Raw genomic sequence first — 57,671 nt, forward strand, 5'->3', positions numbered from 1 at the left:
CCCCCCCCCCCCCCCCCCCCCCCCCCCCCCCCCCCCCCCCCCCCCCCGGCCGCCCCCCCCCCCCCGGCGCCACCCATGCTTTGGCACACCGCTTGCAGCTTCCCGGGCAACGTTCCTGTGGGAGTGCATCGTGCGCAACCTGATTACCGATTACCTGGGTGTCCACGCCCAGGCCATGCCGTTGCGCGAACAGCGCATGAAGCTGATCGCCAGCAACCTCGGCAACGCCGACACCCCCGGCTACAAGGCCCAGGACCTGGACTTCGATGCCGCCCTGCGCCACGCCCAGGGACTGGATGCCAACGGTCTGATGACCACCACCAACGAGCAGCACTACGAAATCAGTAGTGGCCTGAACCCGTTCCAGGTGGCCCGTGAAGGGGTGCAGCCCAGCCTGGACGGCAACACCGTCGACCCCGATGCAGAGCGCGCCGCCTATGGCCGTGCCGCCCTGGAGTACCGCGCCTCGCTCAGCTTCGTCGAAAGCAAGGTGCGTTCCATGCTCACCGCGATCACGGGGCAATAAGCCATGAGCAATCTGCCGATCTTCGATATCGCCGGTTCCGCGCTGCAGGCGCAGTCGGTGCGCATGAGCACCATCGCCTCCAACCTGTCCAACGCTGACAGCATCGCCGGCTCGGCCGACGCGGTGTACAAGCCGCTGGAGCCGATCTTCCAGGCCGTTACCAGCAAGACCGATCCGAATGTCACTTCGGTGAAGGTGAAGGAAATCAGCCAGAGCGAAGCAGCGCCGATCAAGCGCTACGAGCCAGGCCACCCGCTGGCCGACGCCGAAGGCTACATCTACCAGCCCGACGTGGACCCGGTGGCGCAGATGGTCAACCTGATCTCGACCTCGCGCAATTACCAGGCCGGCGTGGAAATGCTGACCACCGCCAAGGAACTGGCCCTGGCCACCCTGACCATGGGCCGCTGAGGCGGACCCCTGAGGATTACCCGATGACCACCGTCTCTACCCAGACCAGCCAGGACGTTTACAGCGCCCTGGGCCTGACTGCCCCCAACAGCAATGCCAGCACGCGCAAGAGCACGCTGGACCAGGCCGACTTCCTGCGCCTGATGACCGAACAGCTGCAGCACCAGGACCCGCTGAAGCCGATGGACAACACGCAGATGGTCGCGCAGATGGCGCAGATGTCCACCGTGCAGGGCATTACCGATCTGAACACCACGGTGCAGGGCTTCCAGGAATCGATGGCCAGCGACCAGGTGCTGCGCGGCGCGGCACTGGTCGGCCACGAAGTGCTGGTGCCTTCCACCAAGATGGTGCTGGGCGATGAAGGCGGTGCCAGCGGCGTGGTTGCCGCACCGGGCGCCGGCATCGTGAACGTGACGGTGACCGATGCCAACGGCAACACGGTCACCCAGCTGAGTGTTGAAGCTACCGCCGCCGGCGAAACCGCCTTCGAGTGGGACGGCAAGGATGCCAACGGCAACCGCGTGGCTGCCGGCGATTACACCATTGCCGCCACCCACACCGACACCGCTGGCGCGGAAACCAAGTTGTCCACCTATGTGCAGGCGCCGGTGGAAAGCGTGACCGTCGGCTCGGACGGCCTGTACCTGAACCTGAAGGGCCTGGGCACGGCCCCGATCGACTACGTGCTCCGCGTCAGCTGAGCCGCACATCCCGCATCTACCAGGAGCATCCCATGGGCTTCAACATTTCGCTGTCGGGCATCAATGCCGCCAACTCCGACCTGAGCGTCACCGCCAACAACGTCGCCAACGTCAACACCACCGGCTTCAAGGAATCGCGCGCCGAATTCGCCGACCTGTTCTCGGCCACCAGCTATGGCCTGTCGAAGAACTCGATCGGTTCGGGCGTGCGCGTCTCCAACGTCGCCCAGCAGTTCCTGCAGGGCAACAACGAGCAGACCGGGCGCAGCCTGGACATGGCCGTTTCCGGTGAGGGCTTCTTCACCATGAACATGAACGGTGCGCGCGTCTACACCCGCGCCGGCAACTTCCAGACCGATTCGGCCGGCTACGTGATCAACCCGCAGGGTGCACGCCTGCAGGTGTTCGCGCCGAACGCCGATGGCACCAACTTCGATGCCGGCCGCCTGGTCGACCTGCAGCTGCTGACCACCGACAGCCCGCCCAAGCAGACCAGCGAAGTGAAGGTGGGCTTCACCCTGCCGGCCAATGCCAGCGTGCCGACCGTGGGCACCTTCGACCCGACCGATTCGAACAGCTACAACTTCTCCAGCGGCGGCATCACCGTGTACGACTCGCTGGGCGTCAGCCACACCCAGGTCTCGTACTTCGAAAAGCTGCCGGGCGTGAACCAGTGGCGCGTGCACAACTACGTTGACGGCCAGGCCGCGGGCACGCCCACCGATCTGGAATTCGACAACGCCGGCACCCTGATCGACCCGGCCGACGGCAAGATCAGCCTGGGCGCGTTCACCCCGACCACGGGTGCGGGCGTGCTGAACATGACCCTGGATGTGACCGGATCGACCCAGTACGGCGAGAAGTTCGCCCTGCGCAACACCCAGCAGGACGGCTACGCGGCCGGCAAGCTCAATGAAATCACCGTTTCGGAAAGCGGCGTGGTGTTTGCCCGCTATTCCAACGGCGATGACAAGGCGCTGGGCCAGGTGGCACTGACCACCTTCAACAATCCGCAGGGCCTGGAAGCCAAGGGCAACAACCTGTGGGTGGAAACCTTCGACTCGGGCACCCCGCGCACCGGCTCTCCGGACACCTCGAACCTGGGCAAGATCCAGGCCGGCGCGCTGGAATCGTCCACCGTGGACCTGACCGAGCAGCTGGTGAACATGATCGTGGCCCAGCGCAACTTCCAGGCCAACGCGCAGATGATCACCACGCAGGACCAGATCACCCAGACCGTCATCAACATCCGTTGATGAGCTGCTGACCCTGTCACGGAACTCCCCGCATGGATAAAGCCCTTTACGTGGCGATGACCGGTGCCCGCGCCTCCCTGCAGGCGCAGGGTACGCTCAGCCACAACCTCGCCAACTCGGACACCCCCGGCTTCAAGGAAGCGCTGGCCAACACCGAAGCCTTCCCGATCCGTGGGCAGGGCTATGCCTCGCGGGTGGATGCGCTGCACGTCGACGCCGGTTTCAACCGCGGCGCCGGCGCGCAGCACATCACCGGCAAGCCGCTGGACCTGTCGTTGCAGACCGGCACCTGGCTGGCCGTGCAGGCCACCGATGGCAGCGAAGCCTATACCCGGGGGGCCGCGCTGTCGGTCACCCCCAACGGCCAGCTGGTGACCTCCAGCGGCCGTGCGGTGCTGGATGACAACAACAACCCGATCGCCATTCCGCCCTACCAGGCGATGGAAGTGGGCAACGACGGCACGATCTCGATCATTCCGCAGGGCGAAGGCCCGCAGACCATGGCGATGATCGGCCGCATCAAGATCGTGCAGGCGCCGGACGAACGCCTGGAACGCGGCCTGGATGGCCTCTTCCGCAACACCGACCCGCAGCAGCCCTTCGCCCAGGCGCAGGGCGCCACCGTGCACAGCGGCCAGCTGGAAGGCAGCAACGTGGACGCCGCCGGCGCGCTGGTGCAGATGATCCAGCTGCAGCGGCAGTACGAAATGCAGGTGCAGGTAATCAAGCACGGCGACGAGAACGCGCGCAGCGCCAACAGCCTGCTGCGCCTGGGCGGCTGACGGAATTCCGGCGCCGGCATGGGCCGGCGTTGGCACACCGCTTGCACAGCCTTCACCAACGGCCGCACCGCGCGGCCCGCTTCAGCCAGACAGGATTCCGAAGATGAACCAGGCATTGTGGATCGCAAAAACCGGACTGGATGCGCAGCAGACGCGCATGTCGGTGGTTTCCAACAACCTCGCCAATACCAACACCACCGGTTTCAAGCAGGACCGCGCCAGCTTCGAAGACCTGCTGTACCAACAGGTGCGCCAGCCCGGCGGCGCCAGTTCGGCACAGACGCAGCTGCCGACCGGCCTGCAGCTGGGTACCGGCGTGCGCGTGGTGGCCACCTCGAAGAACTTCGAACAGGGCAGCCAGCAGCAGACCGGCCGCGCGCTGGACGTGATGGTCAACGGCCGTGGCTTCTTCGAAGTGCAGCTGCCCGACGGCAGTTCCGCGTACACCCGTGATGGCTCGTTCAAGATCAACCAGGACAGCGAGCTGGTAACCAACACCGGCTATCCGGTGCAGCCGGGCATCCAGATCCCCGAAGGCGCGCAGTCGGTCACCATCGGCAGCGACGGCACCATCAGCGTAAAGATGGCCGACGACGCCGCTTCGGTGGAAGTGGGCGCACTGACCCTGACCGATTTCGTGAACCCGGCCGGCCTGCAGGCCCGCGGTGAAAACCTGTTCCTGGAAACCACGGCATCGGGTCCCGCACAGAACGGCAACCCCGGCCTGAACGGTCTGGGCACCGTGGTGCAGGGTGCGCTGGAAGGCAGCAATGTGAACGTGGTGGAAGAGCTGGTGTCGATGATCGAAACCCAGCGCGCCTACGAAATGAACGCCAAGGCCATTTCCACCACCGACGCCATGCTCGGCTACCTGAACCAGAACGTCTGACCGCAACCACCGGGATACCGCCATGTCGCCCTTCTCTACCCTCGCCCGCACCGCGCTGTGCTGCGCCGTGACCGCCCTGCTGGGCGGCTGCGTGATTGCCGGCGACGTGCGCCCCTACCCGGCCATGGCGCCGGTGCAGCCGATCGTGCCGATGCAGGCCGCGCCCACCGCCGGCGCCATCTATGCCGCCGGCCCGACGCTGAACCTGTATGCCGACCGCCGCGCCCGCGATGTCGGTGATCTGCTGACCATCACCCTGCTGGAAAACACCACCGCGCAGACCAGTGCCAACACCGCCACCAGCAAGGAATCGGGCCTGACCATCGGCTCACCTTCGCTGTTCGGCGCACCAGTCACCCTGGGCGGCAAGGACATCCTGAGCGCCAGCGCCAATGGCGAACGCGAGTTCACCGGCAAGGGCAACAGCGCGCAGAGCAACCGCCTGCAGGGCAGCGTGACGGTCACGGTGGTGCAGCGCCTGCCCAACGGCAACCTGGTAGTACAGGGGCAGAAGAACCTGCGCCTGAACCAGGGCGACGAACTGGTGCAGGTGCAGGGCATCGTGCGCGCCGGTGACATCAACCAGGACAACACCGTGCCGTCCAGCCGCGTGGCCGAGGCCCGCATCGTCTACGGCGGCCGTGGTGCCGTGGCGCAGTCCAACGCCATGGGCTGGCTGAGCCGCTTCTTCAATTCGGCGCTGGCGCCGTTCTGAGTACTGTCATGAACTCTCTCTTCTCTTCCGCGTGGCAGCGACGCATGGCGTCGCTCTACGGAGCATTCTTCCTGCTGCTGGCCGTGGCGCCCCCCGCCAGTGCCGAGCGCATCAAGGACCTGGCCCAGGTGGGCGGCGTGCGCGGCAACGCGCTGGTTGGCTACGGCCTGGTGGTGGGTCTGGATGGCAGCGGCGACCGCACCAGCCAGGCGCCGTTCACCGTGCAGAGCCTGAAGAACCTGCTGGGCGAGCTGGGCGTGAACGTGCCCGCCAACGTAAACCCGCAGTTGAAGAACGTGGCCGCCGTGGCGATCCACGCCGAACTGCCGCCGTTCGCCAAGCCCGGCCAGCCGATCGACATCACCGTGTCTTCCATCGGCAACGCCGTGTCGCTGCGCGGCGGTTCGCTGCTGATGGCGCCGCTGCGCGGTGCCGACGGCCAGATCTACGCCATCGCCCAGGGCAACCTGATCGTGGGCGGCTTCGGTGCGCAGGGCAAGGATGGTTCGCGTGTTTCGGTGAACGTGCCGAGCGTGGGCCGCATTCCCGGCGGTGCCACCGTTGAACGTGCGCTGCCCGATGTATTCGGTGCCAACGGCGAGATCACCCTGAACCTGCACAACAACGATTTCACCACCGTCTCGCGCATGGTTGGTGCGCTGAACAACGCCTTCGGCGAAGGCGCCGCGCGTGCGGTGGACGGCGTGACCGTGGCCGTGCGTGCGCCCACCGACCCCGGTGCCCGCATCGGTCTGCTGGCCCGCATTGAAAACCTGGAACTGACCCCGGGCAGCGCGCCGGCCAAGGTGGTGGTCAATTCGCGCACCGGCACCGTGGTGATCGGCCAGCAGGTGCGCGTGGGGCCGGCAGCCATCTCGCACGGCTCGCTGACCGTGACCATCCAGGAAAACGCCAACGTCAGCCAGCCCAACGCGTTGGCCGGTGGCCAGACCGTGGTAACCCCACAATCGACCATTACCGCCACCAACGATGGCAGTCGCATGTTCAAGTTCAGCGGCGGCACCAGCCTGGACGAGATCGTGCACGCGGTGAACGCGGTGGGTGCCGCGCCGGGTGACCTGATCGCGATCCTGGAAGCCCTGAAGCAGGCCGGTGCGCTGAGCGCCGAGCTTGAGGTGATCTGACATGCGTATCACCCCCGCCCTTGAGCTGCACCCGACGCAGCAGAACGATCCGGCCAAGATCGACAAGGTCGCACGCCAACTGGAAGGCCAGTTCGCGCAGATGCTGGTGAAGAGCATGCGCGATGCCAGCTTCGGCGATTCGCTGTTCCCGGGTGAAAACAAGGTCTTCCGGGACATGTACGACCAGAAGATTGCCGAGACCCTGACCCGCGGCAAGGGCCTGGGCCTGCACGAAACCATCGCCCGCCAGTTGTCCGGCAACCAGGGCGACGCCCCGGCGCTGGACACCCGCGTGGACCCGGCCAAGGCCAGCCGCGCCTACCAGTTGAACGCACCGGCGCAGGCGCCGTCGCTGCCGCTGGAAGATGCCAGCAACGCACTGCGCATCCTGCAGCAGATGTCCGCCGGCGTGCAGGACGGCGCGCAATCGTCGGTGGCACCGATGGAACAGGCGCTGGACCTGATTGCCGGCCGCGAGAGCAGCAGCGCGCACCGTGCGCTGGGCACCGAGGATCCGTATGCGGGCAGCATTGGCGGTGCCGATTGGGCCGCCGCCAGCGACCAGTGGGCGCCCACGGCCAGCAACCGTGGCAGTACCGGCACCGCCGCCGACGCGCTGGCCAGCCGCACCGCCGTGGCCCAGCTGGGCGCGCACACACCGGAAGGCTTCGTGGCCAGCATCTGGCCGCACGCACAGAACGCAGCCAAGGAACTGGGCGTGGATGCCCGCGCCCTGGTGGCCCAGGCCGCGCTGGAAACCGGCTGGGGCAAGCGCCAGATCAAGCATGCCGACGGCAGCACCTCGCACAACCTGTTCGGCATCAAGGCCACCGGCTGGAAAGGCCAGAGCGCGGTGGCCGGCACCCACGAATACGTGGATGGCGTGCGTCGTAACGAAACCGCCAGCTTCCGCGCCTACAGCTCGCCGGCCGAAAGCTTCGCCGACTACGTGCGTCTGCTGAAGACCAGCCCGCGCTACCAGCAGGCCCTGCAGGCCGGCACCGATGTGCAGGGCTTCGCCCGTGGCCTGCAGCGCGCCGGCTACGCAACTGACCCGAGCTACGCCGCCAAGATCGCCGCTATTGCCGGTGGCCCGACCATCGAACGCGCGGTTGCCGCGGTGACCGATGCCGGCGCCCGCCTTGGCCAGACCTTCGCCAGCACCGCAACCGCGGCGCTGGGTATCACTCGCCGTTAAGGAACCCCATGTCCAGCGTCCTTTCCACCGGTACCAACGCCCTGCTCGCCTTCCAGCGTGCTCTGGCGACGACCAGCCACAACGTCGCCAACATCAACACGCCCGGCTACAGCCGGCAGAAGGTCGACTTCGCCACCGCCGATCCGCAGAACTTCGGCTACGGCGATGTCGGCAACGGTACGCGTATCGTTGACATCCGCCGCACCGCCGACCAGCTGGCCATTTCCCGCCTGCTGGACAGCAGCGGCGAACTGGCGCGGTTGAAGCAGCTTTCCACCATGGCCGACCGCGTCGATGCGCTGTTCTCGGACACCGCCACCAATGTGTCCGGCGTGTGGTCCAACTTCTTCGATTCGGTCAGCGGCCTGTCGTCCAACGCATCGGGCAGCGCCGACCGGCAGAACGTGCTGGACAGCGCCAACACGCTGGCCAACCGCTTCCAACAGCTCAACAACAGCCTGAACACGCTCAACAGCGAAGTGAACAACGGCCTGACCGCGGCCGCCACGGAAATCAACCGGCTGGCTGCGGAAATCGCCCAGATCAACGGGGTGATCGGCAGCAATGCGGCCACCGCTGCGCCCGACCTGCTGGACCGTCGTGACCAGCTGATCGCCAACCTGGTGGGCTACACCGGCGGCACCGCCGTGGCCCAGGATGGCGGCACCCTGAACGTCTACACCGCCGGCGGCCAGGCCCTGGTGGTCGGCACCACCGCCTCGAAGGTGACCACGGTCACCGACCCCTACCAGCCCGAGCGCCTGCAGTTGGCGCTGCAGACCCAGGGCGGCAAGATCACCCTGGACCCGAAGCAGCTGGGCGGCCAGGTCGGCGGCATGCTGGAATTCCGCGACACCGTGTTGACCCCGGCCCAGGCCGAACTGGGCAAGCTGGCGGTGGGCCTGGCGACCACGTTCAACGAGACCCATCGCAACGGCGTGGATCTGTACGGCAACATGGGCGGCGATCTGTTCAACATCGGCAGCCCGCGGGTGACCGGCAATACCAGCAACACCGGCACTGCCTCGATCACCGCCAGCTACGGCGACCTGTCATCGCTGGATGCACAGAACATCGTGCTGAAGTACGACGGCACCCAGTGGCTGGCGATGCGTTCGGATACCGGCGCCAGCGTGGCCATGACCGGTACCGGCACCGCCACCGATCCGCTGAAGATCAATGGCGTGGAGCTGGTGGTGAGCGGCACCCCGGCCATCAACGACCGCTTCCTGCTGCAGCCCACCGCGGGCGTGGCCGGCAGCATTGGCGTGGCGATCACCGATACCTCGCGCCTGGCCGCGGCCGCGCCGATCAAGGGCGGCGCCGCGCTGGCCAACACCGGCACCGGCAAGCTGAGCGACGTGAAGGTGGCCGACGCCAGCAACGCGAACCTGCGCAACCCTGCCGCAATCGTGTTCACCTCGGCCACCGAATACACCATCGATGGCAATGGACCGTTCACCTACACCGCCGGCCAGGCGATCACCGCCAATGGCTGGAGTTTCGTGCTCGATGGCGCGCCGAAGACCGGCGATACCTTCAACATCACCCCCACCCCGGTCGGCTCGTCCGACAACAGCAATGCCCTGGCCCTGGCCAAGGTCGAGGACGCCAAGGCATTCAACGCCGGCACCATCACGTTGAACGGCGCACTGGGCGGGCTGACCACGCAGGTGGGCGCCGCCGCCCGTGCAGCGGAATATTCGCTGGATGCGCAGCAGGTGATCACCGACCAGGCGCAGTCCGCGCGCGATTCGATTTCCGGGGTGAACCTGGATGAAGAAGCCGCCGACATGCTGCGCCTGCAACAGGCCTACCAGGCCGCCTCGCAGCTGATTTCCACTGCCGACACCATGTTCCAGACCATCCTGGGAGCTGTATCGCGATGAACAACCGCATTTCCACCGGGATGATGTTCAGCCAGTCCGTCTCGCTGATGTTGTCCAAGCAGGCCAAGATGAGCCACCTGGAACAGCAGCTGGCCACCGGCCAGCGCCTGGTGTCGGCCAAGGACGACCCGGTCGCCGCCGGCACCGCGGTCAGCCTGGACCGCGCAGTGGCCGAACTGGACCGCTTCAAATCCAACGCCGACGTGGTGCAGAACCGTCTGGGCCTGCAGGAAAACGCCCTGTCCGGCGCCAACGAATTGATGGCACGCATCACCGAACTGACCCTGCAGGCCAACAACCCTGCCCTGTCGGCGGCCGACCTGAAGTCGATCGGCTCGGAACTGCAGACGGTGTACGACAGCCTGCTGTCGCTGGCCAACACCACCGACGGCACCGGCCGCTACCTGTTCGGCGGCACCGACGATGCCGACGCGCCGTTCAAGCTGAGCAACGGCACGGTCAGCTACAACGGCGATCAGACCCAGCGCCAGGTGGAAGTGGCACCGGACACCTTCGTGAAGGACGCCCTGCCCGGCAGCGAGATTTTCCTGCGCATCCGCACCGGCGATGGCACCCTGGATGGTGCGGCTGCAGCCGGCAATACCGGCAATGGCGTGCTCACTACGTTCGGTTTGAATTCTTCTTCCGGCAATTGGAATGGCGGCAGCTATTCCTTGAACTTTACCGCTGCCGATCAGTACGAAGTGCTCGATTCCACCGGCACCGTGGTCGGCACCGGCACGTTCAAGGCCGGCGAGGACATCAGCTTCGAAGGCGTGTCGATGCGTATCGAAGGCACGCCCGCGGCCGGCGACAGTTTCAGCATCGGCCCCTCGGGCACCCGCGATGTGTTTTCCACGGTGCAGGGCATGATCGACGCGCTGAACACCGCCGCCAACACCCCCGCCGAGGTGGCCAACCAGCAGAACGCACTGCAGTCGGGCATCCGCGATATCGCCCGCGCCGCCGAACAGTTCATCGACGCGCGCTCGGCCGGCGGTGCGCAGCTGAAAGCCATCGACGATGCCGCCGCCACCCGTGAATCCAACGCGGTCACCCTGAAAACCACGCTGTCGTCGATCCGCGACCTGGATTACGCCGAAGCCGTGGGCCAGTACCAGCTTGAACAGATCGCGCTGCAGGCCGCGCAGACGATCTTTACCCAGATGCAGCAGATGTCGCTGTTCAACGCGATCCGCTGAGCAGGCGCCTTCGTCGCGCGGCACTCCCCCGGGCCGCGCGACGAAGGCCGCTGAACCGCAGTCCGCCTGGGCTGCGGCACCCAACCACCGCCCCTCGGGACGGTGGCGTTGGCGTTTGTACTAAAGACCGCCTTCCTGGCGCCGTTACTGGACCTTGCAAACGCGAAACACCTTCGCGTCGTGCATCGGTCGGCCACCTGGCGCCGGCCTTCGCCCACAGGAAGAGAAAAAATGGCACAAGTCATCAATACCAACGTGATGTCGCTGAACGCTCAGCGCAATCTGTCCACCAGCGGCAACAGCCTGGCGACCACGATCCAGCGCCTGTCCTCGGGCCTGCGCATCAACAGCGCCAAGGACGACGCCGCCGGCCTGGCGATCTCCGAGCGTTTCGGCACCCAGATCCGTGGCCTGGACGTGGCCGTGCGCAACGCCAACGACGGCATCTCGCTGGCCCAGACCGCCGAAGGCGCGATGGTTGAAATCGGCAACAACCTGCAGCGTATCCGCGAACTGTCGGTGCAGTCGGCCAATGCCACCAACTCCGACAGCGACCGCGAAGCGCTGAACGCCGAAGTGAACCAGCTGGTTTCGGAAATCGACCGCGTTTCCCGCCAGACCAACTTCAACGGCACCAAGCTGCTGGACGGTTCGTTCTCCGGCGCGCTGTTCCAGATCGGCGCCGATTCGGGCCAGACCATCGGCATCAACAGCATCGTCAATGCCAGCACCAGCGCCCTGGGCGAAGGCAAGTACGCTGCGACCCAGACCAGCACCGCAGCCATCTACGGCGACGCGGCTGCCGCTGATGGCAAGGTGACCGGCCTGAAGGTAAACGGCCAGGACATCGGTGACATCGCCTTCAAGGCCGGTGATACCGCCCTGTCGGTGGCCAAGAAGACCGTCAATGCCATCAACGACAAGATGGACCAGACCGGCGTCTACGCCGAGCTGGACGACGCCGGCAAGATGACCCTGACCTCGCTGAAGTCGGGCCAAGCGCTGGAATTCACCGCCGGCACCACCACCGACGCCGACCTGGCCCCGGCCTTCGCCGGCATCTCGGCCACCAAGGTCGACGCCACCGAATCGTCCACGGTCAGCAAGGTCGACATCTCCAGCATCGCCGGCGCCCAGAAGGCCCTGTCGATCGTTGACGATGCGCTGAAGGCGGTGAACTCCTCGCGCGCCGACATGGGTGCGATCCAGAACCGCTTCACCTCCACCATTGCCAACCTGAACACCACCTCGGAAAACCTGTCGGCCTCGCGCAGCCGTATCCGCGACACCGACTATGCCAAGGAAACCGCTGAACTGACCCGCACGCAGATCCTGCAGCAGGCCGGTACCGCGATGCTGGCCCAGGCCAACCAGTCGCCGTCCAGCGTGATGAGCCTGCTGCAGGGCTGATCCCCCGCACCGGTTCATGCAACACCACGGAAAGGCCGCCTTCGGGCGGCCTTTCTGCGTCTGGGCGCGAGCGGAATCACGCCCCCGTTGACATTGGCGAAAAAACTTTTCGCGCAATCCCTAAAGGTCTGGCGCGGGGTGTCGTTATTGGTATCAACGGGGCACAACACCCCCGCGGTCCTCCCCCGGGGACCTCCCCTTTCCAGCACCAGATACAACTCTCGGAGAACGGCAATGGCACAAGTCATCAACACCAACGTGATGTCCCTGAACGCACAGCGCAACCTGTCGACCAGCGGCTCCAGCCTCGCCACCACGATCCAGCGCCTGTCCTCGGGCCTGCGCATCAACAGCGCCAAGGACGACGCCGCCGGCCTGGCCATCTCCGAGCGTTTCGGCACCCAGATCCGCGGCCTGGACGTTGCCGTGCGCAATGCCAACGACGGCATCTCGCTGGCCCAGACCGCCGAAGGCGCGATGGTCGAAATCGGCAACAACCTGCAGCGTATCCGTGAACTGTCGGTGCAGTCGGCCAACGCCACCAACTCCACCAGCGACCGTGAAGCACTGAACGCCGAAGTGAAGCAGCTGGTCTCGGAAATCGACCGCGTGTCCCGCCAGACCAACTTCAACGGCACCAAGCTGCTGGACGGTTCGTTCTCCGGCGCACTGTTCCAGGTCGGCGCCGATTCGGGCCAGACCATCGGCATCAACAGCATCGTCGACGCCAGCGCCAATGCCCTGGGCGGCGTGAAGTTCGACGCCAACGACTTCACCGTTGCAGCGCAGACCGCCGGCAACAATGCCGACGTCAAGATCACCGGCATGAAGGTGACCGGTTCGGACGGCAAGGAAATCACCTTGGCGGACATCAACGTGAAGGCCGGTGTTGACGAGGCCGCCACCCAGAAGGCCACCGCCGCTGCCATCGCCACCGCCATCAACGAGAAGATGGACCAGACCGGTGTGTACGCCGAAGTGGACGCCACCGCCGGCAAGATCAACCTGACCTCGGTGCAGAACACCATCGCCGCCGACGGCACCTTCAACGCCATCGACATCGACTTCGGCACCTGGACCGGCAACACCGCACCGACCGGCTACACCGCCACCGCCGCGGCCACCGGCATCGATGCCCAGTACGCCTCGAACCTGGACATTTCCAGCGTGGCCGGTGCACAGCAGGCCCTGTCGATCGTCGACAAGGCGCTGACCGCGGTGAACTCCTCGCGTGCCGACATGGGTGCGATCCAGAACCGCTTCACCTCCACCATTGCCAACCTGAACACCACCTCGGAAAACCTGTCGGCCTCGCGCAGCCGTATCCGCGACACCGACTATGCCAAGGAAACCGCTGAACTGACCCGCACGCAGATCCTGCAGCAGGCCGGTACCGCGATGCTGGCCCAGGCCAACTCGGCACCGCAGAGCGTGATGAGCCTGCTGCAGGGTTGATTCCCGCCGCCGCGCAATGAACGCAGAACGCCGCCTTCGGGCGGCTTTTCTGCGTCTGCAGTTCCGCTGTCGGGCCACACCGTGCACGCATGAACACACTCAGCAAAACACGGCCAAATTCCTGCTAAAGACGGTTGACATGTCGCCGTTATTGATTTCAGCCGAGGCATTCCAACTGCAGCGGCCCCTCCTACGGGAGGCCTCTCAACCGTCGGCGACATCATCGCCACCAGGAGCAAGAAAATGGCACAAGTCATCAATACCAACGTGATGTCGCTGAACGCCCAGCGCAACCTGTCCACCAGCGGTTCCAGCCTGGCGACCACCATCCAGCGCCTGTCCTCGGGCCTGCGCATCAACAGCGCCAAGGACGACGCCGCCGGCCTGGCCATCTCCGAGCGTTTCGGCACCCAGATCCGCGGTCTGGACGTTGCCGTGCGCAACGCCAACGACGGCATCTCGCTGGCCCAGACCGCCGAAGGCGCGATGGTCGAAATCGGCAACAACCTGCAGCGTATCCGTGAACTGTCGGTGCAGTCGGCCAACGCCACCAACTCCGACAGCGACCGTGAAGCACTGAACGCCGAAGTGAAGCAGCTGGTTTCGGAAATCGACCGCGTTTCCCGCCAGACCAACTTCAACGGCACCAAGCTGCTGGACGGTTCGTTCTCCGGCGCACTGTTCCAGGTCGGCGCTGATTCGGGCCAGACCATCGGCATCAACAGCATCGTCAACGCCAGCGCCAACGCACTGGGCGGCGCCCAGTTCGACTCGAACTCGCTGACCATCGGCGCCACCGCCGTCACCGCTGGCGAAGGCCTGAAGATCACCGGCATGAAGGTGACCGGTTCGGATGGCAAGGCCATCGACCTGGGCGACATCGAGGTGAAGGCCACCGGCACCACCGCCGCTGACATGCAGGGCGCCGCCGCCAAGGCCGTGGCCGCCGCCATCAATGAAAAGATGGACCAGACCGGCGTCTACGCCCAGGTTGACGGCACCGATGCCACCAAGATCAACCTGACCGCGATCAAGGACAGCGTGAACGCCTCGGGCGCCTTCACCGCCTTCGGCGTGACCGCCGGCACCTGGACCAACACCGCCGCTACCCCGGCTGCCACCACCGCTCCGACCTTCACCGCTTCCACCGGCGCCCCGACCAGCAAGACCTTTGCTGCTGACCTGGACATCGGCAGCGTGGCCGGTGCACAGCAGGCGCTGGCCGTGGTCGACAAGGCGCTGACCGCAGTGAACTCCTCGCGCGCCGACATGGGTGCGATCCAGAACCGCTTCACCTCCACCATCGCCAACCTGAACACCACCTCGGAAAACCTGTCGGCCTCGCGCAGCCGTATCCGCGACACCGACTACGCCAAGGAAACCGCTGAACTGACCCGCACGCAGATCCTGCAGCAGGCCGGTACCGCGATGCTGGCCCAGGCCAACCAGTCGCCGTCCAGCGTGATGAGCCTGCTGCAGGGCTGATCCCCCGCACCGGTTCAAGCAACACCTAGGAAAGGCCGCCTTCGGGCGGCCTTTCTGCGTCCAGGGCGCGGCCACCGGCACCGCGCGCGCACCCCGGCTGGCACGGGCCTTGCAACGGCGCATGCATCGGCGCACGCATGTGCGCTCAAGCTTCCATTCCGGCGGCCGATAGCCATTGCAACGGCAGTGGCTTCTCCCGCCCACAGCACAAGGACTTCTCATGGCCATCGGCACCATCGGTACCGGTCTCGACATCCCCACCCTGGTTGCGCAGCTGGTTGCCAAGGAGCGCGAGCCCCAGGAAAACCAGATCAACGCGCTGGGCACGGCTGCGACCTCGAAGCTGTCGGCCATCAGCACCATCAAGAGTGGCCTGGCCAACCTGCAGACCGCGCTGGCCACCCTGGTGAAGAGCGCCGACAACCCCGGCTACAAGACCACGCTCGGCACCGATGCCACCTTCACCGCCGCGGTCGATACCGGCGACAACGCCACCAGCCCGGTGGCCGGCACCCACCAGGTGCAGGTACAGCAGCTGGCACAGAACCAGAAGCTCAGTTCCAAAGCCTTCGACAAGGATGCGGCGATCGGCGGCGGTAAATTGACGATCGGCTACGGCGACACCAGCCTGGAAGTGGATATTGCCGCCGACAGCAAGCTGGCCGACGTGGCCAAGGCGATCAACAAGGCCTCGGCCGGCAAGGGCGTGGTCGCTTCGGTGGTGACCGCCGACGATGGCCAGCACCTGGTACTGACCGCGGTGGACTCCGGCGAAGCCGGCGCGATCACGGTCACCCCGTCCGGCGGCAACGGCACCCTGGATGACCTGGCCTACGACGGCACCGCCGCCTCGAAGATGGAAGTGATGGTGGAAGCCAAGGACGCGATCGTGATCGTGGACGGCTTCACCCGTACCTCCAGCTCCAACACGATTTCCGACCTGGTGCCGGGCGTCACGCTCACGCTGACCAAGGCCAACCCGGACGTGAAGCAGACCCTGACCATCGGCCGCGACAACAGCGCGCTGAAGGCCAACCTGACCGCCTTCGTGACCGCCTACAACGCGATCAACACCACCCTGAAATCGGCCACCGCCTATAACAGCGAAACCAACACGGCCTCGGCACTGACCGGCGATGCCATGGTGCGCGGCCTGCAGCAGCAGCTGCGCGGGCAGATGAGCCCCAACGTGAACGAACTGAAGGCGCTGGGCATCACCCTGGCCACCGACGGCACCATGAGCCTGGACAGCACGAAGCTGGACGCAGCCATCGCCAAGGATCCCGAATCGGTCAGCAACCTGTTCGGCGCCGACGGCAAGGTCGGCAAGTCGATGACCGACATGCTGAAGAGCAACCTGGACGCCACCACAGGCACCATCACCCAGCGCACCAACACACTGAACAAGCAGATCAAGGACCTGGAAAAGCGCCTGGACGATCTGGATGCGCGCATGGAACAGGTGTCCACCCGCTACACCAAGCAGTTCACCTCGATGGAATCGCTGGTCAGCCAGATGCAGACCACCAGCGACTACCTGACCCAGCAGCTGGCCAAGAAGACCAGCAGCTGAACCCGCACGGCGGCGCTCAAGTTTGGCGCCGCCGGCGCCGATACAAACAGCAACACATTGCAGGGCCCGTGGCGGGCCCTGATGCCACGCACAGGCCATGCGCCGGGTGGCCAACCAGGAGACTCATTCAATGTACGGTTCCAGCCGTCAGTACGCAGAGCAGTACCGCAAGGTCGGGGTGAACACCGCCGTGTCCGACGCCGACCCGCACAAGTTGGTTGCACTGCTGCTGACCGGAGCGTGCGAACGCATCCGCCTGGCCGAAGCCTGCATCGAGCGCAACGACCAGGCGCGCAAGGGCAAGGCCATCGGCGAGGCCTGCGCCATCGTCGGCCACCTCAATGGTTCGCTGGACCATGAGGCCGGCGGCGAGATCGCCGGCAACCTGTCGGCGCTGTACGACTACGTGCAGCAGCGCCTGACCGAAGCCAACCTGCACAACGATGTGGTGGCCCTGCAGGAAGCCCTGCAGCTGCTGACCGAGATCGACGCGGCCTGGAATGCGATTCCGCAGGACCAGCGCCAGCGCGCTGCCGGGGCCCCTGCCTGATGGACGCCGTGCTTGCCCCGCTGCACGCCGAACTGGACGCGCTGGATGCTGCGCTGACCACCGCTTCGGGCGAAGACTGCGCCGCGCTGCTGGGCCAGTACGATGCCAACCTGCGCAAGGCCATGGACGTGCACGGTGCGATTCTGGGCGCCGATGCGCTGCAGGGCCTGCTGCAGCACCAGCACGACCTGAGCGCGCGAATGCGCCTGCTGCGCGATGAAGCCGCCAGCCACCTGCAGCAGGGCCGCACCTCCCTTCGCGCTGCCCATGCATACCTGCAGGCAGAATCGCTGGCATGACCCTGCTGCCGACCACCTCGCTGCACCACCCGGCCGAAAGCGAGCTGTTCGACGAAACGCTCAGCTGCGAACTGGCCCTGCCCGCCGAGTTCCAGGCCGGCAGCGCGCTGGGCCGCACCGGCAATGCCGAAGCCCTGCTGCGCAGCCTGGCCCTGGTGGAAGACAGCAGGGTTGACGAGCACGAGGAACGCAGCGAGGCCACCCTGCAGCTGCAGCGCCTGGAAGCCAAGCTGGACCTGACCATGGTGCTGCTGGGCCGGCTGGTACGCCAACAGGGCCACGACCTGCCTCTGCGCCCGGTCCGCTGGTCGCGCCGTGGCATCCGCCTGCAACTGGGCCCGCGCAGCGGAGCCAGCCCCGGCCAGGCCGGCGTCGTGCGCCTGCAGCCCAGCGATTGGCTGCCCGACCATATCGACCTGCCGGTGGAGGTGGTGGCCGAGGCCGCCGACGGCAGCGGCGGCCACTTCCTGTGGCTGCGCTTCAGTCATCTGGGCGATGGCCTGGAAATGGCCATGGAACGCCACCTTTTCCGTCTACACCGTCGACAGGTTGCCGAAGCGCGCCGGGCGCGCTGAACGCCGTCACCGTAGTGCGTGGCCGACGGGCCTTGGCGGGCCCGTTCAGCTAAGTTAAGGTGAACTCCCCTCACGGACCTGCTGCGTGCCTGTGCGAGTTCTCATCGTCGACGATCACACTCTGGTTCGCGCCGGCCTGGCGCGGCTGTTGCAGGGGTTTGCCGACGTGCAGCTGGTGGCCGAAGCGAGCAACGCCGAACAGGCGCTGCAATTGGCCCTGCAGCATGCACCCGACGTGGTGCTGATGGATCTTTCCCTGCCCGGTCGCACCGGCCTGGAAGCGCTGAGCGACATCCGCCTGCGCGCACCCGGCACCCGGGTGGTGATGATGACCATGCATGACGATGCCGCCCATGTGCGCGATGCACTGGACCGCGGCGCCGTGGGTTTCGTGGTGAAGGATGCCGCGCCGCAGGAACTGGAACTGGCCCTGCGCGCCGCCCATGCCGGCCAGGTGTTCCTGAGCCCGCAGATCTCGGCCAAGATGCTGGCGCCCATGCTGGGCCGAGAAAAGCCCACCGGCATTGCCGCGCTGTCGCCGCGCCAGCGCGAGATCCTGCGGCAGATCGGCAAGGGCGAAAGCAACAAGGAAATCGCCGCCGACCTGGGTATCAGCGTGAAGACGGTGGAGACCCATCGCGCGCGCATGATGGAATCGCTGGGCTGTCGCCGCGCCAACGATCTGCTGCTGCTGGCCGCTCGCCACCAGCACGAGCTGGAATGATCGTCCGCCGGAAAACCCGCGCCTTGCGCGTCGGTCGACCAACGGTCGACCCTACCGCCCCGGGCCCTGCATTGGCGACGACTTCCCGTCACCCCGACAGGCCCTGACAGGTTTCCGTACTGCCAGAACCGCGTTCACCCGGTCCCCCGCACCAGCAATCAACGATTTAGCCGCGGCCATCGTCAACTTCCCGCGCTTTTGTAGGGAATCCCCCTACAGCGTGTCGGGAACTCAACCAAGCGCCTCAGGAACCCCCCGATTCCGGACCTGCCGGATGAAAAGCAAGATGTGTTCCACAAGGCACCGGGGAGCGGTGCCGGGGAACCATCATGAAGGCCGCACTCTCGACCCAGCTGGGCCAACAACTACACCTGACGCCGCAGCTGCTGCAGTCGATCCGCCTGCTGCAGCTGGATGGCCTGCACTTGGAACAGGAAATCCAGCGCCTGCTTGATTCCAACCCGCTGCTGGAAATCGAGGAAGCCGAAGCGCCCGTTGCCGAGGCCAGCGATGCCACCGCCACCAGCCTGGAAACGGCGGCGTTCGACGAACTGCCCGAATCGTCCATGTGGGACGTGGCCGGCACCAGCTGGCAGGACGGCGATGATGACCGCATGGCGCGCATCGCCGCCGGTGAATCCAGCGATCCGCAGTTGCGCGTGCTGCAGCGCCTGGCGATGGATATGGACGACCGTGGCCTGGCCATCGCCGCGTTCTGGCTGGAACACTGCGATGACGCCGGCTACCTGCAGGCGCCGCTGGCCCAGCTGCACCTGCTGGCCAGCGCCCAGTTCGATGTCGACGCCGCAGGCGTGGAAGCCATCCGCCAGCAGCTGCTGCACGGCGAACCGGCCGGCATGGCCGCGCAGGACCTGCGCGAATGCCTGCTGGCCCAGCTGTACAGCCTGCAGGGCCTGGTACCGGGCCGTCACCTGGCCGGGCGCATCCTGGAAGGCGCGCTCGACGCCCTGGCGGCCCACGACTACCTGGCCCTGGCCCGCCAGCACGATGCCGAAGTGGACGACGTGCGCGAAGCGGTGCGCCTGATCCTGTCGCTGCAGCCGCGCCCGGGTGACAGCCTGCAGACCGACAACAACGTGGCCGTGGTACCGGACGTGGTGGCCTGGCACGCCGACGAGCAGTGGAAGGTGGCGTTGAACCCGGCCACCAGCCGCCGCGTGTCGATCAACAGCCAGTACGAACAGGCCCTGGCCGACACCGCCGATGCTGCCCCTGCCCTGCGCGAAATGCTGCAGGAAGCCCGCTGGTTCAGCCGCGGCCTGTCCATGCGCTACGACACCCTGCTGCGCACCGCGCGGGTCATCGTTGAACGCCAGGCTGCTTTCCTGGTACGTGGCGACGAAGCCATGGCACCGCTGACCCTGAAGGAAGTGGCCGAAGAGATCGGCATGCACGAATCCACCGTTTCGCGCATCACCACCGGCAAGTACCTGCAGACCCCGCGCGGTACCTTCGAACTGAAGCACTTCTTCGCCGTGCGCCTGGAAGGCGCCAGCGTGTCCGGGCAGGCCGTGAAAGCCATGGTGCGCCGCCTGATCGACGCCGAACCGGCCGGTCGCCCGCTGGCCGACGAGGCCATCGCCGGCCTGCTGTCGCGACAGGGGGTGAACATTGCCCGCCGAACCGTCGCAAAATACCGCGAACAACTGGATATCGCTCCGGCCCGCGAACGGCGCCGGATCAGCGCCAGGCAACCCCAGCTGGCCCGGGTGGGCTGAAAAGGATGTTGGACATGAACAAGCTCACAGTGCTGCTGGTCGATGACCATGAAGGTTTCATCAACGCCGCCATGCGTCATTTCCGCAAGATCGACTGGCTGCAGATCGTTGGCAGCGCCGGCAACGGCCTGGAAGCGATCGAGCGCTCGGAAAGCCTGCGCCCGCAGGTGGTGCTGATGGATCTGGCCATGCCGGAAATGGGCGGCCTGCAGGCCACTCGCCTGATCAAATCGCAGGATGATGCCCCGTACATCGTGATTGCCAGCCACTTCGACGACGTCGAGCACCGCGAACACGCGCTGCGCGCCGGCGCCGACAACTTCGTCAGCAAACTGTCCTATATCCAGGAAGTCATGCCGATCCTGGAAGGCCTCAGGGAGGATAGATCGTGAGCGAATCGCGCATCCTTGTACTGGACAACGATGCCGTGCGCGCCGAGCGCACCGTTGCCCTGCTGGAATTCATGGATTTCAACCCGCGCTGGGTCTCCGACGCGGCCGATTTCGACCTGGGCCGCCAGCGCCAGAACGACTGGATGGCGGTGATCGTCGGCAGCCTGGACGAAAGCCCTGCCAGCACCGCGCTGTACGCGTGGCTGGGCGGCAGCAGCCTGCCGCCGCCGGTGCTGCTGGCCAATGGCGATGCCGCCACGTTCGCCCACCAGCATGGCCTGCACGAAGCCAACATCTGGCCGCTGGAAGCGCCGCTGCGCCACGCGCAGATGGAAGCCCTGCTGCGCCGTGCCAGCCTGAAGCGGCTGGATGCCGAGCACCAGGCCGGCGCCGTGCAGGACCAGGGCCCAACCGGCACCGGCCCGGCGGTGACCACCCTGCGCACCATGATCGAACAGGTGGCCGCCTTCGACACCACCGTACTGGTGCTGGGCGAATCGGGCACCGGCAAGGAAGTCGTCTCGCGCGCCATCCATCAGCGCTCACCGCGCCGTGACGGCCCGTTCGTTGCGATCAACTGCGGCGCCATTCCGGCCGACCTGCTGGAAAGCGAACTGTTCGGCCACGAAAAGGGCGCCTTCACCGGCGCATTGACCGCGCGCAAGGGCCGTTTCGAAATGGCCGAGGGCGGCACCCTGCTGCTGGACGAAATCGGTGACATGAGCCTGCCGATGCAGGTGAAGCTGCTGCGCGTGCTGCAGGAACGCAGCTTCGAACGCGTGGGCGGCAACCAGACCATCCGCTGCAACGTGCGCGTGGTCGCCGCGACCCATCGCGATCTGGAAACGCGCATCGCCGAAGGCAAGTTCCGCGAGGATCTGTTCTACCGCCTGAACGTGTTCCCGATCGACGTACCGGCCCTGCGCGAGCGCCGCGAAGACCTGCCTGCGCTGGTGGAAACCATCGCTGCGCAGCTGGCCCGCACCGGCCGTGGCGAAGTGCGCTTCACCCCCGAGGCCCTGCAGGCACTGGCCGGTTACGAATGGCCGGGCAATGTGCGCGAACTGACCAACCTGGTCGAGCGCCTGGCCGTGCTGCACCCGGGTGGCTCGGTGCGCGTGCAGGACCTGCCGGCCCGCTACCGCGGCGATGCCGCGCTGGCCCCGGTAGCGCCTGCCCCGGCCCCGGCGCCCGTGGCCACCAGCGAAGACCGCCTGGACCTGCGCAGCTTCTCCTTCCACACCCCCGGCAGCGGCGGCCAGCCGGCGCTGGAGCATGGCATTGCCGTGAACCGCGGCAACGGCCCGGCGGCCCTGCCCGACGACGGCCTGGACCTGCGCAACCACATGGCCAACATCGAACTGGGCCTGATCAACGAAGCCCTGGAACGCACCCAGGGCGTGGTCGCCCACGCCGCCCAGCTGCTGGGCCTGCGCCGCACCACCCTGGTGGAAAAGCTGCGCAAGTACGGCATCGAGCGCGAGCCGGCCGAACTGGCCGGCTGAGCCGACGAAGCCGGGGTCAGATCCCTCCCGCAGGGAGGGCTCTGACCCCACGCGATGCCAGTCAGCAGATCCACGCCATGCGTGGATAGGGGATTCAGCGACACGCCCTCGTTTGCAACTTTTCCTAAAGGCACCGGTGAAATATCCCGGTAGCTTGGCCCGCATGGAGAAAACCAGACCGCCAACGCTTGACCTCACGCCAATCAGTCAGGCCGAGATCGACCACTCCCCTCTCCTGCTTGAAGCGCAGCGGCTATCGGACCGTCTTGCGCCGTATGCCAACAACAACACGATGTTCGATCCGCGCCTGCTGCGACACGAGACTGATGATCGCACCCTGGCGATCTTCGGACGCGTGTTGGGCGGACTGTTCTTCGTGGACCTGAAAGATGGCTCAGTAGGACTGCTTCCAATCAGCTCCGAAGCAGCGCCCCAGTACTGCAATTCACATCTGCGTAGCTTCGCAGGCTTCCATAGCGCGTTCATGGCAGCAATCCGACCTGTGCTGGAATCCAGCGGTGACCCAGCGGAGTCCACCCTCACGGACCTCGAGGCCGCATTCCGCACCAGCGATCCGGCCTCAATGGCCGACGAAGGCAGCTTCTGGCCAACACGCCTTTACGAGCTGTCGGAGGGATTCTTTCCTCTGTCATCCGAGAGGGTGGAACTACACCGTTTACTCGGGATTGACCTTGATTATCCCTGGTAACAATCGGATCAAACACGCTCTGCGGACCCAATCCCCAAAGGGGTCGGAGCCCTTTCCGCTGGAAAGGGATCCGGCCCCTCTGCATTTTGCACGTCGTCCTACAGACAACGGCACACGTCACTGCGAAGCATAAGCGGACCATCCCAAGGAGGTTCCGCCATGCACCGCCTGCCGCTGATTGCCGCCCTGCTCTGCCCCGTCCTGGCCAGCGCCGCCGACTGCAGCCTGCCCGTGACGCTCGACCACCGACAGTTCACCAACCTCAGCGACCCGCTGTACGCACCCGACAACCCCAATGCCGGGCGCATGGTGCAGGTCAGCTTTGCCGGCAATCAGTACGTGCTGGACATCCTTGGCACAGGCCTGCGCCTCGGTGGCAGCTACCGCTACCAGCGCCTGGCCAAGCACGTTGCGGAGATCGAGATGGCCGAAAACCACCCGACCGGTCCCGCCCGCTACACGCTGCTGCTGACCTGTCTCAGCGACCACCAGGGCCGCTTCATCTACACACAGCACGATGGCCCACTGCTGCCACGCCAGCGCCAGAATTCCGGCCACTGGACCCTGCAGCCCCAGGCCGGAAAACCGACGCCGGTTAAATGACGCGCCACTGGGGTCAGAGCCCGTTGCCTCGCAACGGGATCCGACCCCGTGCCGACCAACGGTCGGCCCCCCCCAGAGCAGAACGCAGTCCCGACAGATCGCGACCAACTGTCGAAGGCGGGGTGGGTCCGGTTGCGGGGGTGTCCGCGGGATGGATGCCGCGGCCAAGCCTACAGGGACGTACTTGCGGCGTCCCCCGCAACCGGACCTACCCCGCCATCCCCAGGAAACCAGCTTTTGACGTTGCTTCAGTCGAGCATGGCTCGACTCTGCAGCGGGTGCAGGGCTGCAAGCCCCGCCAGGAACACCCCCCCCACCCTCACCACACTGAATCAAAAACCGGTTTCGGCACGCCGCTTGCACTGCTTCCAGACGAACGCCCCCATCCCTGTTTCTGGAACCGTTGCAGATGTCCCACTCCGTCACTTCGATCCTTTCCCAGATCCGCTCCTATCAGACCCAGATGGGACAGCCGGCGCTCAACCCGCTGGCCGAAGCGCCGCGCAGCAATGCCCTGCCCAACGCGGTGCTGGATGCGCCGCAGGTGCAGCCGCCCAGCTTCACCGAAACCCTGCGCGGCGCCCTGTCCAGCGTGAACGACGCCCAGCAGACCTCCGGCGCCCTGGCCAAGGCCTTCGAAATGGGCGACCCCAGCGCCGACCTGGCCAAGGTGATGGTCGCCTCGCAGCAGTCCCAGATCGCCTTCCGCGCCACCGTGGAAGTCCGCAACCGTCTCGTCCAGGCCTACCAGGACGTGATGAACATGCCGCTGTAAGGATCCAACCGCATGGCACTGACGCTCTCCAAGGAATCCCTGAACGCCGAAAAGGCCGGGCAGTGGTTCGATCGGCTGCAAAGTCTGCAGATCACCCGCCGCCTGGGTCTGATGGCGATGATCGCCGTGGCGGTGGCGGCAGGCCTTGCCGTGTTCTTCTGGGCACAGAAGCCGGGCATGGTGCCGCTGTATACCGGCCTGGACCAGAAGGCCACCGCCGAAGCCACCGACCTGCTGCGCGCCGCACAGATTCCGTTCGAACTGGATCCGGCCACCGGCGGGATCGTGGTGCCGGAAAAGAACCTGCACGATGCGCGCCTGAAGTTGGCCGGTTCCGGCCTGACCGACAGCGGCAAGCTGGGTTTTGAACTGATGGAGCGCGACCCGGGCTTCGGCGTCAGCCAGTTCGTGGAAAGCGCGCGCTACCAGCACGCGATGGAAACCGAGCTGTCGCGCACCATCAACACCCTGCGCCCGGTGCGCGATTCGCGCGTGCACCTGGCCATTCCCAAGCCCAGCGCCTTCACCCGCCAGCGTGACGTGGCCAGCGCCTCGGTCACCCTGGAACTGCGGGGCGGCCAGCAGCTGGAACGCAGCCAGGTCGATGCCATCGTGCACATGGTGGCCGCCAGCATTCCCGACCTGGCCCCGGAACGGGTGACCGTGGTCGACCAGAGCGGCCGCATGCTGAGCGTCAGCGACCCCAACAGCGAAGCGGCCGTCAACGCCGCCCAGTTCGAACAGGTGCGCCGCCAGGAAACCTCGTTCAACCAGCGCATCCGTGAACTGCTGGAACCGATGACCGGCCCGGGCCGGGTGAATCCGGAAGTGAGCGTGGACATGGACTTCTCGGTGACCGAGGAGGCGCGCGAACTCTACAACGGTGAACCGCAGAAGCTGCGCAGCGAGCAGATGAGCGAGAACACCAGCACCACGCCGGGCCCGCAGGGCGTGCCGGGCGCGACCAGCAACAGCCCGCCGGGCCAGCCGGCCGCACCGCCCACCGCGCAGACCCCGACCGAAAGCAGCAAGAACGCCACCCGCAATTACGAGCTGGACCGCACGCTGCAGCACACCCGCCAGCCGGCCGGCCGCATCAAGCGGGTGTCGGTGGCGGTGCTGGTGGACAACGTGCCGCGTGCAGGGGCCAATGGGAAGGTGACCCCGCAGCCGCTGTCGGCCGCCGAGCTGACCCGCGTGGAAGCGCTGGTGAAGCAGGCCGTGGGCTTCAACGCAGAACGCGGCGATACCGTGTCGGTGATGAACGCGCCGTTCGTGCGCGATACCACCCCGGTGGAAGGCCCGGCCTGGTGGGAACTGCCGTGGGTACACGATGCCGGCCGCATGCTGCTGGGTGCCATCGTGGTGCTGGCGCTGCTGTTCGGCGTGCTGCGCCCTGCCCTGCGCGCCATCACCGGGCAGACCAAGAAGGACGACGACGCTGCACTGGAACCCCACAGCGCGGACGTGCAGCTGGTGGATGACGATGGCACCCCGTTGCCGGCGCTGGGCGCCGACCGGGTCAGCCTGGGCGGGGCCGAAGCACTGGCCCTGCCGGTGGATTCATATGAGGAACGACTGCGGATGGCCCGTGAAGCCGTAAAGACCGACTCCAAGCGCGTGGCCCAGGTGGTCAAGGGCTGGGTGGCCAATGACTGAGGCACAACTGACCGGTGTGCAGCGCGCTGCGGTGCTGCTGCTGTCCCTGGGTGAACTGGATGCGGCCGAAGTGCTGCGCCACATGGAACCCAAGGAAGTGCAGAAGATCGGCATCGCCATGGCCACCATGACCGACATCACCCGCGAGCAGGTGGAACGGGTGATGGACCAGTTCAGCCAGGAGCTGGGCTCGAAGACCTCGCTGGGCGTGGGTTCGGACGACTACATCCGCAACATGCTGGTGCAGGCGCTGGGCAGCGAAAAGGCCGGCAATCTGATCGACCGCATCCTGCTGGGCCGCAACACCACCGGCCTGGACGCGCTGAAGTGGATGGACCCGCGCGCGGTGGCCGACCTGGTGCGCAACGAGCACCCGCAGATCATCGCCATCGTGATGGCCCATCTGGAAACCGACCAGGCCGCCGATGCACTGAAGCTGCTGCCCGAACGTACCCGGGTGGACGTGCTGCTGCGCATCGCCACCCTCGACGGCATTCCGCCCAACGCGTTGAACGAACTGAACGAGATCATGGAACGCCAGTTCGCCGGCAACCAGAACCTGAAGTCGTCCAACATCGGCGGCGTGCAGTGCGCGGCCAACATCCTCAACTTCATGGACAGCGGCCAGGACCAGGCGATCCTGGGCGAGATCGCGCGCATCGACGCGCCGCTCAGCGGCCGCATCCAGGACCTGATGTTCGTGTTCGACGATCTGGTGGATCTGGACGACCGCGAAATGCAGCTGGTGCTGCGCGAAGTCAGCGGCGAGCGCCTGGGCCTGGCCCTGCGTGGTGCCGACATCAAGGTGCGCGACAAGATCACTCGCAACATGTCCCAGCGCGCCGCCGAAATCCTGCTGGAAGACATGGAAGCACGCGGTCCGGTGCGCCTGTCCGACGTGGAAGGCGCGCAGCGCGAGATCCTGGCCATCGTCAAGCGCATGGCCGATGAAGGCACGGTCACCATCGGCGGCAGCGCGGAGGCCATGCTGTGAGCAATGTCGTGCGCTGGCTTGCCCCGGACCTGCTGGCCCAGCCCGAACCCGAGCTGGAGCAGGAGGATGTGTTCGAACTGACCGAACCCGACCCGGAGCACGAGCCGGAGCCGGTACTGCAGCTGCCCACGCTGGAAGAGATCCAGGCGATCCAGGACAGCGCGGAAAAGGAAGGCTTTGCCCAGGGCCACAGCGATGGCTACGGCCAGGGCCAGGCCGAGGTGCGCCGCCTGGTCGCGCAGATCGAAGGCATCCTGGACAACTTCAGCCGCCCGCTGGTGCGCCTGGAAAATGAAGTGGTCGGCGCGCTGGGCGAGCTGGCCGTGCGCATTGCAGGCGCGCTGGTCGGCCGTGCCTACGAGGCCGACCCCGCCCTGCTGGCGCAGCTGGTGGGTGAAGCCGTGGACGCAGTGGGCGGCGCCACCCGCGAGGTGGAAGTGCGCCTGCACCCCGATGACATCGCCGCGCTGTCGCCGTTGCTGACCCTGTCACCGCAGCAGCGGCTGGTGCCCGACACCAGCCTGAGCCGCGGCGACCTGCGCGTGCACGCCGAAGCGGTGCGCGTGGATGGCACCCTGGAAGCACGCCTGCGCGGCGCCCTGGATGCGGTGATCCGCCAGACCGGAGCCAATGCATGAACACCGAACCGCACCTGCCGCCGCCGGCGGACTGGACCGTGGCCCGCAACCTGCGCCTGGCCGGCCGTCTGGACAGCCTGCGCGTGGACACCGCACACGGCCGCGGCCTGATCCGTGAGGGCGTGCTGCGCCGCGCGGTGGGCCTGACCCTGGAAGCGGTGGGCTGCGAAGCCCCGTTAGGCGCCAGCTGCAAGGTGGAAGTGGTCGATGGTGGCTGGGTGGATGCCGAAGTGGTCGGCTTCGCCGGCGAACGCACCTACCTGATGCCCAGCGCCGAACTGCACGGCCTGCTGCCCAACGCACGCGTGGTGCCCTCGGCGCGCCGTGGCGGTGTGGAAGTGGGCGAAGGCCTGCTGGGCCGGGTGATCGACAGCGACGGCGTGCCGCTGGATGGCAAGGGCCCGATCCGTGCCGAAGGCCATGTCGGCATGGCCGGCGTGTCGATCAACCCGCTGGCGCGCGAACCCATCACCCAGCCGCTGGACGTGGGCGTGCGCGCGATCAATGCGCTGCTGCCGATCGGCCGTGGCCAGCGCGTGGGCCTGTTCGCCGGTTCCGGTGTCGGTAAGTCGACGCTGCTGGGCATGATGACCCGCTACACCGCCGCCGACGTGATCGTGGTCGGGCTTATTGGTGAGCGTGGCCGCGAAGTACGCGATTTCGTTGAAACCACCCTGGGCGAAGAAGGCCTGCGCCGCGCGGTGGTGGTGGCCAGCCCGGCCGACCGACCGCCGCTGGCGCGCCTGCACGGCGCCTACCGGGCCACCGCCATTGCCGAATGGTTCCGCGACCAGGGCCTGAACGTGCTGCTGCTGATGGATTCGCTCACCCGCTTCGCCCAGGCCCAGCGCGAGATCGGCCTGTCGGTGGGTGAACCGCCCACCACCCGTGGCTACCCGCCGTCGGTGTTCGCCAAACTGCCGGCGCTGGTGGAACGTGCCGGCAACGGCGCCAAGGGGCGCGGCTCGATCACCGCGTTCTACACCGTGCTGACCGAAGGCGATGACCCGCAGGACCCGATTGCCGACGCGGCACGCGCGATCCTGGACGGCCACATCCTGCTCTCGCGGCGGGTGGCCGACAGTGGCCTGTACCCGGCCATCGACGTGGAATCGTCGGTCAGCCGCGTGGTCACGGAAATCGCCGACGAGCCGTGGCGCCTGCGCATCCGCAAGTTGAAGCGCCTGGTGTCGGCCTATTCGGCCAACCGCGACCTGATCGCCATTGGCGCCTACCAGCGCGGCAACGATGCTGCGACCGACGAAGCACTGGAACGCTGGCCGGAAATCATGGAATTCCTCAGCCAGGACGTGGCCAAGGCCGCCGATCTTCCGCACAGCCAGGCCGCGCTGCAGCGCCTGGTGAAACAAGAGAACTAAGCCATGACACAGTCCAAGCGCATCGACCCGCTGCTGAAGCGGGCGCAGGAACACGAAGACGCGGTGGCCCGCGACCTGGCCGAGCGCCAGCGCGTGCTGGATACCCATCTGTCGCGGCTGGATGAACTGCGCCGCTATGCCGAGGAGTACGCGAACGCACAGATGGCCGCCACCAGTCCGGCGCAGCTGCTGAACCGCCGTGCCTTCCTGGACCGCCTGGACAGCGCGGTGGAACAGCAGCAGCAGACCGTGAACGGCAACCGCGAAAAGGTGGAAGCCGAACGCGCGCGCCTGATCCTGGCCAGCCGGGACAAGGCCGTGCTGGAACAACTGGCCGCCAGCTACCGTGCACAGGAAAAGGTGGTGACCGACCGCCGCGACCAGCGCGAGATGGATGACATCGGCGCACGCCGCGCGCGCCTGGCGCAGGCCGCAGACGCCGACAGCGACCCGCAGGGAGGCCGCGCGTGATGCCTTCCCTGTTGACCGGCAACAGCACCGCCGCTGGCACCACCGGTTCCACCGGCAGCAGTTCGCGCAGCAGCCGCAGCGACGGCAGCAGCGGCAGCGGTTTCGACCAGATGCTGCAGGGCGGCGGCAATACGCCTGCGGCCAAGACCGCCAGCACCCCGTCGAAGCCGGCGAACAAGGCGAGCAACGCCGATGCGGGCAATGCCGATGCGCGTACCCCGCCAGCCAGTTCAACCGATGCCACCGACCCCGATGCGGCAACGACCGAGGTGGCCGCCGGCACCACTGACACCCCCGCGCCGGCCACCGACAAGGACGCCGCCACCGACAGCGACGACGCGCCCTGGCCACCACTGGGCCTGGCCGGGCTGGCGCTGATGGTGCCGCCGGTCGCAGACCCCAGCGCGCCTGCATTGCCCACCGCCACGGGCACCGATGCCGACGCGCTGCCCAGCGCCGCGCCTGCGGCGCTTGCCACGCTGCCCGCCGCGGCCACCACCGCTACGCCGGCCACCGCGCCTGCGGCCACGGGCGTGGCCACCACCACTACCGCAGCGGATGCCGATGGCGAAGCCATCGAACTGCCGCTGCCCGGCACCGTGCTGGCACAGACCGCGCTGGATGGCGCAGACGATGCGGACAGCCTGTTCGGCAGCGACCGCAGCATGACCGCACCGCTGCAGGTGGCCCTGCCCGCCGCCCTGCAGGACCTGAAGGCCGCGTTGGCCAGCACGCCGGTGTTCAATGGCGAACCCACTCCCACCCCGGTGCTGGGCGATGATGGTTTCGACCAGGCCATCGGTGCACGCGTCGGTTGGCTGGCGGACCAGAAGATCGGCCACGCCCACATCACCCTGAACCCGGAAGACCTGGGCCCGGTGGACGTGCGCCTGCAGATGAACGGCGACAAGGTGCATGCCAGCTTCAGCAGCCCGCACGTGGATGTGCGCCAGGCATTGGAAAGCAGCTTGCCGCGCCTGCGCGAACTGCTGGGCGAACAGGGCTTCCAGCTGGCCCACGCCGATGTGGGCCACCGCAACAGCGGCGACGGCGGAACGTCGGGCCAGAGCACCGGCAGCGGCAACGGCCGGATCGGTGACGGAGAACCGTCGCTGGGCGACACCACGGTGTCGGCAGCGCAGCTGATCCGCCAGCGCGGATTGCTGGACGCCTACGCGTAACCGGTAGCGGGGGGGGGGGGCCGCGGCGCCGCCCCCCCCCCCCCGCCCCCCCCCCCGGCCCCCCCGCTACCGACGGAATTCCGTCGCCGCCCTTCCCCGCCACTGCGGCACACCCCTTGCATAGCCCTGTGAAGCAACCCCTGAGGAGCTTCACCCCGTGGCCGCAGCCGCTGACAAAACCAAGAAGACCGCCGACAAGGACAAGAGCGCCAAGCCGCGCAGTCCTCTGCTCATCACCGCCCTGGTGGCCGTCCTGGCCGCAGGTGCCGCCGGCGCCGGCGTCTGGTTCTTCACCCAGAGCAAGCACGAACCGGCCACCGCCGAAGCCCCTAAGAAGGGCGCCACCCCGGCCCCGGCCCAGTACTTCGCGCTGGAACCGGCCTTCGTGGTCAATCTGAACGGCCCCATTGATGGCCCGCGCTACCTGCAGGTGGAAGTGCAGCTGATGACCCGCGACGCCGCCGCGCTGGAGGCGATCAAGACCCATGCGCCGGCACTGCGCGCCAACCTGCTGATGCTGTTCTCGCAGGTCAGCCCCGAGCAGATTGCCGACGTGGCCGGCAAGCAGAAGCTGCAGGGCGAAGCGCTGGCCGCCGTGCAGAAAGTGCTGAAGGCCGAGACCGGCAGCAACGGCGCCGACGATCTGCTGTTCACCAGCTTCGTGACCCAGTAAGGGCCTACCGATGAATGACCTGCTGTCCCAGGATGAGATCGATGCCCTGCTGCATGGCGTGGACAGCGGCGCGGTCGAAACCGAGCCGGAGCCGCCGTCCGGCGAAGCGCGTTCGTACGACTTCGCCAGCCAGGACCGCATCATCCGCGGTCGCATGCCCACGCTGGAAATGGTGCACGAGCGTTTCGCCCGCCTGTGGCGCATCGGTCTGTTCAACCTGATCCGCCGCTCGGCCGAACTGTCCGTGCGCGGCATCGAGCTGATCAAGTTCAACGACTACATGCATTCGCTGTATGTGCCGACCAACCTGAACCTGATCCGCTTCAAGCCGCTGCGTGGCACCGGCCTGATCGTGTTCGAGCCGACCCTGGTGTTTGCCATCGTCGACAACTTCTTCGGCGGCGACGGGCGCTACCCCACCCGCATCGAAGGCCGCGAATTCACCGCCACCGAAATGCGGGTGATCCACCTGCTGCTGAAGCAGACCTTCGCCGATCTGCGCGAAGCCTGGGCGCCGGTGATGGAAGTGGATTTCGAATACATCAATTCGGAAATCAATCCGCACTTCGCCAACATCGTCACCCCGCGCGAATACGTGGTGGTGTGCCGCCTGCACGTGGAACTGGACGGCGGTGGCGGCGATATCCACGTCACCCTGCCGTATTCGATGCTGGAGCCGATCCGCGAACTGCTGGACGCCGGCATCCAGAGCGATCGCAACGACCGCGATGCCAGCTGGGGCGTGATGCTGCGCGAACAGCTCAACATCGCCGAAGTCACCCTGTCCAGCGTGCTGGCCAGCAAGCGCATGACCCTGCGCGACCTGACCCAGCTGAAGGTGGGCGACATACTGCCGATCGAGCTGAACACCCAGGTGCCGCTGTGCGTTGAAAACATTCCCGTGTTCACCGGCGAATTCGGCATCGCCAACGGCATGAACGCCGTGAAAGTCACCGCTACCCATCCGCCGGGGACCCGCCCGCGCGTACCCGTCATCCAGGAAGACCCGCAATGAACGATATCGACGCCCTCGAACCGACCCCGGCCCAGTTCGGCAGCCTGCAGGCCGATGAAACCCAGGGTCCGGACCTGAACCTGGACGTGATCCTGGACGTGCCGGTGACGCTGTCGCTGGAAGTCGGCCGCGCCCGCCTGCCGATCCGCAACCTGCTGCAGCTCAACCAGGGCTCGGTGGTGGAACTGGAACGCGGCGCCGGCGAATCGCTGGACGTGTTCGTCAACGGCACCCTGATCGCCCACGGCGAAGTGGTAGTGATCAACGACCGCTTCGGCGTGCGCCTGACCGACGTGGTCAGCCCGAGCGAGCGGATCCGGAGACTGCGTTGAACCTGCTGCTCGCCACCGCGCAGGCCGCTGCGAAGGCAACGCCGCAGATCGGCCAGCATGCCGCCACCGCACCGAGTCTGTTCGGTGCGGTGCTGGCCCTGCTGGCCGTGCTGGCCCTGGTGATCGGCCTGGGCTGGCTGCTCAAGCGCCTGCCCGGCAGCGGCTTCCGCCCGGCCGAAGGCATGAAGCTGGTGGCCAGCCTGACCGTTGGCGCCAAGGAGCGCGTGGTGGTAGTGGAAGTGAACGGCCAGCAGCTGCTGCTGGGCGTCACCGCCGGCAGCATCAACACCCTGCACACCCTGTCCGACCCCCTGCCGCCGCCGGCGCCGGTGCGCGTGCCGGACCTGAAGAACCTGCCGAATTTCGCCCAGCTGCTGCAACAGCGGCTGCGCAAGGACCCCTGACATGCGCGTGACCCGTTCCCGCTTCGCCACCCTGATGCCGTGGCTGTTGTTGATCGCCCTGTGCCTGCTGCCCGCGCTGGCGTTTGCCGCGGCGGGCGCACCGCCGTCGCTGCCCGATGTAAACGTGGGCAAGATCGGCGGCGCACCGGTCAGCCTGCCGCTGCAGACCCTGCTGCTGATGACGGCGATCACCCTGATCCCGTCGATGCTGCTGGTGCTGACCTCGTTCACCCGCATCATCATCGTGCTGGGCCTGCTGCGCCAGGCGCTAGGCACCGGGCAGACGCCGTCCAACCAGGTACTGCTGGGCCTGGCCCTGTTCCTGACCGCGATGATCATGCTGCCGACCTGGGACAAGGCCTGGAGCACCGGCATGGCGCCGTACCTGAACGGCGATATCGACTTCCAGACCGCCTGGACGCTGACCACCCAGCCGCTGCGCGCCTTCATGCTGGCGCAGATCCGCGAAACCGACCTGATGACCTTCGCCGGCATTGCCGGCCACGGCACCTATGCAAGCCCCGATGCGATTCCGTTCCCGGTGCTGGTCGCCTCGTTCGTCACCAGCGAGCTGAAGACCGCCTTCGAGATCGGCTTCCTGATCTTCATTCCGTTCGTGATCATCGATCTGGTGGTGGCCAGCGTGCTGATGTCGATGGGCATGATGATGCTGTCGCCGATGCTGGTGTCGGCGCCGTTCAAGATCCTGCTGTTCGTGCTGGTCGATGGCTGGGTGCTGACCGTAGGTACGTTGGCGGCCAGCTTCAATCCGGCTTGATTGCAGCAACAGCAGTCGAGCACAGCAGTCGAGCATGGCTCGACTCTACCCAAAGCAAATGGAACAACGATGTCCCCCGAACTTGCCCTGACTGAACTGCGTGGCGGCCTGATTACCGTGCTGTGGGTGGCCGGCCCGCTGCTGCTGACCGTGCTGGTGGTTGGCGTGGTGGTGGGCGTGGTGCAGGCCGCGACCCAGTTGAACGAGCCCACCATTGCCTTCGTGGCCAAGGCCGCGGCGCTGACCGCCGTACTGTTTGCGCTCGGCAGCCTGCTGATCGGCCATCTGGTCGAGTTCACCACGCTGCTGTTCCAGCGCATTCCACATCTGATCGGCTAGGAAACGCGCCGCCATGGACGCCGCCACCCAGATGGCCGCCGACGGCCTGCAGGCCTTCGGCATGATCGGCACCGTGCTGTGGACACTGCTGCGTTTCGGCGCGGTGGCCATGGCCATGCCCATGGTCGGTACCCGCGCGGTGCCGGCCCGCGTGCGGGTAATGCTGGCGGCCACGCTGTCGATCGCGCTGGCCCCGCTGCTGCCGCCGGTACCGGACTGGACCGGCTTCGACGCCGCCACCGTGCTCACCATTGCCCGCGAACTGGCCATCGGTGTGTCCATCGGCTTCCTGCTGCGGCTGATCTTCGAAGCTGGCGCACTGGCGGGCGAACTGGTTGCGCAGGGCACCGGCCTGGCCTTCGCGCAGATGAGCGACCCGCTGCGCGGCGGCACCTCCGGTGTGATCGGGCAGTGGTTCTACCTGCTGTTCGGCCTGCTGTTCTTCACCGCCAACGGGCACCTGGCACTGATCTCGCTGGTGGTGGACAGCTACCGCGCCCTGCCCATCGGCGCGCCGTTGCCCGACCCGCATGCCTTCTTCAGCATCGCCCCCACCTTCCTGCTGACCGTGCTGCGCGGCGGCCTCACCCTGGCCATACCGCTGGTGGTGGCCATGCTGGCGGTCAATCTGGCCTTCGGTGTGCTGGCCCGCGCCGCGCCCGCACTGAACCCGATCCAGCTGGGCCTGCCGGTATCGCTGCTGCTGGGCCTGTTCCTGCTGGCACTGCTGGCCGGTGAAATGGGCCCACCGGTGCAGCGCATGTTCGACGCTGCGTTCGAGGCCGCTGGCGCCGTCACTCAGTGAGAACTTCATCACATCTTGTTGATTGCCCTGCCCCCCCTGTAACGCGTTACAGTGAATGGGCGGCGACCAAGGGGACGCCGCGCGCGGCCCGCGTTCTGTACGGCCGCTTGCCGTAGCCTTGCCCCACCGTAGTTTTTCCGTTGACAGGCAGGTCCGGGAGACTGACGAATGCTGGTAGGCACGTACAACCCATGGCTGGTGGCCACCTCGCTGCTTGTTGCCGTCATGGCTTCGTATACCGCCCTGGCCATGGCCGGGCGCACGGTGACTGCACCTGGCCGCGGTGCCACCTGGTGGTGGCGGCTGGGCGGCGGGTTTGCCATGGGGCTGGGCATCTGGTCCATGCACTTCATCGGCATGCTGGCCTTCGACCTGCCCATTCCGCTGGGCTACGACCTGCCCATCACCCTGGTGTCGCTGGCGCTGGCCATCGCCTCGTCGGTGTTCGCGCTGTGGCTGGTGTCACTGCACACCCTGCCGCATGGCCGCCTGGCCGGTGGCGCGGTGCTGATGGGCAGCGGCATTGCAAGCATGCATTACGTGGGCATGGCCGCGCTGCGCATGCAGCCGGGCATCGATTACCAGCCAGTGTGGCTGGCGCTGTCGTTGCTGGTGGCCGTGGCTGCATCGTGGACCGCGCTGTACGTGGCCTTCCGGCTGCGCGCACAGAACACCCGCAACGTTGATCGGTTGACCGCCGCCGGCCTGCTGGGCCTGGCCATCGTGGGCATGCATTACACCGGCATGGCCGCCGCCCGCTTCCCCGAAGGCAGCGTGTGCGGTGCCGCCGTCGGCGATGGCCTGCGCAGCACCTGGCTGGCGGTGATGGTGGTGGTGCTGACCGTGGCCATCCTGGCGGTGGTGCTGGTGGTGTCCTGGCTGGAACAGCGGGTGGAAGCGCAGCTGCTGCGGCTGCGCAATTCGCTGCTCAGCACCTCGCTCACCGACGCCCAGCAGGAACTGACCCAGGCCGCCCTGCACGACCCCCTTACCCGCCTGCCCAACCGCCTGCTGCTGCAGCGCCGGATCGTGCAGGCGCTGGCCGAGGCCGAACAGCGCGGCAGCCGCTTCGCGGTGATGTTCATGGATCTGGACGGCTTCAAGCAGGTGAACGATGCCTATGGCCACCAGGCCGGCGACGCCCTGCTGGTGGCCGTGGCCGAACGCACCCGCCAGCTGCTGCGGCCCAACGACATGCTGGCGCGGCTGGGCGGTGACGAGTTCGTGCTGGTGGTGCGCATCGAACACGATGAAGACCTGCCGACCCTGGCCCGGCGCATCCTGGAAGCGGTGGGCGGCGGCCCGCTGCTGCCCGACAACGAACTGCAGGTGACCGCCAGCATTGGCGTTGCCATTTGTCCCGACCACGCCGCCAGCGAGCGCCAGTTGATGGCCTTTGCCGATGCGGCCATGTACCAGGCCAAGGAATCGGGCCGCAACGCCTTCGTGCTGTTCTCTGACTGGATGAACGACAGTGCCGAACAGCAATTCCGGCTGCTGGCCGACCTGCGCCGGGCGATCGGTACCGAACAGTTGTTCCTGCACTACCAGCCGAAGATCCGCGTGGCCTCGCAGGCCGTGGCCGGCGCCGAGGCGCTGATCCGCTGGCGCCATCCCGAACAGGGCCTGATCCCGCCGGACCGCTTCATCCGCCTGGCCGAGCGCAGCGGTGCCATCCACGATATCGGTCGCTGGGCGCTGGAACAGGCCTGCCAGCAGTTGCGTCGCTGGCACGATGCCGGCCATGACGGCTGGTCGATGTCGGTGAACCTGTCGCCGGTGCAGTTCAGTTCACCGCACCTGCTGCGCGATGTGGAAGACGTGATCGAACGCTACGCCATCACCCCGCGCCACCTGGTGCTGGAAATCACCGAGAGCACGGTGATGCGCGACACCGATACCAGCCTGCGCCTGCTGCAGAGCCTGTCGGCGCTGGGCGTGGGCATTTCCATCGATGATTTCGGCACCGGCTATTCCAGCCTGCTGTACCTCAAGCGCCTGCCGGCCACCGAGATCAAGATCGACCACGCCTTCGTGCGCGATCTGGAACACAGCCCGGAAGACGTGGTGATCGTGTCGGCCATCGTGGCCCTGGGCCACGCGCTGGACATGGATATCGTGGCCGAGGGCGTGGAAACCGCGCCGCAGCGCGCCTATCTGGAACGGCTGGGCTGTGATTACCTGCAGGGCTACCTGCTGGGGCGCCCGGTGGACCCGGCCCGCTTCATGCAGCTGCATGACCTGCCGCGGCCGCGGGTGGAGCTGGCCAACCCACCGCCGCGCTGACGCGTCCGCTCTGGTAGGTGCCAACCTTGGTTGGCACTTCTCAGCTCCGCCGGGCATGGCCCGGCGCTACCGCCCTTCTCCCGTGGGTGCCAACCGCCCCCACCTTGGTGGGTGCCAACCGCCCTGCTCTGGTGGGTGCCAACCTTGGTTGGCACAGTCGCGCCCTTCCCGCGCGGGGAAGCCAGCCGCGGCCAGCGCAGCTGGCAATTGCCCGGCATGCGCAATACGCTTTCCCGGAACATCGGTGAATGGAGTATGCGTATGTCAGGGAAGAGTACATTCGAAAGTCCGCGCTGGCACCGTGACCTGCTTCGCTTCCTGCCGCTGAAGAGCCAGTTCCTGCTGTCGGGCAATGTGCGAGATCTGCAGGCCGGCGAACTGCAGCCCGGCCTGGTCACCGCGCAGGGCTTCAACCAGCACCTGTGCACCACCCTGCTCGACGAAGGCTTTAGCCACGTGCTCGGCTGGGACCCGCTGGCCGGCTTCCGCGTTCTGAGCCGCGCAGGCGCAGAGCCCACCGACGGAGACGCCGTGCTGCGCGAGCTGGGGCTGACCCCAGCCAACGGCGCCGCGCCGGCCGGCATCGACCTGCTTTCCGCCACGCTGCCACGCTTGGTCAGCCGAAGCGGCGATCCCATTGCGCTGATTGTCGATTTTGCCTCGCGCTTGACCGTACGCAGCGACAATCTCAGCGCCGCCGAACACCAGTTGTTCACCCAGGCCCTGGTGCTGGCCCACCAGGCCCGCAGCCGTCCGGCCACAGCGGCGCGCAGACCGTTCTTCAACAGCATTCTGTGGATCGTGGAGAAGGAAGGCGATCTGCCCGATTGGCTGGTGGTGGCCAACCCCCGCATCCGCGCAGTTTCCGTCGCAAAGCCCGACCAGCAGGTGCGCCGCGCACTGGCGCCCGCCCTGCTGAAGGGTTTGGCCGGTGCGGCTACGGCCACGCCCGATGCAGTGGCAAAAGCAGTCGATGCCTTTGTCACCGAAACCGAGGGCCTGCTGCTGCTGGACCTTACCGCCATCACGCAACTGGCCCGGGTCGAGAACGTGGGCATGGAACAGATCAGTGACGCGGTACGCCGCTACAAGATCGGCGTCACCGAAGACCCTTGGCTTCGCATCGACCGCCCGCGCATCCGTGCAGCGCAGGACTATGTGCAGCAGCGGGTGAAGGGCCAGGACCACGCCGTGACCCACATGCTGGACATCGTCAAGCGCGCGATGACCGGCGTCGGCGCGCGCCGCAAAGGCAACCGGCCACGTGGCGTGGCCTTCCTGGCCGGGCCCACCGGTGTCGGCAAGACCGAACTGGCCAAGACCGTCACCAGCCTCCTGTTTGGCGACGAGGGCGCGTACATCCGCTTCGACATGTCCGAGTTCAGCGCCGAGCACGCCGACCAGCGGCTGATTGGCGCCCCGCCCGGCTACGTGGGCTACGACGTTGGCGGCGAGCTGACCAATGCCATCCGCGAGAAGCCCTTCAGCGTGGTCCTGTTCGACGAAATCGAGAAGGCCCATCCGCGCATTCTCGACAAATTCCTGCAGATACTCGACGACGGTGTGCTCACCTCCGGTCGCGGCGACCGCGTGTATTTTTCCGAGGCGCTGATCGTCTTCACCTCTAACCTTGGCATCTATCGCCAGGGGGAACATGGCGAACGGGTGGCCAATGTGCTGCCCGGCGAAGCGTTCGAACAGGTGCAGGAAAAGGTCCACGCCGAGATCGACCGCCACTTCAAGCTGGTGCTGAACCGGCCGGAGATCCTGAACCGCATCGGCGAGAACATCATTGTTTTCGATTTCATCCGCGATGAGGTCGCCGTGCAGATCTTCGAGCAGATGGTGGATGCCACCCTGCACGACCTGCATGCCCAGCAGTTGACGGTGACCCTGGCCGCAGAAGCGCGCGCCGCGCTACAGGCGCAGTGCCTGCAGGACCTGTCCAACGGCGGCCGCGGTATCCGCAACCAACTGGAGGCGCGCCTGCTGAACCCGCTGGCACGCAGCCTGTTCGACCAGGACGCGCAACCCGGCGAGCGCTTCGTCATCACCGCCGTGCAGCCTGGCGGGCTGGCCGTGGAACGGGCCTGAGCATGCAGGTCAGCCTGTCGCGCGTGCATTTCCCCATCACCACACTGGGGCCGGGCCACAGGCTGGGCATCTGGTTCCAGGGCTGCAGCATCCGCTGCCCCGGCTGCATATCGGCCGATACCTGGGGGCCGGGGCATCGCCGCATCGAGGTGGACGTGCTGCTTGAGCAGCTTGCACCGTGGTGGCAGCAGGCCGACGGGGTGACCATTTCCGGCGGCGAGCCGTTCGACCAGTTCGATGCACTCCTGGCCCTGTTGCGCGGCCTGCGCTCGCGCGGCCCGGGCGACATCCTGGTCTACAGCGGCCATGCGCTGGAAGCGTTGCAGGCGCCACTGCACCGTGCATCAGGCCTGATCGACGGCCTGATGAGTGACCCCTACCTGGCGGATGCCGGGCAGACCCGCGCGTTGCGTGGAAGCGACAACCAGCGGTTGAGCCTGCTGACCGACCTTGGCCGTGATCGGCTGTCCGAGCTTGAGCGCCCGATCCTGCCCTCCGACAAGGTGCTGGACATCATGTTCGACGAGGACGGCAGCCTGTGGATGGCCGGCATCCCCCGACACAACGACCTGCTGCGCCTGCGCGGAATGTTGCGCGCGCAGGGTCATCACCTGCAGACCAGCGCGCACGCCCCCAGCGGCGAATACGTGGAGTAACCGCATGATCCGATTCTGCCCCAACTGCCACACCGAACGCGGCCTGCATGAACTGTTCTGCGACGGTGCAATCGGCGCGCAGCCCTGCGGCTGGGACCTGGCAGGCGAGCCCATCCATGCTGATGGTTGGCGCCCGCGCACCGTGCGCACCCAGGATGAGGTCGCCGAAGCGCCGCACGACACGCGGGTGGAGGCCCACTGCAGCAACGGCCACGCACTGGAACCCGGCGACCTGCTGTGCCTGCAGTGTGGTGCCGAGCCCGCCCCCGCAGACGCAGGCGGCGCACCGCCCGTGGTCGAAGATGCCAGCGGCGGCGAAGCCGATACAGGCACCGGCGAAACGGTGATCGACCAGTGGCGGCTGCTGCGCCAGATCAGCAGCACCGATGGCATCCGCGAGCGTTACCACGCCGAGCATGCGCAGAGCGGACAGGTGGCGGTGCTCACCCTGTACCGCGCGGGCGCAGAGCCTGACCCTGCCGTCTATGATGTCATCCGACGGTTGCCGCGCGACCACGTGCCGGACATTATCGCGACCGGCCGTTGGGACGACCGTGCCTACGAGGTGGTGGAAATGCTGACCGGCGGCAGCCTGGCCGACCTCGGCAGCGTCATCGCCGATGGCGATGACGTGCGCCACGTGGTGCGCGAGCTGGGCCAGGCCCTGCATGCGTTCAACGAAGCAGGCCTGCGCCACCGTGACCTGCGCCCGGCCAGCCTGTTGGTGCGCGCGCGCGCGCCGCTGGACATGGTCATCAGCGGCTTCGGCTCGGCGCGCTTGTCCGAATACGATCTGGACATCGTTTCGCCGCTTGAAACCAGCCGCTACATGGCACCCGAAGCCATCGCCGGCGGCGTCGCCGCCGCGTCGGACTGGTGGAGCCTGGGCATGATCCTGCTGGAGCAGCTGACCGACGGCCGCTGCTTCGAAGGCACCCACGCCAACGCCTACCTGATCCACGTGCTGGCCAATGGTGTACCGATTCCGGCGGACATCGATCCTGACCTGCAGCTGCTGTTGCGCGGCCTGCTGGTGCGTGACCGCCACCAGCGCTGGCAGTGGCCGGAGGTTTCGGACTGGTTGGCCGGCATTGCCGTCGCCGCGCCACCCTCGGCCACGCAGGAGCGTGACGAGGGAGACGGCGCCAGCCTGCGCCTGGGCGAACGACGCTTCCAGCGGCCTGCGCTCTTCGCCCTGCAGGCCGCACAGGCCGAGCACTGGGACGAGGCACGTGACAGCCTGTTGCGCGGCGTCATCGTCACCTGGGCCGACCAGGCCGGGCTTCCTCCCTCCACGGTGTCGGCACTGCGCCAGGTGGTCCAGCACGAAGGCGTGGAGGAGGATTTCCGGCTGATGCTGGCACTGAAGATCCTCAATCCGGAAATGCCGCTCATCCACCGTGGCAGCATCGTCACCCCGGGCTGGCTGCTGGAGAACCCGCTGGAAGGCTACCGCCTGATCAGCGGCTCGGTACCGGACCTGCTCGAACAGCTGCAGACCGATGCCTGGCTGTCGCGGCTGAAGCTGCGCGCACAGAACGTGCGACAGCGCGCGCTGCACCAGCAGATCGACCTCATTGAAGAGGTCCTGCGTGTGTACCTGCTGTCCAGCTCGCGGGCACGCCTTGCCAGTCAATGGCAGGAGCGCCAGCGCTTGCTGCCGGATACGGACCACCCGGGACTGGCGAGCCTGGCCGAACGCCGGTTGGTGACCGAGGAAGACCTGATCGTGCTGCTCAGTGCGGCCATCGGGCAGTTCCGCTCGGTCGAGGCCATCGTCGCCGATGCCACCGCACTGGCGGCCAAAGCGGGCGTTGCCGAATGGGATGCCGCCGCGGCCACCCTGCTGCTGCAGCACCCGCGCAGCGAGCTGTACCGGGCCATGGACGAACGCATCCTGGGCTTCGCCCGATGTGGCATGCCGGTGATCGACAGCTGGGCCGAGCAGTTCCGTCTGGAACGACGCATGCCGCTGGCGCGCGCCCTGGTGGTGCTGGCCGTTCCCGGCAGCCGCTGGCAGCAGCCGCAACGGCAGCAGTACGTTGCCCAGATCCTGGATTTCTTCGAGAAGAAGGTGGTCACCGCGGTCATGCGCGGTCCGCTGGTGCGGATGAGCATCGGCAAGACCACTGCGCGGGTGGACATGCGCGAGCTGGACAGCACGCGGCGCCCTGCCGCCGCCCTGCTCGACCACCTGATGCAGCGCAACGCGCGCGCCGTAGCAGCCGATCCGGAAGCCTTCGAGCGCAGCCCAGCGGTGGAACAGCGGCTGCGTTCGCTGTTGCGGCAGAGCACCCTGTACAAGCGCGATACCGGCATCGACGGCCTGTACCTGGGCTTCCCCTTCCTGCTCAGCCGCGATCCACGCAGCACTGCACGCGCACGCATCATTCCCCTGCTGCTGTGGCCGGTGCGACTGGAGATGGAACTGGCCCAGCACGGGCTGGCCAACCTCGCCTTCGACGGCGAGCGCGAGGAAGTGCGGATCAATCCAGCGCTGGAAAGCATCGTGGGTCCGGACGCGTTCCGTCGCTGGCAGACATCGGCCGATGAGCTGCTGGGCCGCTCGTCGCTGCGTGCTTCTGACGTGATGGATGCCTTCGGCATGCTGGCTCGTGTCCGCTCACGCAGCCTGACGGCACTGCCGGGCCCCGACGTGGTGGTCGATCCGGTGGGCGATGAGCTGGAATGTGCCGCCGTCCTGTTCCATGTCACCTTCATGGGCCAGGCCATTGGCGAGGACCTTCGCCAGTTGAAGGTGCTGCCACCCAACGGCACGGGCCTGGAAACGGCCCTGCGCCTGGCGCCGCCTGCTGGCGATGCGGCAGCGGCCGCCGCTCCGGCCGAGCTGCAACGCTTCTTCACCGTCGCCAGCGACCCATCGCAGGAGGCGGCGGTCCTGCAGGCCCGGCAAGGTCCAGGCCTGTTGATCGAAGGGCCGCCGGGCACCGGCAAGAGCCAGACGATCGTCAACATGGTGGCCGATGCCATCGGTCGTGGACGCAGCCTGTTGATCGTCTGCCAGAAGCACGCCGCCCTGGAAGTCGTGCACAAGCGCCTGGTTGCCGAAGGCCTGGACCAGCGCGTGGTGATGCTCAACGACGTGAACCGCGACCGTGAACCGGTGATCCGTTCCATCCGTGAGCAATTGGAGCGCTTGTTCGCCGAGGGCAGTGGCGACCCGGACGGGCGCGCAGCGCGCGAGCGCACCGCCGCCCGTATCGAGGCGCTTGAGGGCGACCTGGATCGCTTCCAGCACAGCCTGCACCGCATCGATCCGCTCAGCCACCTCAGTTATCGCCAACTGCTGGGCGAACTGATCGAACTGGAAAGCGGCACGCCGCCCCTGGAATTCCCCGCGCTGCGACAACGCCTGGGCGCACTGGACATGGCCCAGCTCACCGCGCTGGAAGAGCAGTGCGCCCCGCTGGTGCGCTGGTGGCTTCCAGCGCGCTACGAAGACAGCCCGCTGGCGGACGTTCGCCCGTTTGCCGCCGACACCGCCACGCTGGACGCATTCGGCGAAAGCCTGCGGTCGTTCATGCAGGCCGAACAACAACGCCAGCAGACATTGGCCGAACACCCTGCCAGTTTCGAGATCGAGGACGCGGCGCCGTACCGGACCTGGATCGATGCGCATGTGACCACGTTGTTGGCCCTGCGCGACGAACAACGCCAGCGTCTGGCGCGTTGGCTGCCGCTGTTCCGCAGCGGCACCGCGGGCGAGCCGGTGGCGGGCGACCAACTTATCGTTCAGTTGCGGCGAGTCGAGCAACATCTCCGCGGCGCGCCCCACGGCAGTGCCCTGCCCGGCCTGTCGCCCGCGCTGGCCAGACGGGATGAAGCCGTCCTGCGCCAGCACGAACAGGACATTACCGAGGTGATGGGCCGTAGCCGCTGGTGGGCCCGGTTGAATCCACGCCACATCGTGCAGCGCGGCCGCCTTAACCGCCTGCTGCGCGAGCATGGCAGCGCCACGTCTGGCGTGGGACTGCCGGCCCTGCTGGGCGCCGTGCGCCTGGCGCTGCACATGAACCCGTTGCGCCACCAGTACAACAGCGCCCGTCTGGCGTTGGGACTGCCGGCGGTGGGCGACGATGGCGATGTCGACCTGCTGCCACACCTGCAGCAGGACATCACCGGGCTGCTGGAGGTGCAGACACTGGCCAGCGCCGTGGCACAGTCGCCCCGCGCCCAGCAGACCGACACCGCCATGCTGACCGCCGACAAAGCCCAGTTGCAGGTGCTGCTGGATGATCTGGACGCCTCCCTGCTCAGGCACGCCGTACGCCAGGCCAGCCTGCGCCCCCTGGCGGTACTCGACGACTGGCTCGACGAGCGGCTGGCCCAACAGTTGCGGCACAACGTCCTGCGCAACCTGGACAACCAGCTCGCGCTGGACCGTCTGCACAGCGCCCTGCCCAGCCTGGCGGCCTATCAGCAGTTCCGTGGCCGCGCCGGCCTGCTTGATGAAGGGGCCCGCCAGTTGCTGGCGCTGCTGCGCCAGCGTGAGGCGCAGTTGGATGCCTTGCCCAGCGACCAGCTGGAAGGCGCCGTGCGCCGGCTGCTGAACCGCGAAGCCCGGCTTGGTTGGAAGCATCGTATCGAGCATGCCCTGCCCGAACTGCAGTTCAGCCAGGACGAAGCCCGCGCGAAGATCACGGCCCTGGCCGAGGCCGACCGGCAGATGCGCCGCCTGAACCGGGAACTGCTGGGCAGCCACTTGGACATGGCCGCGCTGGGCACCCGCAAGCAGTGGGAAGACGTTACCCGGCTGACCGGCCGCCGGTCGCGGCGCCTGCGCGAGTTCATCGAACTGGGCAGCGCGCTGGGCCTGATGCACCTGCGCCCGGTCTGGCTGATGAATCCGGATGTGGCCAGTCGTGTGCTGCCGCTGCAGGCCGGCCTGTTCGATACCGTGATCTACGACGAAGCCTCTCAGATGCCGGTCGAGTACGCGCTTCCCACCTTGTTCCGGGGCAAGGTCACCATTGTCAGCGGTGACGAAAAACAGATGCCGCCCACGGCCTTCTTCTCCAGCCGCGTGGAAAGCGATGAGGCCGAGATGTTCGATGGCGATGAACCGGACGCCGAGGCCGACGACGCCCAACGCGAGGCCTTCGAGGACGATTGGAACCGCCGCGAGATCAAGGACTGCCCAGACCTGCTGCAGTTGGCGCGTACCGTCCTGCCAAGCACGACCCTGCAGATCCACTACCGCTCGGCGTATCGCGAGCTGATCAGCTTCTCCAACGCGTCCTTCTACGGTAACCGCCTCAACGTGCCGGTACGCCACCCGCTGGCGCGCATCCAGCAGATCAAGCCATTGCAGCTGATCCAGGTCGATGGTCTGTACCAGAACCAGACCAATGCACTGGAAGCCGAACGCGTGGTGGCCTACCTGCAGGACCTGTGGCAGGCGCCCCCGGCACAGCGCCCTTCGGTGGGAGTGGTGACCTTCAACCGCAAGCAGGCCGAGCTGATCGAGGACCAGATGGAACAGCGGGCCAGCGAGGACGAGCCCTTCCGCCTGGCCCTGCAGCAGGAGCGCGAGCGCATCGTGCAGGGCGAGGACATGTCGGTGTTCATCAAGAACGTGGAGAACGTGCAGGGTGACGAGCGCGACGTGATCGTGTTTTCCACCACTTTCGGCCGCAATGGCCAGGGTACGTTCCGGCGCAACTTTGGCGTGCTCGGCCAGACCGGCGGCGAGCGGCGGCTGAACGTGGCCGTCACCCGTGCCCGGCAGAAGGTGGTGATGATCACCTCGATGCCGATCAACGATGTGTCGGACCTGTTCGCGACCCAGCGCGCCCCCGCCAGCCCGCGCGACTACCTGCAGGGCTACCTGGCCTATGCCCGCGCCCTGTGTGCAGGGGAATTCGAGGCCGGCACGCGCCTGCTCGGCCGCCTGCAGACCGACCGCAGCCATGTTCCCACCGCCGCGCGCGGCGCGCAGGACGGGTTCGTCGCCATCGTGGGCGACTATCTGCGATCGCTGGGCTGGGCGGCCAATCCGGCCAACGAGGGGGATGCGTTCGGTCTGGATTTCGCCATTGAAGACCCGAGTACCGGCCTGTACGCCATCGGCATCGAATGCGATGCACCCAGTCACGCCCTGCTGCAGCGCGCCCGCGCCCGGGAAATCTGGCGCCCGGCAGTACTGGGGCGCGCCATTCCCAGGCTGCACCGCGTGTCGTCGCAGGGCTGGTACCACGACGGTGATGGCGAGCGTGCACGCTTGCGCCAGGCAGTGGAACAGGCCATGGGGCATGCCGACCCCTCCAGCAAACCCCTGCATGCGTCCACCCAGGAGGCGTCGGCATGAGTGGTCCGAAGGTGGTCCGCATCCAGTCCGAAGCCGAGCTGCGCGCCCTGCGCGAGGACATGCTGCGCCTGCTTGAACGCGATGTGGAGCGCTGGCTGGAACGCGCCCACACCCTGCAGCCCCTGGAACAGACGCAGCGCACCGCCGTGTTGGCGCGCCGTGAGCGCCTGCGTGTGGCACTGACCAGCAGTGACAACGCAGGCTATGCCCGGCAGGTGGAGGCCGAGCGAGCCTGGCTACGTGCCGACCTGGACGAGCGCGAGGCGCATGCGATCGAACAGCGCATCGCCCAGCGCCAACGCAGCCGACGCCAGCAGCAGAATGCGGCGACGGTGCTCAACGCACTGCGCAGCGGCGGTTTGGCAGTGGATGCAGCGCTGTTGCAGGCCCTGACCCGGTTGGCGGAAGGCGGCACCGAAGCCGATGCAGAAGGCCTGTTGGCGCGCGCCACGCTGGCGCTTGCCGCAGACGTACCGGGCGAGGCACTCAGCCCATCACAGCGCAACCTTGCCCAGGCGCTGCGTGAGGATGGCCAAGAACGCAACGCGACCTGGCAGGCGCCGGCCGCCGAGCGTGACCCACGACTGCAGCGCATTGACCGGCACATTGCCGAGCTGCAGCTGCTGCAGGGAGCGGCACCGGCCGCTTCATTCGAGGACGCCCTGCGTGCGGCGGAGGCCGAGCCCAACACGCAGCGGCGCAATCTGCTGCTGGACAGTCTGGTGCTCGATCTGGCCAGCGCCGCTGCGACCTGCCGCCAGCAGCGCACTCACCTGACCCATCTGCACGACCTGGCGCACCTGCTGGATACGCTGGACGGGGACAACCACCGCGAGCTGCTGCGCCAGATTGCAGACGCCGATGCCAGCGTGTCGGCTGCCCACCTGCAGGCCTTAACCGTGTCATGCCAGCACGCCATCGATCACTACCACCAGGTGCAGGCCGCTGCGTCGCGTCGTGCCGTCCTGCTGGCCGGCCTGGCCGAGCTGGGCTACGAGGTCCGCGAAGGCATGGCAACGGCCTGGTCCGACCAGGGGCGTGTGGTGCTGCGTCGACCGGCCAGCCCGGGCTACGGCGTGGAACTGGGCGGCAATGCCGGCAGCGGTCGGCTGCAGATCCGCGCCGTGGCGATGCACACCGAGCGCGACCGAAGCCGCGACCGCGACGTAGAAGCCATCTGGTGCGGCGATTTCTCGCGTCTCAAGGCACAGCTGCATGCGCAGGGCAGCGACCTGCAGATCGAGCGCGCGCTGGGCGTGGGCGAGGTACCGCTGAAGGAAGTGGAGGCCAGCCCAGAGCCCGCCCGCGTGCTGTCCGGCTCTGCCAGCCGCCCACGCCAGGCCTGATCCGCCGGGCATGGCCCGGCGCTACCACCCCTGCTCTGGTAGGTGCCAACCTTGGTTGGCACTGCTCTACCGTCACGGAACAGTTCTTGCACGCACCCCGGCACTCCCCGCCGTAGTGCACCGCGATGTCCGAAAACGAAGACGCAGGCGAAAAAACCGAACAGCCAACAGAAAAACGCCTGCGCGACGCCCGTGAACATGGCAACATCCCGCGTTCGCGCGAGCTGGCCACCGTGGCGGTGTTCGGCGCGGCAGTCATCGCCATCATGGCCACCAGCAGCTCCATTGCCGCCGGCGGCCATGCCTGGATGCGCGCCGCGCTCAGCCCCGAACCGGCCCTGTGGCAGAACCCGCAAGCCCTGTTCGGCCACTTCGGGTGGCTGTTCCTGCGCCTGATCCTGGCCTGCTGGCCGCTGCTGGTGGTCTGCTTCCTGGCCAGCTTCCTGTCCCCGCTGGTAATGGGTGGGCTGCGCTGGTCGAACAAATCGCTGATGCCCGACCCCAAACGGCTCAGCCCGATCGCCGGCCTGAAGCGCATGTGGGGTGCCGAGGCCGTGGCCGAGTTCACCAAGTCGCTGCTGCGCGTGGGCTTTGTCGGCGCCGCGGCCGCCATGGTCTTTGCCAGCAGCTTCGATGCCCTGCGCGGGCTGCTGCACCAGCCGCTGGAATCGGCCATCGGCCACGGTCTGGCGTTCACCCTGAAGCTGCTGCTGGCCACCGCCGGCGCCATGCTGCTGCTGGGCGCCATCGATGCGCCTTACCAGCGCTGGAACTGGATGCGCAAGCTGAAGATGACCCGTGAAGAGCTGCGCCGGGAAATGAAGGAAAGCGAAGGCAGCCCCGAAGTGAAGGGGCGCATCCGCCAGCTGCAGCAGCAGATGGCCAACCGTCGCATGATGGAAGCGGTGCCCACCGCTGACGTGGTGGTGGTCAACCCCACCCACTACGCGGTGGCCCTGAAGTACGAAGGCAGCCGCATGAGTGCCCCCACCGTGGTCGCCCTGGGCGTGGACGAAACCGCCCTGCGCATCCGTGAAGTGGCCGACGGCAACAAGGTGGCCATCGTCTCGGCCCCGCCTTTGGCACGCGCCTTGTATCGGGAGGGTCAACTCGGCAAGGAAATTCCCGTGAGACTGTATTCAGCCGTCGCCCAGGTGCTGTCCTACGTCTACCAGCTGCGCAGCTGGCGGACCGGCCCGATGCCGTCCACTCCCCACATCGACGTGGATGAATTCGGCACTGGAGGCCGCCCATGAACGCCCAGACCTCTGGTTTCAACAGCCGCCGCGTGCTCGACATGATCCGCCAGGGTCTTGGCGCGCCGCTGATCGTGCTGGCCCTGCTGGCCATGGTGGTGGTGCCGCTAGCCGCCCCGGTGCTCGATGCGCTGTTCACCTTCAACATCGCCATCTCGCTGATGGTGCTGCTGGCGGTGGTCTACGTGAAGCGCCCGCTGGATTTCACCATCTTCCCCATCGTGCTGCTGGTCACCACCATGCTCCGCCTGGCGCTGAACGTGGCCTCCACCCGCGTGATCCTGCTCAACGGCCAGAACGGCCACGAAGCAGCCGGCAAGGTGATCGCCGCCTTCGGCGAGTTCGTCATCGGCGGCAACTACGCGGTCGGCATCGTGGTCTTCGCGATCCTGACCATCATCAATTTCGTGGTCATCACCAAGGGTGCCGGCCGCGTTTCGGAAGTGACCGCCCGCTTCATCCTGGACGCCATGCCCGGCAAGCAGATGGCCATCGACGCCGATCTGAACGCCGGTTTGCTGACGCGTGAAGAGGCCAAGGCACGCCGCGAGGAAGTGCGCGAGGAAGCCGACTTCTACGGTGCGATGGACGGCGCCAGCAAGTTTATCCGCGGCGATGCGATCGCCGGCATCCTGATCCTGTTCATCAACATGCTGGGCGGCCTGGCCGTGGGCGTGCTGCAACATGGCATGCCGTTCGGTGAAGCGGCGGCCACCTACACCCTGCTGTCCATCGGTGACGGCCTGGTGGCGCAGCTGCCGGCCCTGCTGGTATCCAGCGCCGTGGCCATGCTGGTCACCCGCGCCTCGCGTTCGCAGGACATGGCCCAGGCCATGACCGGCCAGGTGTTCGGCCAGTACCGCGCGCTGGCCATCACCGCCGGCATCATCGGCCTGGTCGGCCTGGTGCCGGGCATGCCCAACGTCGCTTTCCTGACGCTGGCCGCGATCCTCGGCTTCATTGCCTGGAAGCTGTACCGCAAGACCCAGCTGCCGGCCGACGATGCAGCCGCCAAGGCCGGCGAGAACGGCCCGGTGAACGCGCTGGGCCGCCCCGCCGCGCCGGCACCGACCGCCGAACTGAGCTGGGACGAACTGCGCCCGGTCGATCCGCTGGGTCTGGAAGTGGGATATCGCCTGATTCCACTTGTGGACAGCAACCAGGGCGGCGAACTGATGGCGCGCATCAAGGGCGTGCGCCGCAAGCTGACCCAGGACGTGGGCTTCCTGATTCCCTCGGTGCATATCCGCGACAACCTGGAACTGGCCGCCAACGCCTACCGCGTGCTGGTGCACGGCGTGCCGGTGGCCACCGCCGAAATCCACCCCGACCGCGAACTGGCGCTGGACCCGGGCAGTGCGCTGGGCCCGCTGGATGGCATTGCCGGCAAGGACCCCGCCTTCGGCCTGGATGCCACCTGGATCCAGCCGCACCAGCGCGCACAGGCCGAAACCCTGGGCTACACCGTGGTCGACCCGGCCACCGTGGTCGCCACCCATCTGTCGCACCTGATCCGCGAGCACGCGCCGGAACTGCTGGGCCACGAAGAAGTGCAGCACCTGCTGGCGAACCTGGGCAAGAGCGCGCCCAAGCTCGTCGAAGATCTGACGCCCAAGGCGCTGCCGCTGTCGGCGGTGGTGCGCGTGCTGCAGAACCTGCTGATCGAACGCATTCCGATCCGCCAGCTGCGCAAGATCGCCGAAGCGCTGGTCGAGCACGCCCCGTCCAGCCAGGACCCGGCCACCCTCACCGCTGCCGTGCGCAACGCGCTGGGCCGCTTCATCGTGCAGGAGATCGCCGGAATGTCGGCGGAGCTGCCGGTGTTCACCCTCAACCCGCAATTGGAACGTGTCTTGCAGGAGTCCACGCAGGGCAACGGCGCCGCGCTGGAACCCGGACTCGCTGAGCGACTGCACCAGAGCCTGGCCGAATGTGTCAGCAAGCAGGAAGCCCGCAACGAGCCCGCGGTTGTGCTGGTACCGGGCCCGGTGCGCGCCGCGCTGGCCCGCCTGGTCCGCCACAGCGTTCCCTCGCTGTCGGTCCTGGCCTACAGCGAGGTGCCGGAGGACAAGCGCCTGAAGCTGGTCGGAACGATCAGCTGACGCCGCCCACCGCAGCGCCAGAAAACAGACACCACTCTTCACTTGCAGCAACCGACAGATTCCAAGGGGAACCCGAACCGTGCAGACCACCGACCACCCGCGTTCTCCGACCGCCAATCCGCCGTCTTCGACCCGTGATCACAGCATGAAAATCAAACGCTTCGTCGCCGCCGACATGCGCTCGGCCATGAACCTGGTGCGCAAGGAACACGGGCCCGATGCCGTGATCCTGTCCAACCGCCGGATCGAAGAAGGCATCGAAATCGTGGCCGCCGCCCATTACGACGAAGGCGTGGTGCAGCGCGCACTGGATGCCTCGCGCCGCGATGTCGCGCCGCCGCCGGCACCGAAGCCGCGCACCGCCGCCGATGCCGTCATCGCCGCGGTCACCCGCCGCCGCAGCGCCACCCTGGCGCCGGAACCGATCGCGGCCACCACCTCGGCCGTGGCCGCCCTGGCCCGCGCCGCCGTCGGTGCCACCGGCCGCACCCTGGACAGCGCCGACGAGATCGTGCCGACCCGCGGCAGCACCGGCTTCGCCGACACCCTGGCCCGCGCCAGCGTCAACGAACCGGCACTGCCGGAACAGATCTTCGCCCCGTTCGCTGGTGCCATCGTGGCCCCGCCGCCACCGGCTGCTGCGCCCGCCGCGCCGGCCCCGATCAACCGCGCCCGCTTCCTGATCGATCCGCCGCACGACGAAGCGCAGGACACTGCCGCCCTGCCGCCGCCGCTGCCGGTAGCGGCCGAAGCGCCGACCGCCGCCGTGATCGCCGCCGACCCGGCGGTGACCGCCGAGCAGCCGACCCCGGTACTGGCCGAAGCCGCGCCGGAGCCCGAGCCCGCCCCGCAGCTGATGCCGGCGCCGGTGGTGACCGTGGTGGCCCAGGATGACGCCGAGATCCGCCAGCTGCGCCAGGAAGTGGCCGGCATGCGCCAGGTGATCGAGCGCGAGATGAACCGCTTCACCGATGAGCGCCTGCGTGGCAACGCGGTGCGCGGTGCGGCGCTGGACCTGATGGACGAGTACGGCTTCGATGCCGGCCTGGCCCGCGACGTGGCGATGCAGATTCCGGCCGAGACCGAGGCCCACCGTGGCCGCGGCCTGATGCTGGGGCTGATCTCGCGCAAGCTGCCGATCGCCCCGGTCGATCCGCTGGAAGAAGGCGGTGTGATCGCCCTGGTCGGCCCCACCGGCGCCGGCAAGACCACCACCATCGCCAAGCTGGCCTCGCGCTTCGCCGAAAGCCACGCCGCCCGCGATGTGGCCCTGGTCACCACCGACACCCTGCGCGTGGGCGCCCGTGAACAGCTGTACGGCTACGGCCGCCAGCTCGGCATCGCGGTGCACGAAGCCAACAGCGGCACCGACCTGGACCAGCTGCTGGAACGCCTGAAGGACTACAAGCTGGTGCTGATCGACACCGCCGGCCTGGGCCCGCGCGACCGCGCGCTGGCCGCCCAGCTGCAGTGGCTGCGCGCCGCCCGCCAGGTCCGCACCCTGCTGGTGCTGCCGGCCAACACCAGCTTCGGCGACATGGACGAGGTGGTCCGCCGCTTCGGCGCGGCCAACCTGCAGGGCCTGGTGCTGAGCAAGCTGGACGAGACCGGCCGCTTCGGCAACGCCCTGTCAGTGGCCGTGGACCACCAGCTGCCGATCACCTGGGTGACCGATGGCCAGGACGTGCCGGACGACCTGCACCGTGCATCTGCAGCCAATCTTGTACTTCGCCTTGAAGATTTGCGCCGAGCGGCCGATATGCCCTGCAACCCGGAGTTGAACCATGCCGTCGCGTGAGTACGCCAAGCTGACCACCACCTTCCCGCTGACGGCCACCCGCAGCGAGCCGCTGGGCCCTGTGCGCACCATTGCGGTGACCGGCGGCAAGGGCGGCGTGGGCAAGACCAACGTGTCGGCCAACCTGGCCGTGGCGCTGGCGGGCATGGGCAAGCGCACCCTGTTGCTGGACGCCGACCTGGGCCTGGCCAACATCGACGTGATCCTGGGCCTGAACCCAACCTTCACCCTGGCCGATCTGGTGGCCGGCCGCTGCTCGCTGGACGATGTCATCATCGAAGGCCCCAACGGCGTGCTGGTGGTCCCGGCCGCGTCGGGCCGCCGGCACATGGCCGAACTGGCCCCGGCCGAGCACGTGGGCCTGGTCAACGTGTTCTCCGAACTGGAACGGGACCTGGACATCATGGTGGTGGACACCGCCGCCGGCATCAACGACGGCGTGCTGACCTTCTGCCAGGCCGCGCAGGACACCGTGGTGGTGGTCTGCGATGAGCCGGCCTCGATCACCGACGCCTACGCACTGATCAAGGTGCTGTCGCGCGAACGTGGGGTGGACCGCATCCAGGTGGTGGCCAACATGGTGCGCGACCCCAACGAAGGCCGCGTGCTGTATGAAAAGCTCACCCGCGTCTGCGAGAAGTTCCTGGCCGATGTCTCGCTGAACTACCTGGGCTGCGTGCCGCAGGATGACTGGCTGCGCCTGTCGGTGCAGCGCCAGCAGCCGGTGGTGAAGGCCTACCCGTCCAGCCCGGCTGCGCTGGCGATCACCGAGATCGCCCGCCGCACCGCGCGCTGGCAGGCCCCGACCGAGCCGCGCGGTGGCGTTGAATTCTTCCTGGAACGCATCCTGAAGCAGCGCGGGGTGACCGCATGAAAGGCGCAGCCCAGTACAAAGAGGTGCAGCGCGCCTCGGCCACCGATGTGATCGTGCAGCACTCGGACCTGGTGCGGCGCATCGCCCATCACTTGGCCGCGCGCCTGCCGGCCAGCGTGGAAGTGGACGACCTGATCCAGGCCGGCATGATGGGCCTGATCGAAGCCTCGCGCAGCTACGACGCCGACCAGGGCGCTTCGTTTGAAACCTATGCCTCGATCCGCATCCGCGGCTCGATGATCGACGAGATCCGCCGTGGCGACTGGGTGCCGCGCTCGGTACACCGCCGCGCCCGCGATGCCGCCGCCACCATCCGCCGTCTGGAACAGAGCAGCGGCCGCGCCGCCAGCGCCACCGAAGTGGCCGCGGCCATGGAAATGCCACTGCCCGACTACCTGCGCCTGATGGAAGACGCCTCGCGCGGCCAGGTGCTGAGCCTGGAATCGCGCATCGAAGACCAGGGCGAGCTGGACACCATCGCCCAGGGCGGGCCCACCCCGCAGCAGGTGCTGGAGCGCGGCGAATTCGGGCGCGAGCTGGGCAAGGCCATCGGCCACCTGCCCGAACGCGAACAGCTGGTGCTCTCGCTCTACTACGAGCAGGAACTGAACCTGAAAGAGATCGGCGCGGTGCTCGGCGTGAGCGAATCGCGGGTCTGCCAGATCCATGGCCAGGCAGTGCTGCGCCTGCGTGGCCGACTGAAAGTCTTCGAGGCGGCCGACGCCGGCCTCGAGAATTGAACAACAAAGGAACTCTGCTTTGAACAAGAACATGCGCATCCTGATCGTTGACGACTTTTCGACCATGCGTCGCATCGTCAAGAACCTGCTGGGCGATCTGGGCTTCACCAATACCGCCGAAGCCGAGGACGGGCATGCTGCGTTGTCACTGCTGCAGAGCCAGCCCTTCGATTTCGTGGTGACCGACTGGAACATGCCGGTCATGACCGGCATCGAACTGCTCAAGGCCATCCGCGCCGACGCCAAGCTGAAGACCCTGCCGGTGCTGATGGTCACCGCCGAAGCCAAGCGCGAGCAGATCATCGAAGCGGCACAGAACGGGGTGAACGGCTACATCATCAAGCCGTTCACTGCGCAGACGCTGGAAGAGAAGCTGGGCAAGATCTTCGAACGCCTGGCGGCCAGCGCCTGATGGATACCACGGTCGACAAGAGCGCCCTGGCCCTGCGCCTGCAGGAAGCACTGGATGCACTGGAAGCAGGCGATGAGAGCGCCTGGCGGCAGCGCATCGACAGCCTGGTAGCCGCACGCACCCAGCCGATGATGAGCGGCCTTTCGCGGCTGGCCCGTGAACTGGGCCAGGCCCTGGGCGAGCTGCCGACCGTGCCCGACGAAGCCGGCGAGCTGGATGACGCCTGCGCGCGCCTGGACCACGTGGTGGCCATGACCGAACAGGCCACCCACCGCACCCTGGACCTGGCCGAAGAATGCCGCGCCCTGACCGAACAGCTGCGCGCCGATGGCCTGCAGCCCGGCCAGGACGTGCAGCTGGAGCGCATCCGCCACAACCTGACCGAGATCGCCCTGACCCAGAGCTACCAGGACCTGACCGGGCAGATCATCCGTCGCGTGGTCGGCATCGTCCGCCGCGTGCACGAAGGCTTCGGCGCGCTCGGCCTGCCGCCGGAACAGCATCGCACCGACCCGGAACTGGCCGGGCCGGCACTGAAGGGACTGGACCGCCACGCGGTCTCGCAGAACGACGCCGACGACCTGTTGTCGGACCTGGGGCTGTAAGCATGAGCGCGGTTGCCGACGACATCACTGCCGATTTCATCATCGAAGCACAGGAGATCCTCGATCGCCTGGGCGAACAGCTGGTGTCGCTGGAACAGGCACCGCAGGACAGCGAACAGCTCAATGCCGTGTTCCGCGGCTACCACACGCTGAAGGGCGGCGCCGGCTTCCTCGGCATCACCGCCATGGTCGAGCTGTGCCACGCCGCCGAAGAAGCACTGGGTTCAGCCCGTGCCGGCCAGGCCGTGCTGCAGTCGCACCATTTCGACGCGGCGCAGCAGTCGCTGGATTACCTGCAGTCCATGCTCGACGCCGTTTCATCCGGCACCGAACCAGGCTACGCCCCGCCGGAACTGATCGCCCAGTTCGACGTGCATGGCGGCGCCGCACCCGCGGCCAGTGCCAGCACGGCGGCGGCACCGGCTGCCGGCGGCAGCGACCTGATCACCGACGACGAGTTCGAAGCGCTGCTGGACCAGTTGCACGGCGGCGGCGCGCCCACCGCTGTGGCCCCGGCGAAGAAGGCCGACGATGGCCTGATCAGCGAAGACGAATTCGAAGCGTTGCTGGACCAGCTGCATGGCGGCGCCGCACCCGGCAGCAAGCCGGTGGCTGCAGCGCCCGCCCCGGCACCGCGCCCGACGGCGGCACCCGCCGCTGCGCCGGCCAAGCCCGCCGCTGCCAAGCCGCTGGCCGAAGCCGAGCACACCGTGCGCGTGGACACCAAGCGCCTGGACGCCATCGTCAACCTGATCGGCGAGCTGGTGCTGTCACGAAACCGCCTGAAGACCCTGCGCACCCGCCTGCGCGATGAAGAGCTGGACCGTGCGGTGTCCACCCTGGATATCGCCACCGCGCGCCTGCAGTCGGCGGTCATGCGCACCCGCATGCAGCCGGTCGGCAAGGTGTTCTCGCGCTTCCCCAAGGTGGCCCGCGATGTGGCCCGTTCGCTGAAGAAGGAAGTCGATCTGGAACTGATCGGCGCCGAAACCGAACTGGACCGCAATCTGGTGGAAGCGCTGGCCGATCCGCTGGTGCACCTGGTGCGCAACGCCATCGACCATGGCGTGGAAATGCCGGACCTGCGCGAAGCACAGGGCAAGCCGCGCATGGGCCATGTTCGCCTGTCGGCACAGCAGGAAGGCGACTACGTCAGCATTGAAGTGCAGGACGACGGCGCCGGAATCGACCCGGAAAAGCTGCGCGCCAAGGCACGCGAGAAGGGCCTGATCGATCCGGAAGCCGCCGCCCGCCTGAGCAGCGAGGAATGCCTGCACCTGGTGTTCCTGCCTGGGTTCTCCACCAAGCAGCAGGTCACCGACATTTCCGGCCGCGGCGTGGGCATGGACGTGGTGCAGTCGCGCATCCGCGAACTGAGCGGACAGATCCAGATCCAGTCCGAACTGGGTCGCGGCAGCCGCTTCCTGATCCGCGTGCCGCTCACCCTGGCCATCCTGCCGACCCTGCTGGTGCAGGCCGGCGAAGATGTCTACGCCCTGCCGCTGGCCCGCGTGATGGAGGTGCTGCACGCACCGCGCACCTCGCTGGGCTGGTTCGATGGCCGCGCCGTGCTCGACCGTCGTTCGCACACCCTGCCGCTGATCGATCTGCGGCAGTGGCTGGATGTCACCCCGGCTGCCTCCAGCCTGCTGACCATCGTGGTGCTGCAGGCCGGCGAAGCCCGCTTCGGGCTGGTGGTGGACCAGGTGCGCGGCCGCGAAGAAGTGGTGATCAAGCCGCTGCCGAAGGCGCTGCGCGGCCTGCGTGGCTATGCCGGGGCAACGCTGATCGGCGATGGCCGCATGGCCCTGATCCTGGACGTGGACGGGCTGAGATGAATCCGGCCGGCCCCAGCCCGGCACCCCGAAAACTGTGACTACCGTCTGTACACGCGCCACCGGTGTCTCAAGTCCCATTCACACACGCCGATACCGGACCCATGGATAGACTCAGCCTCATTGGACTTTTCCTTGCCCTGGCCTCACTGGTCGGCGG

The 57,671-nt window shown here is 67.2% G+C and carries 52 protein-coding genes (1 of these 52 running past the window's edge); all 52 read left to right on the top strand.

The window, feature by feature from the left end; translation table 11 throughout:
• Nucleotides 1-130: 130 nt before the first annotated feature.
• Nucleotides 131-526 carry a flagellar basal body rod protein FlgB gene (gene flgB / locus IAE58_RS04370; protein ID WP_075075988.1) on the top strand — a complete coding sequence of 132 codons (396 nt, stop codon included), beginning with the start codon at nt 131-133 and terminating at the stop codon, nt 524-526.
• A 3-nt stretch (nt 527-529) separates the two neighbouring features.
• Nucleotides 530-937 carry a flagellar basal body rod protein FlgC gene (gene flgC, locus IAE58_RS04375; RefSeq protein WP_108749581.1) on the top strand — a complete coding sequence of 136 codons (408 nt, stop codon included), beginning with the start codon at nt 530-532 and terminating at the stop codon, nt 935-937.
• A gap of 23 nt (nt 938-960) precedes the next feature.
• Entirely contained in the window at nt 961-1,641 is a 681-nt protein-coding gene (locus tag IAE58_RS04380) for a flagellar hook capping FlgD N-terminal domain-containing protein (RefSeq protein ID WP_049461069.1), read from the top strand.
• Between the two features lie 32 nt (nt 1,642-1,673).
• Nucleotides 1,674-2,897 carry a flagellar hook protein FlgE gene (flgE, locus tag IAE58_RS04385; RefSeq protein WP_199933036.1) on the top strand — a complete coding sequence of 408 codons (1,224 nt, stop codon included), beginning with the start codon at nt 1,674-1,676 and terminating at the stop codon, nt 2,895-2,897.
• A gap of 32 nt (nt 2,898-2,929) precedes the next feature.
• A complete protein-coding gene (locus tag IAE58_RS04390; RefSeq protein WP_199933035.1) occupies nt 2,930-3,679 on the top strand; it encodes a flagellar basal body rod protein FlgF in 750 nt (249 codons plus the stop codon).
• A 103-nt stretch (nt 3,680-3,782) separates the two neighbouring features.
• Entirely contained in the window at nt 3,783-4,568 is a 786-nt protein-coding gene (gene flgG / locus IAE58_RS04395) for a flagellar basal-body rod protein FlgG (RefSeq protein WP_049461063.1), read from the top strand.
• 22 nt (nt 4,569-4,590) lie between these two features.
• Nucleotides 4,591-5,283, top strand: a complete 693-nt coding sequence (gene flgH, locus IAE58_RS04400; protein WP_199933034.1) for a flagellar basal body L-ring protein FlgH — start codon at nt 4,591-4,593, stop codon at nt 5,281-5,283.
• A 44-nt stretch (nt 5,284-5,327) separates the two neighbouring features.
• Nucleotides 5,328-6,428 (top strand): flagellar basal body P-ring protein FlgI, encoded by a 1,101-nt coding sequence (locus tag IAE58_RS04405; RefSeq protein WP_199933033.1) that lies wholly within the window; start codon nt 5,328-5,330, stop codon nt 6,426-6,428.
• 1 nt (nt 6,429) lies between these two features.
• On the top strand, nt 6,430-7,626 hold the full coding sequence (gene flgJ, locus IAE58_RS04410) for a flagellar assembly peptidoglycan hydrolase FlgJ (RefSeq protein WP_199933032.1): 1,197 nt from the start codon (nt 6,430-6,432) through the stop codon (nt 7,624-7,626).
• A gap of 8 nt (nt 7,627-7,634) precedes the next feature.
• Complete coding sequence (flgK, locus tag IAE58_RS04415; RefSeq protein ID WP_199933031.1) at nt 7,635-9,515, top strand: flagellar hook-associated protein FlgK; 1,881 nt, start codon at nt 7,635-7,637, stop codon at nt 9,513-9,515.
• Nucleotides 9,512-10,717, top strand: coding sequence for a flagellar hook-associated protein FlgL (gene flgL, locus IAE58_RS04420; RefSeq protein WP_199933030.1), 1,206 nt, complete (start codon nt 9,512-9,514; stop codon nt 10,715-10,717). The genes flgK and flgL overlap by 4 nt, the downstream gene beginning before the upstream one ends.
• A 231-nt stretch (nt 10,718-10,948) precedes the next feature.
• Complete coding sequence (locus tag IAE58_RS04425; RefSeq protein WP_199933029.1) at nt 10,949-12,127, top strand: flagellin; 1,179 nt, start codon at nt 10,949-10,951, stop codon at nt 12,125-12,127.
• Nucleotides 12,128-12,361: 234 nt separating this feature from the next.
• Nucleotides 12,362-13,582, top strand: coding sequence for a flagellin (locus IAE58_RS04430; RefSeq protein WP_108761958.1), 1,221 nt, complete (start codon nt 12,362-12,364; stop codon nt 13,580-13,582).
• A 243-nt stretch (nt 13,583-13,825) separates the two neighbouring features.
• Complete coding sequence (locus IAE58_RS04435) at nt 13,826-15,067, top strand: flagellin (protein WP_199933028.1); 1,242 nt, start codon at nt 13,826-13,828, stop codon at nt 15,065-15,067.
• Nucleotides 15,068-15,287: 220 nt separating this feature from the next.
• On the top strand, nt 15,288-16,640 hold the full coding sequence (gene fliD, locus IAE58_RS04440) for a flagellar filament capping protein FliD (RefSeq protein WP_108756134.1): 1,353 nt from the start codon (nt 15,288-15,290) through the stop codon (nt 16,638-16,640).
• A gap of 130 nt (nt 16,641-16,770) precedes the next feature.
• The gene (fliS, locus tag IAE58_RS04445) at nt 16,771-17,190 is read left to right on the top strand and encodes a flagellar export chaperone FliS (protein WP_049460610.1); all 420 of its coding nucleotides are present in this window, start codon (nt 16,771-16,773) and stop codon (nt 17,188-17,190) included.
• Nucleotides 17,190-17,489: a hypothetical protein gene (locus IAE58_RS04450; protein ID WP_108761954.1), complete on the top strand. Its 300-nt coding sequence runs from the start codon at nt 17,190-17,192 to the stop codon at nt 17,487-17,489. The genes fliS and IAE58_RS04450 overlap by 1 nt, the downstream gene beginning before the upstream one ends.
• Entirely contained in the window at nt 17,486-18,064 is a 579-nt protein-coding gene (locus IAE58_RS04455; RefSeq protein ID WP_108749566.1) for a PilZ domain-containing protein, read from the top strand. Before IAE58_RS04450 ends, IAE58_RS04455 begins: the two co-directional genes overlap by 4 nt.
• Nucleotides 18,065-18,155: 91 nt before the next feature.
• A complete protein-coding gene (locus IAE58_RS04460; RefSeq protein ID WP_049460605.1) occupies nt 18,156-18,788 on the top strand; it encodes a response regulator transcription factor in 633 nt (210 codons plus the stop codon).
• A 329-nt stretch (nt 18,789-19,117) separates the two neighbouring features.
• Complete coding sequence (gene rpoN, locus IAE58_RS04465; RefSeq protein WP_199933027.1) at nt 19,118-20,527, top strand: RNA polymerase factor sigma-54; 1,410 nt, start codon at nt 19,118-19,120, stop codon at nt 20,525-20,527.
• A gap of 14 nt (nt 20,528-20,541) precedes the next feature.
• On the top strand, nt 20,542-20,919 hold the full coding sequence (locus tag IAE58_RS04470) for a response regulator transcription factor (RefSeq protein WP_049460600.1): 378 nt from the start codon (nt 20,542-20,544) through the stop codon (nt 20,917-20,919).
• A complete protein-coding gene (locus IAE58_RS04475) occupies nt 20,916-22,424 on the top strand; it encodes a sigma-54 dependent transcriptional regulator (RefSeq protein ID WP_199933026.1) in 1,509 nt (502 codons plus the stop codon). The genes IAE58_RS04470 and IAE58_RS04475 overlap by 4 nt, the downstream gene beginning before the upstream one ends.
• Nucleotides 22,425-22,560: 136 nt before the next feature.
• A complete protein-coding gene (locus IAE58_RS04480) occupies nt 22,561-23,133 on the top strand; it encodes an SUKH-4 family immunity protein (RefSeq protein WP_199933025.1) in 573 nt (190 codons plus the stop codon).
• Nucleotides 23,134-23,292: 159 nt separating this feature from the next.
• The gene (locus IAE58_RS04485) at nt 23,293-23,736 is read left to right on the top strand and encodes a hypothetical protein (protein ID WP_199933024.1); all 444 of its coding nucleotides are present in this window, start codon (nt 23,293-23,295) and stop codon (nt 23,734-23,736) included.
• Between the two features lie 409 nt (nt 23,737-24,145).
• The gene (gene fliE, locus IAE58_RS04490; RefSeq protein ID WP_108749563.1) at nt 24,146-24,511 is read left to right on the top strand and encodes a flagellar hook-basal body complex protein FliE; all 366 of its coding nucleotides are present in this window, start codon (nt 24,146-24,148) and stop codon (nt 24,509-24,511) included.
• A 12-nt stretch (nt 24,512-24,523) separates the two neighbouring features.
• Nucleotides 24,524-26,170: a flagellar basal-body MS-ring/collar protein FliF gene (fliF, locus tag IAE58_RS04495; protein WP_199934719.1), complete on the top strand. Its 1,647-nt coding sequence runs from the start codon at nt 24,524-24,526 to the stop codon at nt 26,168-26,170.
• Between the two features lie 7 nt (nt 26,171-26,177).
• Nucleotides 26,178-27,164 carry a flagellar motor switch protein FliG gene (gene fliG / locus IAE58_RS04500; RefSeq protein WP_108751550.1) on the top strand — a complete coding sequence of 329 codons (987 nt, stop codon included), beginning with the start codon at nt 26,178-26,180 and terminating at the stop codon, nt 27,162-27,164.
• Nucleotides 27,161-27,802 carry a FliH/SctL family protein gene (locus tag IAE58_RS04505; protein ID WP_108749561.1) on the top strand — a complete coding sequence of 214 codons (642 nt, stop codon included), beginning with the start codon at nt 27,161-27,163 and terminating at the stop codon, nt 27,800-27,802. Before fliG ends, IAE58_RS04505 begins: the two co-directional genes overlap by 4 nt.
• On the top strand, nt 27,799-29,181 hold the full coding sequence (fliI, locus tag IAE58_RS04510; protein ID WP_199934718.1) for a flagellar protein export ATPase FliI: 1,383 nt from the start codon (nt 27,799-27,801) through the stop codon (nt 29,179-29,181). The genes IAE58_RS04505 and fliI overlap by 4 nt, the downstream gene beginning before the upstream one ends.
• A 3-nt stretch (nt 29,182-29,184) precedes the next feature.
• Nucleotides 29,185-29,652 (top strand): flagellar export protein FliJ, encoded by a 468-nt coding sequence (gene fliJ, locus IAE58_RS04515; protein WP_199934717.1) that lies wholly within the window; start codon nt 29,185-29,187, stop codon nt 29,650-29,652.
• Nucleotides 29,652-30,833 (top strand): flagellar hook-length control protein FliK, encoded by a 1,182-nt coding sequence (locus IAE58_RS04520; protein WP_199934716.1) that lies wholly within the window; start codon nt 29,652-29,654, stop codon nt 30,831-30,833. The genes fliJ and IAE58_RS04520 overlap by 1 nt, the downstream gene beginning before the upstream one ends.
• Before the next feature lie 157 nt (nt 30,834-30,990).
• The gene (locus IAE58_RS04525) at nt 30,991-31,506 is read left to right on the top strand and encodes a flagellar basal body-associated FliL family protein (protein ID WP_108749557.1); all 516 of its coding nucleotides are present in this window, start codon (nt 30,991-30,993) and stop codon (nt 31,504-31,506) included.
• 10 nt (nt 31,507-31,516) lie between these two features.
• Nucleotides 31,517-32,521 (top strand): flagellar motor switch protein FliM, encoded by a 1,005-nt coding sequence (gene fliM, locus IAE58_RS04530; protein WP_199933409.1) that lies wholly within the window; start codon nt 31,517-31,519, stop codon nt 32,519-32,521.
• Complete coding sequence (gene fliN, locus IAE58_RS04535) at nt 32,518-32,853, top strand: flagellar motor switch protein FliN (protein WP_108753035.1); 336 nt, start codon at nt 32,518-32,520, stop codon at nt 32,851-32,853. The genes fliM and fliN overlap by 4 nt, the downstream gene beginning before the upstream one ends.
• Nucleotides 32,850-33,257 (top strand): flagellar biosynthetic protein FliO, encoded by a 408-nt coding sequence (gene fliO / locus IAE58_RS04540; RefSeq protein ID WP_199933408.1) that lies wholly within the window; start codon nt 32,850-32,852, stop codon nt 33,255-33,257. Before fliN ends, fliO begins: the two co-directional genes overlap by 4 nt.
• 1 nt (nt 33,258) lies before the next feature.
• Entirely contained in the window at nt 33,259-34,035 is a 777-nt protein-coding gene (gene fliP / locus IAE58_RS04545) for a flagellar type III secretion system pore protein FliP (protein ID WP_199933407.1), read from the top strand.
• A 69-nt stretch (nt 34,036-34,104) separates the two neighbouring features.
• Nucleotides 34,105-34,374 carry a flagellar biosynthetic protein FliQ gene (locus tag IAE58_RS04550; protein WP_005413254.1) on the top strand — a complete coding sequence of 90 codons (270 nt, stop codon included), beginning with the start codon at nt 34,105-34,107 and terminating at the stop codon, nt 34,372-34,374.
• A 13-nt stretch (nt 34,375-34,387) separates the two neighbouring features.
• Nucleotides 34,388-35,179: a flagellar biosynthetic protein FliR gene (gene fliR / locus IAE58_RS04555; protein ID WP_108749552.1), complete on the top strand. Its 792-nt coding sequence runs from the start codon at nt 34,388-34,390 to the stop codon at nt 35,177-35,179.
• Between the two features lie 168 nt (nt 35,180-35,347).
• Nucleotides 35,348-37,465, top strand: a complete 2,118-nt coding sequence (locus IAE58_RS04560; protein WP_199933406.1) for a bifunctional diguanylate cyclase/phosphodiesterase — start codon at nt 35,348-35,350, stop codon at nt 37,463-37,465.
• A 261-nt stretch (nt 37,466-37,726) separates the two neighbouring features.
• Nucleotides 37,727-39,559 (top strand): AAA family ATPase, encoded by a 1,833-nt coding sequence (locus IAE58_RS04565; protein WP_233614857.1) that lies wholly within the window; start codon nt 37,727-37,729, stop codon nt 39,557-39,559.
• A gap of 2 nt (nt 39,560-39,561) precedes the next feature.
• Complete coding sequence (locus IAE58_RS04570) at nt 39,562-40,215, top strand: 4Fe-4S cluster-binding domain-containing protein (protein WP_233614856.1); 654 nt, start codon at nt 39,562-39,564, stop codon at nt 40,213-40,215.
• Nucleotides 40,216-40,219: 4 nt separating this feature from the next.
• Nucleotides 40,220-46,543 (top strand): AAA domain-containing protein, encoded by a 6,324-nt coding sequence (locus IAE58_RS04575; protein WP_233614855.1) that lies wholly within the window; start codon nt 40,220-40,222, stop codon nt 46,541-46,543.
• Entirely contained in the window at nt 46,540-47,889 is a 1,350-nt protein-coding gene (locus IAE58_RS04580) for a hypothetical protein (protein WP_199933405.1), read from the top strand. The genes IAE58_RS04575 and IAE58_RS04580 overlap by 4 nt, the downstream gene beginning before the upstream one ends.
• A 125-nt stretch (nt 47,890-48,014) precedes the next feature.
• Nucleotides 48,015-49,145, top strand: coding sequence for a flagellar biosynthesis protein FlhB (flhB, locus tag IAE58_RS04585; RefSeq protein ID WP_199933404.1), 1,131 nt, complete (start codon nt 48,015-48,017; stop codon nt 49,143-49,145).
• Nucleotides 49,142-51,247 carry a flagellar biosynthesis protein FlhA gene (gene flhA, locus IAE58_RS04590; RefSeq protein ID WP_199933403.1) on the top strand — a complete coding sequence of 702 codons (2,106 nt, stop codon included), beginning with the start codon at nt 49,142-49,144 and terminating at the stop codon, nt 51,245-51,247. The genes flhB and flhA overlap by 4 nt, the downstream gene beginning before the upstream one ends.
• 145 nt (nt 51,248-51,392) lie before the next feature.
• Nucleotides 51,393-53,045, top strand: a complete 1,653-nt coding sequence (gene flhF / locus IAE58_RS04595) for a flagellar biosynthesis protein FlhF (protein WP_199933402.1) — start codon at nt 51,393-51,395, stop codon at nt 53,043-53,045.
• Nucleotides 53,032-53,919 carry a P-loop NTPase gene (locus tag IAE58_RS04600; protein WP_108753023.1) on the top strand — a complete coding sequence of 296 codons (888 nt, stop codon included), beginning with the start codon at nt 53,032-53,034 and terminating at the stop codon, nt 53,917-53,919. The genes flhF and IAE58_RS04600 overlap by 14 nt, the downstream gene beginning before the upstream one ends.
• The gene (locus tag IAE58_RS04605) at nt 53,916-54,659 is read left to right on the top strand and encodes an RNA polymerase sigma factor FliA (protein ID WP_108749547.1); all 744 of its coding nucleotides are present in this window, start codon (nt 53,916-53,918) and stop codon (nt 54,657-54,659) included. Before IAE58_RS04600 ends, IAE58_RS04605 begins: the two co-directional genes overlap by 4 nt.
• A gap of 19 nt (nt 54,660-54,678) precedes the next feature.
• Nucleotides 54,679-55,071: a chemotaxis response regulator CheY gene (cheY, locus tag IAE58_RS04610; protein WP_005413247.1), complete on the top strand. Its 393-nt coding sequence runs from the start codon at nt 54,679-54,681 to the stop codon at nt 55,069-55,071.
• A complete protein-coding gene (locus IAE58_RS04615; protein ID WP_108749546.1) occupies nt 55,071-55,676 on the top strand; it encodes a protein phosphatase CheZ in 606 nt (201 codons plus the stop codon). The genes cheY and IAE58_RS04615 overlap by 1 nt, the downstream gene beginning before the upstream one ends.
• Before the next feature lie 2 nt (nt 55,677-55,678).
• On the top strand, nt 55,679-57,514 hold the full coding sequence (locus tag IAE58_RS04620; protein ID WP_199933401.1) for a chemotaxis protein CheA: 1,836 nt from the start codon (nt 55,679-55,681) through the stop codon (nt 57,512-57,514).
• A gap of 101 nt (nt 57,515-57,615) precedes the next feature.
• Nucleotides 57,616-57,671 carry the 5' end (the start) of a flagellar motor protein gene (locus IAE58_RS04625; RefSeq protein ID WP_108749544.1) on the top strand. It continues 685 nt past the right edge of the window, so the window shows 56 of its 741 coding nt (coding positions 1-56); the start codon lies at nt 57,616-57,618; its stop codon lies beyond the right edge, outside the window.

The organism is Stenotrophomonas sp. S49, from assembly GCF_016624905.1.
Lineage (GTDB): Bacteria > Pseudomonadota > Gammaproteobacteria > Xanthomonadales > Xanthomonadaceae > Stenotrophomonas.

Excerpts from the sequence above, each read along its gene's own strand:
- flgC (WP_108749581.1), top strand. The coding sequence starts at position 530 with ATGAGCAATCTGCCGATCTTCGATATCGCCGGTTCCGCGCTGCAGGCG.
- IAE58_RS04380 (WP_049461069.1), top strand. The coding sequence starts at position 961 with ATGACCACCGTCTCTACCCAGACCAGCCAGGACGTTTACAGCGCCCTG.
- flgE (WP_199933036.1), top strand. The coding sequence starts at position 1,674 with ATGGGCTTCAACATTTCGCTGTCGGGCATCAATGCCGCCAACTCCGAC.
- IAE58_RS04390 (WP_199933035.1), top strand. The coding sequence starts at position 2,930 with ATGGATAAAGCCCTTTACGTGGCGATGACCGGTGCCCGCGCCTCCCTG.
- flgG (WP_049461063.1), top strand. The coding sequence starts at position 3,783 with ATGAACCAGGCATTGTGGATCGCAAAAACCGGACTGGATGCGCAGCAG.
- flgH (WP_199933034.1), top strand. The coding sequence starts at position 4,591 with ATGTCGCCCTTCTCTACCCTCGCCCGCACCGCGCTGTGCTGCGCCGTG.
- IAE58_RS04405 (WP_199933033.1), top strand. The coding sequence starts at position 5,328 with ATGGCGTCGCTCTACGGAGCATTCTTCCTGCTGCTGGCCGTGGCGCCC.
- flgJ (WP_199933032.1), top strand. The coding sequence starts at position 6,430 with ATGCGTATCACCCCCGCCCTTGAGCTGCACCCGACGCAGCAGAACGAT.
- flgK (WP_199933031.1), top strand. The coding sequence starts at position 7,635 with ATGTCCAGCGTCCTTTCCACCGGTACCAACGCCCTGCTCGCCTTCCAG.
- flgL (WP_199933030.1), top strand. The coding sequence starts at position 9,512 with ATGAACAACCGCATTTCCACCGGGATGATGTTCAGCCAGTCCGTCTCG.
- IAE58_RS04425 (WP_199933029.1), top strand. The coding sequence starts at position 10,949 with ATGGCACAAGTCATCAATACCAACGTGATGTCGCTGAACGCTCAGCGC.
- IAE58_RS04430 (WP_108761958.1), top strand. The coding sequence starts at position 12,362 with ATGGCACAAGTCATCAACACCAACGTGATGTCCCTGAACGCACAGCGC.
- IAE58_RS04435 (WP_199933028.1), top strand. The coding sequence starts at position 13,826 with ATGGCACAAGTCATCAATACCAACGTGATGTCGCTGAACGCCCAGCGC.
- fliD (WP_108756134.1), top strand. The coding sequence starts at position 15,288 with ATGGCCATCGGCACCATCGGTACCGGTCTCGACATCCCCACCCTGGTT.
- fliS (WP_049460610.1), top strand. The coding sequence starts at position 16,771 with ATGTACGGTTCCAGCCGTCAGTACGCAGAGCAGTACCGCAAGGTCGGG.
- IAE58_RS04450 (WP_108761954.1), top strand. The coding sequence starts at position 17,190 with ATGGACGCCGTGCTTGCCCCGCTGCACGCCGAACTGGACGCGCTGGAT.
- IAE58_RS04455 (WP_108749566.1), top strand. The coding sequence starts at position 17,486 with ATGACCCTGCTGCCGACCACCTCGCTGCACCACCCGGCCGAAAGCGAG.
- rpoN (WP_199933027.1), top strand. The coding sequence starts at position 19,118 with ATGAAGGCCGCACTCTCGACCCAGCTGGGCCAACAACTACACCTGACG.
- IAE58_RS04470 (WP_049460600.1), top strand. The coding sequence starts at position 20,542 with ATGAACAAGCTCACAGTGCTGCTGGTCGATGACCATGAAGGTTTCATC.
- IAE58_RS04485 (WP_199933024.1), top strand. The coding sequence starts at position 23,293 with ATGCACCGCCTGCCGCTGATTGCCGCCCTGCTCTGCCCCGTCCTGGCC.
- fliE (WP_108749563.1), top strand. The coding sequence starts at position 24,146 with ATGTCCCACTCCGTCACTTCGATCCTTTCCCAGATCCGCTCCTATCAG.
- fliF (WP_199934719.1), top strand. The coding sequence starts at position 24,524 with ATGGCACTGACGCTCTCCAAGGAATCCCTGAACGCCGAAAAGGCCGGG.
- fliI (WP_199934718.1), top strand. The coding sequence starts at position 27,799 with ATGAACACCGAACCGCACCTGCCGCCGCCGGCGGACTGGACCGTGGCC.
- fliJ (WP_199934717.1), top strand. The coding sequence starts at position 29,185 with ATGACACAGTCCAAGCGCATCGACCCGCTGCTGAAGCGGGCGCAGGAA.
- IAE58_RS04520 (WP_199934716.1), top strand. The coding sequence starts at position 29,652 with ATGCCTTCCCTGTTGACCGGCAACAGCACCGCCGCTGGCACCACCGGT.
- fliM (WP_199933409.1), top strand. The coding sequence starts at position 31,517 with ATGAATGACCTGCTGTCCCAGGATGAGATCGATGCCCTGCTGCATGGC.
- fliN (WP_108753035.1), top strand. The coding sequence starts at position 32,518 with ATGAACGATATCGACGCCCTCGAACCGACCCCGGCCCAGTTCGGCAGC.
- fliP (WP_199933407.1), top strand. The coding sequence starts at position 33,259 with ATGCGCGTGACCCGTTCCCGCTTCGCCACCCTGATGCCGTGGCTGTTG.
- IAE58_RS04550 (WP_005413254.1), top strand. The coding sequence starts at position 34,105 with ATGTCCCCCGAACTTGCCCTGACTGAACTGCGTGGCGGCCTGATTACC.
- fliR (WP_108749552.1), top strand. The coding sequence starts at position 34,388 with ATGGACGCCGCCACCCAGATGGCCGCCGACGGCCTGCAGGCCTTCGGC.
- IAE58_RS04560 (WP_199933406.1), top strand. The coding sequence starts at position 35,348 with ATGCTGGTAGGCACGTACAACCCATGGCTGGTGGCCACCTCGCTGCTT.
- IAE58_RS04565 (WP_233614857.1), top strand. The coding sequence starts at position 37,727 with ATGTCAGGGAAGAGTACATTCGAAAGTCCGCGCTGGCACCGTGACCTG.
- IAE58_RS04570 (WP_233614856.1), top strand. The coding sequence starts at position 39,562 with ATGCAGGTCAGCCTGTCGCGCGTGCATTTCCCCATCACCACACTGGGG.
- IAE58_RS04575 (WP_233614855.1), top strand. The coding sequence starts at position 40,220 with ATGATCCGATTCTGCCCCAACTGCCACACCGAACGCGGCCTGCATGAA.
- IAE58_RS04580 (WP_199933405.1), top strand. The coding sequence starts at position 46,540 with ATGAGTGGTCCGAAGGTGGTCCGCATCCAGTCCGAAGCCGAGCTGCGC.
- flhB (WP_199933404.1), top strand. The coding sequence starts at position 48,015 with ATGTCCGAAAACGAAGACGCAGGCGAAAAAACCGAACAGCCAACAGAA.
- flhA (WP_199933403.1), top strand. The coding sequence starts at position 49,142 with ATGAACGCCCAGACCTCTGGTTTCAACAGCCGCCGCGTGCTCGACATG.
- flhF (WP_199933402.1), top strand. The coding sequence starts at position 51,393 with ATGAAAATCAAACGCTTCGTCGCCGCCGACATGCGCTCGGCCATGAAC.
- IAE58_RS04600 (WP_108753023.1), top strand. The coding sequence starts at position 53,032 with ATGCCGTCGCGTGAGTACGCCAAGCTGACCACCACCTTCCCGCTGACG.
- IAE58_RS04605 (WP_108749547.1), top strand. The coding sequence starts at position 53,916 with ATGAAAGGCGCAGCCCAGTACAAAGAGGTGCAGCGCGCCTCGGCCACC.
- IAE58_RS04615 (WP_108749546.1), top strand. The coding sequence starts at position 55,071 with ATGGATACCACGGTCGACAAGAGCGCCCTGGCCCTGCGCCTGCAGGAA.
- IAE58_RS04620 (WP_199933401.1), top strand. The coding sequence starts at position 55,679 with ATGAGCGCGGTTGCCGACGACATCACTGCCGATTTCATCATCGAAGCA.